46 protein-coding genes and 1 other RNA gene (1 of these 47 only partly in view) are annotated in these 43,225 nt (G+C 51.8%); 29 read left to right on the top strand and 18 right to left on the bottom strand.

Annotated elements, in window-relative coordinates; all coding sequences use genetic code 11:
• Positions 1–188: 188 nt before the first annotated feature.
• Positions 189–563, bottom strand: a complete 375-nt coding sequence (locus PsAD46_RS25770) for a hypothetical protein (protein ID WP_153040818.1) — start codon at positions 561–563, stop codon at positions 189–191.
• A 507-nt stretch (positions 564–1,070) separates the two neighbouring features.
• Complete coding sequence (locus PsAD46_RS25765; protein ID WP_063308192.1) at positions 1,071–1,841, bottom strand: metallophosphoesterase family protein; 771 nt, start codon at positions 1,839–1,841, stop codon at positions 1,071–1,073.
• Positions 1,842–2,074: 233 nt separating this feature from the next.
• Between PsAD46_RS25765 and PsAD46_RS25755 the strand changes: the two genes are divergently transcribed.
• The gene (locus PsAD46_RS25755; RefSeq protein ID WP_063308190.1) at positions 2,075–3,181 is read left to right on the top strand and encodes a hypothetical protein; all 1,107 of its coding nucleotides are present in this window, start codon (positions 2,075–2,077) and stop codon (positions 3,179–3,181) included.
• Positions 3,174–3,641: a MarR family transcriptional regulator gene (locus PsAD46_RS25750; RefSeq protein ID WP_063308189.1), complete on the top strand. Its 468-nt coding sequence runs from the start codon at positions 3,174–3,176 to the stop codon at positions 3,639–3,641. The genes PsAD46_RS25755 and PsAD46_RS25750 overlap by 8 nt, the downstream gene beginning before the upstream one ends.
• Positions 3,642–3,768: 127 nt before the next feature.
• On the opposite strand, the gene PsAD46_RS25745 is transcribed toward PsAD46_RS25750, so the two are convergent.
• Together PsAD46_RS25745 and PsAD46_RS25740 are read right to left on the bottom strand one after the other, a co-directional pair.
• Positions 3,769–4,281: a DUF2938 domain-containing protein gene (locus PsAD46_RS25745; protein WP_063302766.1), complete on the bottom strand. Its 513-nt coding sequence runs from the start codon at positions 4,279–4,281 to the stop codon at positions 3,769–3,771.
• 96 nt (positions 4,282–4,377) lie between these two features.
• A complete protein-coding gene (locus tag PsAD46_RS25740) occupies positions 4,378–4,923 on the bottom strand; it encodes a TetR family transcriptional regulator (RefSeq protein WP_063308188.1) in 546 nt (181 codons plus the stop codon).
• 130 nt (positions 4,924–5,053) lie between these two features.
• Between PsAD46_RS25740 and PsAD46_RS25735 the strand changes: the two genes are divergently transcribed.
• Positions 5,054–5,467, top strand: a complete 414-nt coding sequence (locus PsAD46_RS25735) for a putative quinol monooxygenase (RefSeq protein WP_063308187.1) — start codon at positions 5,054–5,056, stop codon at positions 5,465–5,467.
• A gap of 106 nt (positions 5,468–5,573) precedes the next feature.
• On the opposite strand, the gene PsAD46_RS25730 is transcribed toward PsAD46_RS25735, so the two are convergent.
• Entirely contained in the window at positions 5,574–6,161 is a 588-nt protein-coding gene (locus PsAD46_RS25730) for a TetR/AcrR family transcriptional regulator (RefSeq protein WP_063308186.1), read from the bottom strand.
• 104 nt (positions 6,162–6,265) lie between these two features.
• On the opposite strand from PsAD46_RS25730, the gene PsAD46_RS25725 reads away from it, so the two are divergent.
• From PsAD46_RS25725 to PsAD46_RS25705, 5 genes are all read left to right on the top strand, one after another.
• A complete protein-coding gene (locus tag PsAD46_RS25725; protein WP_063308185.1) occupies positions 6,266–7,153 on the top strand; it encodes a DMT family transporter in 888 nt (295 codons plus the stop codon).
• A gap of 10 nt (positions 7,154–7,163) precedes the next feature.
• Entirely contained in the window at positions 7,164–7,580 is a 417-nt protein-coding gene (locus tag PsAD46_RS25720; protein WP_063302762.1) for a TrmO family methyltransferase, read from the top strand.
• A gap of 246 nt (positions 7,581–7,826) precedes the next feature.
• Complete coding sequence (locus PsAD46_RS25715; protein WP_063308184.1) at positions 7,827–8,276, top strand: hypothetical protein; 450 nt, start codon at positions 7,827–7,829, stop codon at positions 8,274–8,276.
• A 22-nt stretch (positions 8,277–8,298) separates the two neighbouring features.
• Positions 8,299–10,818, top strand: coding sequence for a hypothetical protein (locus PsAD46_RS25710; RefSeq protein ID WP_208982040.1), 2,520 nt, complete (start codon positions 8,299–8,301; stop codon positions 10,816–10,818).
• A gap of 129 nt (positions 10,819–10,947) precedes the next feature.
• Positions 10,948–11,325, top strand: a complete 378-nt coding sequence (locus PsAD46_RS25705; RefSeq protein ID WP_063308182.1) for a hypothetical protein — start codon at positions 10,948–10,950, stop codon at positions 11,323–11,325.
• Between the two features lie 132 nt (positions 11,326–11,457).
• Here PsAD46_RS25705 and PsAD46_RS25700 read toward each other — a convergent pair whose 3' ends face one another.
• The 9 genes from PsAD46_RS25700 to tkt all read right to left on the bottom strand — a co-directional run bounded on the left by PsAD46_RS25700 (position 11,458) and on the right by tkt (position 20,463).
• Positions 11,458–12,252: an inositol monophosphatase family protein gene (locus tag PsAD46_RS25700; RefSeq protein ID WP_063308181.1), complete on the bottom strand. Its 795-nt coding sequence runs from the start codon at positions 12,250–12,252 to the stop codon at positions 11,458–11,460.
• A gap of 68 nt (positions 12,253–12,320) precedes the next feature.
• Positions 12,321–12,887 (bottom strand): elongation factor P, encoded by a 567-nt coding sequence (gene efp / locus PsAD46_RS25695; protein WP_057462058.1) that lies wholly within the window; start codon positions 12,885–12,887, stop codon positions 12,321–12,323.
• 285 nt (positions 12,888–13,172) lie between these two features.
• Positions 13,173–13,385 carry a hypothetical protein gene (locus PsAD46_RS28485; protein WP_208980557.1) on the bottom strand — a complete coding sequence of 71 codons (213 nt, stop codon included), beginning with the start codon at positions 13,383–13,385 and terminating at the stop codon, positions 13,173–13,175.
• Between the two features lie 179 nt (positions 13,386–13,564).
• Positions 13,565–14,647 carry a tetratricopeptide repeat protein gene (locus PsAD46_RS25685; protein ID WP_208982039.1) on the bottom strand — a complete coding sequence of 361 codons (1,083 nt, stop codon included), beginning with the start codon at positions 14,645–14,647 and terminating at the stop codon, positions 13,565–13,567.
• A gap of 4 nt (positions 14,648–14,651) precedes the next feature.
• The gene (locus tag PsAD46_RS25680) at positions 14,652–15,293 is read right to left on the bottom strand and encodes a thiamine phosphate synthase (protein WP_063308180.1); all 642 of its coding nucleotides are present in this window, start codon (positions 15,291–15,293) and stop codon (positions 14,652–14,654) included.
• A gap of 213 nt (positions 15,294–15,506) precedes the next feature.
• Positions 15,507–16,697, bottom strand: coding sequence for a phosphoglycerate kinase (locus tag PsAD46_RS25675; protein WP_063308179.1), 1,191 nt, complete (start codon positions 16,695–16,697; stop codon positions 15,507–15,509).
• A gap of 141 nt (positions 16,698–16,838) precedes the next feature.
• Entirely contained in the window at positions 16,839–17,249 is a 411-nt protein-coding gene (locus PsAD46_RS25670) for a hypothetical protein (RefSeq protein WP_063298477.1), read from the bottom strand.
• An 81-nt stretch (positions 17,250–17,330) separates the two neighbouring features.
• Entirely contained in the window at positions 17,331–18,338 is a 1,008-nt protein-coding gene (gene gap / locus PsAD46_RS25665; protein ID WP_063308178.1) for a type I glyceraldehyde-3-phosphate dehydrogenase, read from the bottom strand.
• 124 nt (positions 18,339–18,462) lie between these two features.
• A complete protein-coding gene (tkt, locus tag PsAD46_RS25660; RefSeq protein ID WP_063308177.1) occupies positions 18,463–20,463 on the bottom strand; it encodes a transketolase in 2,001 nt (666 codons plus the stop codon).
• Positions 20,464–21,019: 556 nt separating this feature from the next.
• On the opposite strand from tkt, the gene PsAD46_RS25655 reads away from it, so the two are divergent.
• Together PsAD46_RS25655 and PsAD46_RS25650 are read left to right on the top strand one after the other, a co-directional pair.
• Positions 21,020–21,316, top strand: coding sequence for a DUF4164 domain-containing protein (locus tag PsAD46_RS25655; protein ID WP_057461991.1), 297 nt, complete (start codon positions 21,020–21,022; stop codon positions 21,314–21,316).
• A 5-nt stretch (positions 21,317–21,321) separates the two neighbouring features.
• Positions 21,322–21,759 carry a cell division protein ZapA gene (locus PsAD46_RS25650; RefSeq protein ID WP_063301069.1) on the top strand — a complete coding sequence of 146 codons (438 nt, stop codon included), beginning with the start codon at positions 21,322–21,324 and terminating at the stop codon, positions 21,757–21,759.
• Here PsAD46_RS25650 and nagE read toward each other — a convergent pair.
• A complete protein-coding gene (gene nagE / locus PsAD46_RS25645; RefSeq protein WP_063308176.1) occupies positions 21,756–23,174 on the bottom strand; it encodes an N-acetylglucosamine-specific PTS transporter subunit IIBC in 1,419 nt (472 codons plus the stop codon). The two genes, PsAD46_RS25650 and nagE, sit on opposite strands and share 4 nt — an antisense overlap.
• A 268-nt stretch (positions 23,175–23,442) precedes the next feature.
• On the opposite strand from nagE, the gene ssrS reads away from it, so the two are divergent.
• The 5 genes from ssrS to PsAD46_RS25620 all read left to right on the top strand — a co-directional run bounded on the left by ssrS (position 23,443) and on the right by PsAD46_RS25620 (position 27,154).
• Positions 23,443–23,602: non-coding RNA, 6S RNA (gene ssrS, locus PsAD46_RS25640), on the top strand.
• A 157-nt stretch (positions 23,603–23,759) separates the two neighbouring features.
• Positions 23,760–24,353, top strand: coding sequence for a 5-formyltetrahydrofolate cyclo-ligase (locus PsAD46_RS25635; protein ID WP_063308175.1), 594 nt, complete (start codon positions 23,760–23,762; stop codon positions 24,351–24,353).
• A gap of 242 nt (positions 24,354–24,595) precedes the next feature.
• The gene (locus PsAD46_RS25630) at positions 24,596–25,432 is read left to right on the top strand and encodes a TIGR00282 family metallophosphoesterase (protein WP_063298471.1); all 837 of its coding nucleotides are present in this window, start codon (positions 24,596–24,598) and stop codon (positions 25,430–25,432) included.
• A gap of 235 nt (positions 25,433–25,667) precedes the next feature.
• Positions 25,668–26,411 (top strand): YebC/PmpR family DNA-binding transcriptional regulator, encoded by a 744-nt coding sequence (locus PsAD46_RS25625; RefSeq protein WP_063308174.1) that lies wholly within the window; start codon positions 25,668–25,670, stop codon positions 26,409–26,411.
• Positions 26,412–26,569: 158 nt separating this feature from the next.
• The gene (locus tag PsAD46_RS25620) at positions 26,570–27,154 is read left to right on the top strand and encodes a hypothetical protein (RefSeq protein ID WP_063308173.1); all 585 of its coding nucleotides are present in this window, start codon (positions 26,570–26,572) and stop codon (positions 27,152–27,154) included.
• A 4-nt stretch (positions 27,155–27,158) separates the two neighbouring features.
• Here PsAD46_RS25620 and PsAD46_RS25615 read toward each other — a convergent pair whose 3' ends face one another.
• From PsAD46_RS25615 to PsAD46_RS25605, 3 genes are all read right to left on the bottom strand, one after another.
• A complete protein-coding gene (locus PsAD46_RS25615) occupies positions 27,159–27,656 on the bottom strand; it encodes an Lrp/AsnC family transcriptional regulator (protein WP_057461985.1) in 498 nt (165 codons plus the stop codon).
• 130 nt (positions 27,657–27,786) lie between these two features.
• Positions 27,787–28,548 (bottom strand): sulfite exporter TauE/SafE family protein, encoded by a 762-nt coding sequence (locus tag PsAD46_RS25610; RefSeq protein WP_208982038.1) that lies wholly within the window; start codon positions 28,546–28,548, stop codon positions 27,787–27,789.
• A gap of 187 nt (positions 28,549–28,735) precedes the next feature.
• Entirely contained in the window at positions 28,736–29,491 is a 756-nt protein-coding gene (locus PsAD46_RS25605) for a sulfite exporter TauE/SafE family protein (RefSeq protein ID WP_063308172.1), read from the bottom strand.
• Between the two features lie 123 nt (positions 29,492–29,614).
• On the opposite strand from PsAD46_RS25605, the gene ruvC reads away from it, so the two are divergent.
• The 14 genes from ruvC to PsAD46_RS25535 form a co-directional block, all read left to right on the top strand.
• Positions 29,615–30,136 (top strand): crossover junction endodeoxyribonuclease RuvC, encoded by a 522-nt coding sequence (gene ruvC, locus PsAD46_RS25600; protein WP_082827053.1) that lies wholly within the window; start codon positions 29,615–29,617, stop codon positions 30,134–30,136.
• Positions 30,133–30,747, top strand: a complete 615-nt coding sequence (ruvA, locus tag PsAD46_RS25595) for a Holliday junction branch migration protein RuvA (protein WP_057461983.1) — start codon at positions 30,133–30,135, stop codon at positions 30,745–30,747. Before ruvC ends, ruvA begins: the two co-directional genes overlap by 4 nt.
• Positions 30,747–31,793, top strand: coding sequence for a Holliday junction branch migration DNA helicase RuvB (ruvB, locus tag PsAD46_RS25590; protein ID WP_063291530.1), 1,047 nt, complete (start codon positions 30,747–30,749; stop codon positions 31,791–31,793). The genes ruvA and ruvB overlap by 1 nt, the downstream gene beginning before the upstream one ends.
• Positions 31,794–31,802: 9 nt before the next feature.
• The gene (gene ybgC / locus PsAD46_RS25585) at positions 31,803–32,264 is read left to right on the top strand and encodes a tol-pal system-associated acyl-CoA thioesterase (RefSeq protein ID WP_057461982.1); all 462 of its coding nucleotides are present in this window, start codon (positions 31,803–31,805) and stop codon (positions 32,262–32,264) included.
• 245 nt (positions 32,265–32,509) lie between these two features.
• Entirely contained in the window at positions 32,510–33,295 is a 786-nt protein-coding gene (gene tolQ, locus PsAD46_RS25580; RefSeq protein ID WP_063291532.1) for a protein TolQ, read from the top strand.
• A gap of 3 nt (positions 33,296–33,298) precedes the next feature.
• Positions 33,299–33,757 (top strand): protein TolR, encoded by a 459-nt coding sequence (gene tolR, locus PsAD46_RS25575; RefSeq protein ID WP_057461980.1) that lies wholly within the window; start codon positions 33,299–33,301, stop codon positions 33,755–33,757.
• A 6-nt stretch (positions 33,758–33,763) separates the two neighbouring features.
• Positions 33,764–34,699, top strand: coding sequence for a hypothetical protein (locus tag PsAD46_RS25570; protein ID WP_063302748.1), 936 nt, complete (start codon positions 33,764–33,766; stop codon positions 34,697–34,699).
• A 28-nt stretch (positions 34,700–34,727) separates the two neighbouring features.
• Complete coding sequence (gene tolB / locus PsAD46_RS25565) at positions 34,728–36,092, top strand: Tol-Pal system beta propeller repeat protein TolB (RefSeq protein ID WP_063308171.1); 1,365 nt, start codon at positions 34,728–34,730, stop codon at positions 36,090–36,092.
• Between the two features lie 140 nt (positions 36,093–36,232).
• On the top strand, positions 36,233–36,715 hold the full coding sequence (gene pal, locus PsAD46_RS25560; protein ID WP_063290216.1) for a peptidoglycan-associated lipoprotein Pal: 483 nt from the start codon (positions 36,233–36,235) through the stop codon (positions 36,713–36,715).
• A gap of 218 nt (positions 36,716–36,933) precedes the next feature.
• On the top strand, positions 36,934–37,821 hold the full coding sequence (gene ybgF / locus PsAD46_RS25555; protein WP_063302746.1) for a tol-pal system protein YbgF: 888 nt from the start codon (positions 36,934–36,936) through the stop codon (positions 37,819–37,821).
• Positions 37,805–39,130, top strand: a complete 1,326-nt coding sequence (gene tilS, locus PsAD46_RS25550; RefSeq protein WP_063308170.1) for a tRNA lysidine(34) synthetase TilS — start codon at positions 37,805–37,807, stop codon at positions 39,128–39,130. The genes ybgF and tilS overlap by 17 nt, the downstream gene beginning before the upstream one ends.
• 270 nt (positions 39,131–39,400) lie before the next feature.
• Positions 39,401–41,323: an ATP-dependent zinc metalloprotease FtsH gene (gene ftsH / locus PsAD46_RS25545; RefSeq protein ID WP_057461975.1), complete on the top strand. Its 1,923-nt coding sequence runs from the start codon at positions 39,401–39,403 to the stop codon at positions 41,321–41,323.
• Between the two features lie 254 nt (positions 41,324–41,577).
• A complete protein-coding gene (glmM, locus tag PsAD46_RS25540) occupies positions 41,578–42,927 on the top strand; it encodes a phosphoglucosamine mutase (RefSeq protein ID WP_063308169.1) in 1,350 nt (449 codons plus the stop codon).
• A gap of 268 nt (positions 42,928–43,195) precedes the next feature.
• On the top strand, positions 43,196–43,225 hold the 5' portion of the coding sequence (locus tag PsAD46_RS25535; RefSeq protein ID WP_063308168.1) for an outer membrane protein. Its footprint extends 762 nt past the window's final position; 30 of the gene's 792 nt are visible here — the first part of the coding sequence; it begins with the start codon at positions 43,196–43,198; the stop codon falls past the right edge of the window.

The raw sequence follows: 43,225 nt of genomic DNA, 5'->3' as shown, positions 1-43,225 counted from the left end.
AGACAAACCTGAGATCTTCAACGTATGTTTTGCAGCAAACACAGTCGCAAAAATCGACTTAACATCATAACATGACCGTCACCCATGTCCCCGAACAAACGTCAACTATCTCTCCGGGACAAACATCTACGCCCGGGATGATAGCGTGGAGGAGCTGCCAATGGCTTATCTGCGCAGCTCCAAGTCGCTTACGTCTTTTGATCGAAGAACTGGAACGTCATGCACCGGCCTGTATAGAACGTGTTGCCGGTTTCTGCATCGAATGCTGGTCTGTAAGGTCGCCCATGCGGGTAGGTTTGGATCTTGCTATCTGCTGCATGGATTACACCAGTCGTATATCCTTTGTCCTTACAAGCTTTGTCGATTGCAAATCTGGCGGCTTTCTCAAGCGTTCCAGCATTGTCTGGACCGCCTTTTATTGCCAACCCAATTTTTTCGTCTTTGACTGATGTGTAACGCACGCGCAAACCATTGTGCTTTACTGAATGGCGCAGTTTGTGCTGCTTTACACCCTCAATCGGATCATACAATTGTGAAATGGGTATTCCCGGTTGTGGTCCCAAAATTGCGTCTCTGAATGAAGATTTAACATTTTGCTTGGCAGTCTCACTGCATCCAACCAGGAGAAGGCTGCATGTGATCAGTGCGGTAATTTTTTGCATGTTTCTGTTTCTTTCACGATTGTCTCAAAGAGCAATGTAGAGAAAGCTTCGTGTGTAAAAATGGATTGTGTGATTGGATCAAAAACACAAGTAACTTGGCTCGTGTGGGTATAGGTCCCGGCTCGAGGGCCGGGATGACACCGTGGGGCGCAGTTGAAGGTTTAACCGTACCGCTCTGGTTCCAGCGTCGCTGCGTTTGCGTGAGATGGCAGCGTGCCCTAAAGCAGTTCGCATTTAAGTTGAAATACCTGGACTGCTTTAGCTCTGCTTTTGCGTATCTTTACCCGAAAACCGGATGCCACTTTTCGGCGATACGCCGCATATACCCCCTTGCTCAGCCCGAAATGGGTGCCCTGCTGGTCTGCGGAGCTGTCATCCTTCTGCAGGCCAGTGCTTTGTTATGGGGGGCTACTTGTGGGTGGGGATGAAGTCGAAGAGGTCCCAGCCGTCGGTGGTGGCGGTGATGAACTTCATGTCGGCGCCTTCCAGCACCGCGCAGGTGAGGCGGCCTGAGGCGTAGGCTTCGGTGTCTACGTCGAGCCGGTTGGAGCGGCGGTCGATGTGTTCGACCGGGGTGTGGCCGTGGACGACGAAGACGCTGAAGTCCTCTTGAAAGTCGAGGAAAGGGCCGCGGATCCACATGAGTTCCTCAGCGCGTTGTTCTTCCAGCGGTACGTCTGGGCGGATGCCTGCGTGGACGAACAGGTAGTCTCCGCACTGGTAGTGGAGGGGCAGGGACTCAAAGAACGTTTCGTGTAGCTTGGAGAGGTTTTCCTTAAAGATGGTCTGCACGCTTTCCGCACCTGCCGAGCCCATAAGATCGTGAATGGAGAGGCCGTAGGAGAGCAGGGTTTCTGTGCCGCCCAGATCCTCCCAATGGTAAAGCGTCCCTGCATCTTGCAGAAACTCCAGAAGCGAGGCTTCGTGATTGCCTTTCAGGCAAACCTGGCGCGGGGTGCGGTGGTGGTGATCGACAAGGAAATCGATGACGCCCTGACTGTCCGGGCCGCGGTCGATGTAATCACCAAGAAAGATGGAGACCGGGTCCGTGATTGGGCGGTTTTTCAGGTCGCTCTCAATGGCTTTGCCCATGACTTCCAGCAGGTCGAGCCTGCCGTGAATGTCTCCCGTCGCATAAACGCGTGTCCCTTCCGGAAGAGTTGGATGGGTGTTTTGCATGGTCGTCCCGTTCCAAATGCTTGTCTGTGTCGCGGTCACTGGTGGTCCAATCTACTTTAAGAAAACGAATGAGGAGCAAACCGACAGCCTCAATTTGTTGGCTTTGGGGCTGTGGGAAGTGGGCAAGTTGATGAGTGTTGAAAATTGGTTCAATGAAAATAGTTCGATATCGCACTTGTTTTATATGTAGTGCTATGCTTATAGTTCGATATCGCACTAAATGGAGTTGAACGATGAACCTTTCCAGACGCAAGATGATTGGCCTTATGGGTGGTGGTGTGGTTGTGGCAGCGACTGCCTCGGCTGGTGCATTTCTGGCGACCCGTCGTCCAACGCGGGCGCTGGCTCCCTGGGAGACTGCGGGCGCTTACGCTGAGCCGCGGATGAAGGCGCTGTCCTACGCTTTGCTTGCGCCTAACCCTCATAACCGTCAGCCGTGGGTGGCTGAGCTGCGCGGAAGTAACATGCTGGCCATTTACCGTGACAAGAGGTTGAACCTGCCAGAGACTGACCCGTTTGACCGCCAGCTGACCGTTGGCATGGGGTGTTTTCTGGAACTGTTGCGCATGGCTGCGGCGGAAGATGGGTACGATTTGCAGATGGAGCTGTTTCCACTGGGAGAAGATGGGCCGGTTGCAACGGCTTACTTTGCGAAAGGGGGCACACCTGATCCGCTGTTTGCGCATGTTTTTGAGCGGCATACCAACCGTAACGCTTATAAGGATATGTCTGTTTCAGCAGAAGCGCAGGCGGTTTTGGCTGACTATGCGACGATCAAAAGCGGCAAGGCTGAGGTTGCGGCCTTGCGGAAGCTGACGTGGGACGCGATGGATGTTGAACTGACAACGCAACGTGTGATGATGGAAAGCGTTGATCTGATGCGGTTTGGTAAAGCCGAGATTGAAGCGAACCCGGATGGCATTGCGCTGAGTGGTCCGTTTTTGGAGAGCCTGATGCTGGCTGGGATGTTGAGCCGCGAAGATCAGGCAGATCAGACCAGCTCTAGCTTTCAGCAGGGACGGGATATGATCCGGGATGCGATGAACGCGACACAGGCGTATGCGGTGGTCACCAGTCCGGGCAATTCGCGGGTCGATCAGATTAAAGCAGGGTATGACTGGATCAGGTTGCAACTGGCAGCTACTGGATTGGGTCTTTCCATGCAGCCGGTTAGTCAGGCACTGCAGGAGTTTCCTGAAATGGTAGAGCATTATTCTGCGGTGCACGAAATGCTGGCAGGTCCGGGTGAGACTGTTCAAATGCTTGCGCGATTGGGGTATGGTCCCAAAATTGATCCCAGCCCGCGCTGGCCTTTGAAAACACGAGTACCGAATGTCTGACGATACCCCCTCCCAAGATCTGACGCCCTACTTTTCTATGTTCGTTGAGGTGGGGATCATAAACCAGATCGGCTCTGCGTTTTTGGAAGCGCGGCTGCCAAAGGGCCTTCTGGTTTCGCATTTCGGGGTGACCAGCCATTTGAGCCGCGGATTTGATGGGGCCACTCCGCTGGAACTGGCCCGCTCGTTTCAGGTTGCGAAAACAACCATGACGCATACGCTGGGCGGGTTGGAAAAGCATGGCTTCGTGGAACTGCGCCCCAACCCGGATGACGGGCGCTCCAAGCGGGTGTGGCTGACACCAGAGGGGCGGCAGTTTCGTGATGATGCTGTGCAGCAGCTGGAGCCGCTGTTTCACAAGCTGGCTGAGCGGTTTCCACCTGAGCAGGTCTCTGCCTTCTTGCCGGGCATAAGTGAATTTCGTGCGGTGATTGACCAGTTGCGGGATGAGGAGAAGTAACAGCAGGTGTTGCTGCTCTTCGTGTCTTGGAGTGTGTTGCGTTCATATGTAGTCACGCACCAAGCTCTAACTCTCTGTTTTTGCGTGTTCTTATCGGAAAACCAGAGCCGCTTTTCAGGAGCGCGCTCTAAGATGTTGCTCCTTTTACCAGCAACAGGCTGAGGCAAAGCCCGGTGAGGTATAGGCCCAGCCCAAATGAAAGGTGGGCGATAAGACTTCTTATTCTTGCGATTGTCGGGGCTGGTGTTTTGGAGGCGGCAACTCCAAAACCGAATGCTGGCTGCATGAAGAAGAAGGGGAACCCCACTGAAAGCAGACCGATTAGGAACGGCATCAGGATGGTTGGATTTTGAAGCCAGTTTGGTCCGGTCAGAGCAAGCAAAACGAGCGCAAATACAGCACCGATGACGTAATGAGCGATCCAACCGATGGAGCGTTCAAACGGCTGTGGAGGGCTCTGCATGATGTTCTGATGCTGGAAACGCCCGCGCAACATGCTTAGCATCCAACGGCCAACCAGCCGGTAATCCAGGGCGGGAATAGCGAAAAACCGAAGCCGGACCCAGGCGACCAGATCCATGAAAATTGTTGCGCCAATACCAAGCAGGGCAGCATTGATTAAAAGACTTGTTGTGTGCACGGTTTTGCCTTTCCTGATAGGGAATTGGCGGCACTGTGCCACTTCAAGTCGACTTGAGGTCAAGAGAATTCTCTAGATTTTGATGGATAATATTTCTCAGGTTAATAGTGCTAGTAGACCTGCTTTTTGGGTGTTCAGGAGAGTGAGAAGTTGGGTCTCATCCCGCGCGTGATCGCGAATTCCAAGTGAGGAAAGCACCAGATATTCTGCGAGTTGCTCAGCGCTGTGTCCCTGAAAGCTATAGTGCGCCAGCATTTCGGCACAGGCGGTGATGTTGGTTGCTTGTGCTTTCAGTGTGGCCGCTTTGCCTTCTGCATTGAACCCACCGATCATGTCTCTTGCATCAGGAGATGCGGTGATGACCTTGAAGGATGGGATGATGGAGTGTTTGTAGTAGGCGCTTAGTTTGTCCTCCAGAGTTTCCAGAGCGGACCATTCTTTTTGCACGGCAGCCAGAGACTGGTCAGAGAAGTGCCTGATGGAGGCGCACAGGATTTCGTTTTTATTCTTGTAGTTTGAATAGACTGTCTGGCGCGCAACGCCTGCCTCTGACGCGATGTCGTGCATGCGGGTGCGGTTTACGCCAAAGCGCATGAAGGCCCGCACGGCGGCTTCCAGAATCTTCTCTCGCAAATTTTCCATGGCGGCATCTTGACAAAAAATGTCATTTTGTCAAGAATTACAAAAATACGAAAAATGTAATTTTGTAATTTGCAGAAGAACGCTTCCTACATGGACATGCAAAGCTTTGGAGCTGAAGAGGATATCGAGAATGGAAAGACGCGCCGTATTGCAGGCACTGGCTGCAAGCATCGTGACTGGCTTGGTGCCAGGTCATGTTTTTGCTGCTGCACAGAAATTGGAACAGAAGGATAGAGCTATGATTATTGTCACTGTTGAAGTTGAGTTTGAAGACAACCAGATCCAGCAAAAACTTGCTGCTGTTCAGCAGATGGATGCGGCTACTGCTGAAGAAGCTGGATGTATTTCCTACAAGTCTTCTCTGGATGCGACCAATCCGAACATCCTGAGAATCTATGAGATGTGGGAGAGTATGGATGCTCTTATTCCGCACTTCCAAACGCCACATATGGCGGCGTTTCAGGCTGAACTTAGCTCGTTAAAATCAAAAGGTATGACTGCGAAAGTCTTTGAGGTCAGCAAAGAACTGCCGTTTCCAAACTAACTGGCAGGCCGTCAGGATCAGCTTACAGGCAGGATTGAGGTTCAAGCTGATCGGAAAGTGTCTTTGCTGGTGTTTCGAGTACTTGGGGTGCAGGAGGCGAGGTTTTTCAGCGAGCTGTTTTGGCCAGAAGTAGTTCTGTTGCAGCTTTCACATGCTGTTCTATCTGCTGGTCTGAAGGGTGGGGCATTCCCATTAAGACGGAATCTCTGAATGCGAGCAGCATTGATGTCCATAACTGAACGGCAGTGTCTGGCGCAGTCAAACCCAACCTGTCTGCAAAAAACTCTGAGAGGTGCTTGTCTGTTTCATTTGGGCCGACCGAGAAGAAAGTGCTTGTTATTTCGGGTGCTTTTGCACTCTCTGCGACCAGCAAGCGGAATGTGCTCAGGTGATTGTCGGTTAAATGCGCATGGATGAAATTTACACCAAAACCTTCCAGGGCATCCTTTGCGTCAGGCTTCTTTAGGTGATCGAAGAAGTTGTCTTCTGAATCTGAGCCCATGTGCGTCAAGGTTGCTTGAAACAGGTCGATTTTGGAAGAGAAATAGCGGTAAACTGTTTGCTTTGTGACCTGAGCCTGATCAGCGATCTTGTCCATGCTGGCCAGTATATAGCCCTCTGAGAGAAACACGTGTTGTGCTGCTTCCAGAATCGCACGGCGCTTCTTCTCTTTGTTTTGCGCGATCTTCCCCATACTTTGCCCTTCGCAACAAAATCATACTGATTGGTATGATTTTGTTGACATTCGTGTGTTTGCATAAATCATACTGAGCGGTATGATTATTGAAGGTATACATCATGTCTTATCTAACAGGGTACACGTTAGACCAGAAAAATCTGAGAGTATCCGGAATTCTTATCACCCTGCTGGGTGCTGTGCTGATGAGCTTTGACCCGATCTTCATCCGGTATTCGGGTGTAAGCGGGTTTGATACAGCATTCTTATTCGGGCTTTTTACAGCTATCTCAATGCCATTCTTTATCCAGATGCGGGATGAGCGCGGGGTGATTGGGGCGTTGCGGGCGAGCGGATGGCCAGTCTTGTTTTCCGGCTTGTTGATGCTGGGGAGTGCTTCTTCGCTGGTGCTGAGTATCAAGCTGACATCGGTCGCCAACACTTTTGTTATCCTCAGTATCTCACCAGCATTAGCTGCTGCGTTCAGCTGGCTTTTTCTTGGGGAGGTGACGAAACGCGCAACGTGGATTTCTATCATTTCGATAATGATTGGAATTGCGATTGTTGTCTCCGGTTCGTTTGGGTCCGGAACCCTTATGGGGGATGTACTGGCAGGGCTGGCGGTGACGTGTTTGTCTCTCAATCAAACACTCTTGCGCAAGTATCAAGGTGTCAGCCGCATGGCGAGTGTTGGTGTTGGTGGCTTCCTGTTGGCGGTGGCTATGTTTTTTCTCGCTGCGCCGTCCACTTACAGCCTGAACACATGGATCATTATGGGCTTGATGGGATTGTTTACCGCTCCATTTGGTCGTGTCCTTTCTCAAGTTGCGACGCGCTATATCACAGCGCCTGAGGTTGGCATGTTGCTGATGATAGAGACGGTGCTGGCCCCTCTTTTTGCCTTCGGTTTTTTTGGTGAGATACCGCATCAGGAAAGCTTCATCGGTGGCACGATTATCGTCGTGACGATCCTTATTTACGCAGTGATTTCCGGCAGGGAAGAAGCTTAAGGAGCATAGTGTGACTGGAGAACTTATCTATATCGGGCATATTGAAACCCCGTATTTTGATGTTGAGGATTGCCCGAACAACATTCAGCCTGAAGGGCCAGAATGCAAAGTCATCCTGAAACATGATTATTGGGCAGGATTAAAGGGCCTTCAGCCGGGGCAGGCGATTATGTTGCTGTACTGGTTCGAAAATACGCAAAGATCTCTCATCCAGCAGAAAGGGTGCAGGCACTCAACTGATGACCTGATTGGGAGTTTCGCGCTTCGCTCGCCTCATCGGCCCAACCCTATTGCAGTCTCTCAATTGCCAATTCTAAGTATCGGAGATGGTGTGATTACTGTTCGGGGTCTCGATTGCCTGAATGAGACCAAACTGCTTGATATTAAACCTGCAATTTTGCATGAAACCGCGAGACTAAAGCCTTAGGAAGACCTTTTGCTTTGAGTTTACGCATGGCTGATAGGCAACGTGTGAGGAGAGCATCCATGCACGTTGCTTCTTTTCAGCACCTTTTATTGAGTTTGGGTTATTTTATTTCAATGATTAGAATTGTAGAGAAATAAAATATCAACTTAGCGGTGTGGTTGTGCTCTTCGATACACTTGTGCATCAACTGCTTCTCTAGGCTTGTCCTGTTCGCTTTTGCTTCATGCAGTTGTTTGGGAGAGCATTTTGGAGCGATGTCAGGAAACGGAATTACAAGACCTATTTGATGGTTTGGCGGCGGAGCTTCAATTGCCTGCTCTGGCGCCGAACGGAGCTGGGCAGGTTGCCCTTCACTCTGATGAACATCATCTTACGACAACGATTTGGGCGCGGTTTCAGGAACGGCGCTATGAGGTGCAGCTGGAAGCTGATGTCTTTCCAGAAAATGATCTGGAGATGCCTCAACTGAAAACTCTGTTGGCTCGTGTGGGCCAACTTAACTCCTGTGGCCTGATACTCGATGCTCAGCAGCGATACGCTGTGCGGCAACACCTCCTTTTGCAAATGACTGACCCGGTTGAACACCTGATGGAGGCTTTGAAGAGCTTTATTGGTGAGGCATTGCAGCTGCGCCATTCGCTGGTCAACGCCGGAGACGCAGAAAGCCAGTGGTCCTCAGAGCATATTTTGGTCTGAGTGGTTTGGGAGGGACGCCACGATGAGGAATACCGGAATATCAACGCAGGTCAGCACGGCCAGTTCACATGTTAGTCAGGCTTCCGAGCAAACAGGGGTTCGGCCGGAAAGGGCGCGGTCCAATACTCAGTCTGCTCGGATGCCTTACCGGCTTTGTGCAGTGCCTGTTGCTGGTGGGCATGAGCGGCGGGCGCCTCAACAGCAAGGCAGGGTTTCTCTGGCAAGTTTTCAGCCCCGGCGTGTTCCTGCTTCTGGCGTGTCCGGGCAAAATGCACGGTCAGAAGCAGGGCAAGGTATCTCCTCCATGGAGCGAGCGCTGCTGGATGCCCGCCTTAAACTTCAGCCTGTTCAGCGTGATTATCTGGGCCAGACGGCCCGGTTTGGTGACAAGGTTGCTGGGGTTGGGGCTGAGAACCGGATGCTGCAGGAGCTGCAGGCCTTTGCAAAAGACCCAAGCTTGTTGACGAAAGAACGGGCTGCAGAGCTGCATAAGCAGTTGGGGGCTGTGTCGTTCTCTGACCCTGAACAGGCTGAGACCAAACAAACTCTGGTCGATCACTTCAAAAGGGTTGCACGAGGCGCGACGCCGAACCGGCAGACTGTGCGAGTTCTGCGTCCAGTTGTTGAAGATTTGCAGCGCCACATTGAGGACAGACAACCCGCGCTTGATCGGGCGCTGGGTGGTGGCAGGGCGCAGTCGCAGCTGCGTGCCAGTCAAAGCGAATGGAATGAGGTCCGGACCAAGCAGCTTTCTGAGGTTGCGGGTGGGCAGGACAAGGACGCCGGGTACCATCCCTCCCGTGTGACTGCACGAGGAGCCGCCGTTGAGGGCGTACAGACAGAGGGGCTTGTGAGGAACGTGCTGGGCAAGTTTCCTCACAATGTCACGCCGCTGATCAACGGTGCTGTGAATGGCCGAGCAGAGATTTTTCGTGGTGAAATCCCGATTACGGACGGCGTTGCCTATGGCCGCTTTGGGTTTACCAGCTTCTATTATGCTTTGGGGGCGATCCAGAGTCTGATCTCTGCACGCTCTGCTTACACCAGCATGAAGGCCGCAGATGCAGCGCTGGATACTTTTCACTCTGAAGGGTCCCAGTTTATTGAGGCGCAAAAGGACATTGCTGAAGTGGCTGCGTTGTCCCGCATGGTCAAGGATGTGCAGAAGGGCGGTGGTTCTCCTCTGACATTGTTGGATACGTTGGCTCAGGCGGTCAAAGCAGGCAAGGTTTCTCAGAGGGGGCTTGGTGTTGCTCTGCGCGGGATGTTTCCTGAGTTCTCGCCGCGTGCGACTGTTGCTTTGGAGGCTTACGTTAACGCTGAGAAGGGAACTGCTGGAGAGACTGAGTGTCTGACCGCTTTGCGTAATGAAGTGGCGCTGCATTATGGCGAGAGTTCCACCACTGACAGTGCGCATTTGAAAGGCGGCCTGGATCATCTTGAGGGCGCACTTAAGATGAAGATGCGAGAGGCTGATCGGGCTCATAAAACACTGACCGGGCTTGTTGCCAATTACGGTAAAAATGCTGAGCTGGCGAAGGCCATGCGAGATGACTACCACAAACAGATGCATGTGAATATTTTCTCTGCTGAAGTGTGGGGACTTGCCATGGTCGCTGATGGCATGGCGATAGCGGAAAGAGCTTTGATCTCAAATGTTGAAGGGGTTTCTCTGGTCACGACCGGTTTAGGCTATGCCGCTGGCACTGTTGGTGCAGGCGTTGGTGTGCTTGCGGTTGGCCTGTCGGCTTATGATGCCAGTGTCACGGCTATTCGTGCTTTTAAGCATCATCAGACCGGGAAGAAAGCGCAGGCTCTGCATCGCTTGTTCTCTGAGCGGCAGGAGGTGCCGGTTTCCGGTCTGGACGGTTCGCGGAAGGTTTCTCAGCCGCGGGACGCGGAGCTGGCGATGATTACAAAGACCATCGCGAACAATCAGTCCAAGGCGCGAAACACCAAGATTGGTAAAGCTGTTTTGTCTGCGGTTGACGGGCTTGGATTTGCTGCGCTGACTGTAGGCGGCGTTGCGGGTGTTGTTGCGACGGCCACTGGCGGCGTTGCGGCTGCTGGCGTTGCAGCTGCGGCTGGACCGGTTGGGGCTGCAATTGGCGGGGCGTTTGTTTTGGGCTCAGTGGCCTTTGTTGCCACGCGGTTGATCAAATGGGGTGTGCACCATTACCAGAGCAAGCAGCTTCAGAAGGTGATTGCGGGTGATCAGCAAGCCATGCAGAAATATGCCCGTAAGCACAATATTACGACTGGGCAGGGTGGGTCTGCGCGGCGAAGTACTGTTGTTGCGGAGATTAAGAGACATGCCATTGATACACTGACCAAGCACAGCACGAAGTTTGCTCTGCATCGGTTCCACCAGCGGCTCACTCAGGAGATTTCGCAGGTGGACAGGGCACACTGGGATCAATCACCCGCTATTGCCGTGATGAAGTGTTTCTTTGACGAGCCCGCGCAAATTCAAGCTATCGCAGGTTTGAGTGAGGATGCCGCTGTGAAGGTGCTTGCGAAGAAATTTCAGGTGCGGATGTAAATAAAAACACTTAGTATGTGTAATTTACTTAAATTGGTTTTGTTTGAGGCGCAAGACTCTGCGTACTTGTCACAATCTCTCATCCTAATCGTCTTTGTTAGGTAACAACAAAAATGAACGGAGAGCGAAATGCTAAAACCGATACTTAAGATTGGGATCAGTTGCTTGTGGGTTATTCTGCCGGGGGCAGCAATAGCAGATGTAGAAGTAACTTTTAAACGCTGTATTTCAGAGGCACCACGTGCTGAGGTTCGTATTCAAATCTTGAAAGAAGACTCAGATCCAATGCCTCTTGAGTTTGATGCGCTTGTGAGTAACATCGAAGCAAGGATGTCAAAGAAGTTGGAAGGGGCCTGTGCTCCAATACCTTTTACGGTGAATAAATTCAATTGCCTTGCTAGAGGGGAAGATCTTCCAGCTGATTTTGACGAAGTTGCATTCGAGATAAGGGAAATACAGCACAACGACTATATGTACTCCAATAGATTTGATTGTGATTCAAACTAGGATGGGATGCTAACACGTATCTCGTTGCGACTTTTAAGAGAACTCTTTACTTGCAACAAAAAAAGGCAGCTTGCCGGAGTGGTCCGGAGCAAGCTGCCTTTTGGAATTTGTATTGGCTAAGCGGTCCAGCTATTAGGCCTTGGCTTTTGCCAGCAGTTCACGCATCTGGAGGTGTGTGAACTCGTTGCCTGCGATGATGGAGCGGGTTTCGAACATGTCGTCCTTGCCGTTGGCATCGGACACGAAACCACCAGCTTCACGCACCAGCAGAACGCCTGCTGCCATGTCCCAAGGATGCAGACCGTTTTCCCAGAATGCATCGAGACGACCGGAAGCAACCCATGCCAGATCCAGTGCAGCTGCACCAGCGCGGCGGATACCTGCAACTTCGCCCATCACGTGACGGATTTCCTTCAGCGCGCGGCCATGGTCGCCAACGCCGATGAATGGAATGCCGGTGCCGATCAGGCAGTCGGTCATGTCTTTACGTGCTGCAACGCGGAGGCGGCGGTCATTACAAAATGCGCCGGAGCCTTTTTCTGCAGTGTACAGTTCGTCCATGATCGGATTGTAGATCACGGCTGCTACGATCTGACCAGCGCGTTCCAGAGCGATGGAAACACCGAAGATCGGAATACCATGGAGGAAGTTTGTTGTGCCGTCGAGCGGGTCAACGATCCAGCGGTGCTGACCGTCTGTGCCTTCGATCTCGCCGGATTCTTCCATCAGCAGGCCGTAGGTCGGGCGTGCTTTTTGAAGGTCTTCACGAACGATTTTTTCTGCTTTGTGATCTGCCTGGGAGACAAAGTCACCTGGGCCCTTGCGGGATACTTGCAGGTTTTCAATTTCGCCGAAGTCCCGTGCCAGAGAGCGACCAGCTTTTGTCGCAGCCTGAACCATTACGTTTAGAAGGGCCGTACGTGCCATTTTTTATTCACCGTTCCTGAATGGGTAATGAGGCAACCGTATGCTGCCTCATCTTTATTGCTTTAAGATTATTTCTCTGCGCGACGAACGTATTCAACGGAGTCGGTGTCTACAATGATCTTCTCACCGGAGGTGATGAATGGAGGCACCATACAACGTACGCCGTTTTCCAGAACTGCTGGTTTGTAAGAGGAAGACTGGGTCTGGCCTTTTACAACTGCGTCAGCTTCTACGATTTCCAGAGTGACGTGGGTTGGGAGAGAAATGCCGATTGGCTTTTCTTCGTGCAGTTCAACAGTGACGGTCATACCGTCCTGCAGGAATGCTGCGCGCTCACCAACGAATTCCTTCTGGAGTTCGAGCTGCTCATATGTTTCGTTATCCATGAATACCAGCATGTCGCCTTCTTCATAGAGGAACTGGAAGTCTTTCTGCTCAAGGCGAACACGCTCAACGGACTCAGTTGCGCGGAAGCGTTCGTTCAGTTTGCGACCGTCGAGCAGGTTTTTCATTTCGACCTGAGCGAATGCGCCGCCTTTGCCTGGCTTCACGTGCTGAACTTTAACCGCAGCCCAAAGTGTGTCCTGGTGCATAAGCACGTGGCCCGGCTTAATTTCGTTGCCATTGAGTTTCATAGAACTACCAATCAGTTTGATAAGTTCAGAGTATGTCGCGTTCACTTGTATTGACGCGCCACATTCTTAACTTTTGTTTTCATGCGTATCCTGATCTGAGGTCCGGTTGGTCCTTGTCAGGGATATGCTTTAGCAAAGGCTGGCACGGATTGGCGCTGGGCCTAGGATCGCAGCCTGTCTGGAGGTCTGTGCAACATAATTTCGCGCGATTTTCAAGGAAAAAGAGCGGATGCTCACCGTGAACCTACATTCCGGTGCATATCCACAAGGTTAGTGCGGACAACCTTAGGGCTTTTTATCGCTTCTGCGTTTGGTAATCTGTTCAACAAAGACGACGCTGAGAACGAAAGTCGCCACCTTGCCCAGCCCAGCTATTGCGGTGGTAGCGCCAATATCAAGTAAGCCAGTTCTGACCATTTCACCAAATGTCAGAAATGAAATTACACCAATTCCTAAGGCTAGCGCCAAGCGACTGATGAATATACTTATTTGCTTCATGGGTTTTCTTTTGCGATTAAAGTGCCAGAGTATTTTAATCGCCTGACGTTGCGCGAAGCTGGGTGTTGGTAAGTTGATGGTGGTGTGTGTTGGAGTCTACCTGTCCTTCTATACTTAGACTGGAGATAATTTTACATAAAAACTCATCGGTTTTTCATCAAGAGGATTGCGGTTAAGCGTTAGCGAGCTGGCTGGAGAACTGGAGAGGCGCCGATTTTTATTCCAATTTCTGCCGCTCGTTTGCTGGCTTGCTCTTGCTGTTCGAGAGAAAGAGAATTGGAAATAGCTTCCAACTCACTGTCCAAGATGCCTTGACGGCCTGCGTGGAACTGCCAGGCAGAGGCTTCAATCAGATCAACCGGTCGACCGCGGCCATTGGCGTAGATGCGGGCGAGGCGGTTCATGGCGATTGGGTTGCCTTTGGTTGCTGCACGCTCGAACCAGTCTGCGGCCTCGGTTTCATTCGGGACAAGACCTTCGCCTTTGAACAGCAGGGTTGCGTAGTAAATCTGCGCAGGGACCAGTCCGCGGCGGGCGGCTCGGCCCATCCAGAAGGCCGCGCGCAGTGGATCGCGGATTTCCTCCGGGCCATCCTTCAGGTAGATGCCAAGTTCCAGCATAGCGTCGGCATCACCGGTTTCTGATGCGCGTTCCAGCAGGTCTTTGATCTGCTTGGGATCATTCGGGCGGACTTTGCCTTCCTGATGCAGGAGGGCGAGATTGTAGAGTGCTTCGGGGATGTTGACAGCAGCAGCTTTTTCCAGTTGCTGGGCGGCCTTGTTCTTGTCAGCTGTTGTGCCAGCACCAGCCAGATAAAGCAGGCCGAGGCGCAATGCTGCTTGTGGATCGCCATCATTGGAGGCGAGTTCGTACCAGCTTGCGGCCAATGGCAGATCCTGAGGGACACCTCTGCCGGATTCGTAAAGCACGCCGAGCAGTGTCTTGGAGCTGGTGATGCCAGCTTCTGCCTGACGGGTTGCCAGTGCCAGAGCTGTCAGATACCACCCGCGCTGGAATGCGCCATAGGCCGGATCGCCTTTTATGGTCTCCGGTGTTGGAGCAACCTGCGGAATGAATGGTGCTTTTGAAAGAGGAGAGGGCAGCAGGATTGATCCGTTTGGATTATACGGATCAACTGTTCTTGCGCCTTGAGGTGTGGTTCCACCGCTCGGAGTTGTTTGTGCAACAGCCATGCCCTGTAAGCCGAGCAGACCGGTCACAGCTGCGACAGTTACGAGTTTGATAGAACCAGACAACTTCAAGATATCAGTCCTCAGCTTCCGCCAGTGTGTGTGTTGAGAGGATTGCATTGGCCTGCTCAACAGCTGCTTTTGGCCCTTCAGGGTGATTCCAGACAGCTTCACGTACTGCTACGAATTCAGCGCCAGTTTGGGCTGCGGTGTCAACTGAGGAAACTGAGGTGCCCGCCAGGATGACACATGGCGTTTCGAACACTTCAGACCACCAGTGCCCGTAGTCCAGTGATTTGCGATGCGGCTCTTCTTCCTGATTGAGTGAAAGCAGGCCGAAGAACATGTAATCGACGCCCATAGAAGCAACAGTCATTGCTTCGTGGCGTGTTTTGATGCCAGCGTGGCCGATGATGCGGTCTTCCGAGAAGGACTGCATGGCTTCTTCCAGATCCTTGTCAGAACCGGAAACGTGCAGGCCATCTGCGCCGGAGCGACCCATGATCTGGGTGTTGTTTTCAATCAGAACAGCAACTTCACTGGCCTGTGCCAGTGGCACCAGACGCTTTGCAGCCGCCTGCAGGTCGCTTTCGTTTGCGTCCGGCATGGAGATCAGCAGGCTCGCAATGTCGCCACCTTCCAAAGCTTGATTGAGTTGTCCTTCGAATTCGTCGAGGTCAAAGGTTGGCGGTGTGACAAGATACAGACGCGGATGCACTGAGGTTGCTCCTGATAAAATTCCAGTAAAAAGAGATCATGGCGGTAGTGTAACCTACGTCAAGCCTCTGGCCCATTCATTGGGATAAGTTCTAAACAGCGTCTTGATCTCTTTTTCAAGAGGCTGTGTCAAATTCTAGGCAAAAGCGAGAATAAAACGAAAAGAGGGACCAAAAAGGCCCCTCAATCCATAATAATGTAAGAACTAACTGTCTTATGCTTCTAAAGCAACAACGCCAGGTAGTGCTTTGCCTTCCAGCCACTCAAGGAATGCGCCACCAGCAGTGGAGATATAAGTGAAATCATCACTTGCTTTTGCGTGGTTGAGGGCTGCAACGGTGTCACCGCCACCAGCAACAGTTTTCAGCTTGCCTTCTTTGGTGCGTGCTGCTGCGTGCTGGGCAGCTGCAACAGTTGCCTTGTCGAATGGTGCGATTTCGAATGCGCCGAGAGGACCGTTCCAAACGAGGGTCTTTGCGGTATCGATTTTAGCTTTCACAACTTCGATAGAAGCTGCGCCAACGTCGAGCATCATCGCGTCTGCTGGGATAGCATCGAGAGCAACAGTTTCGTTCTTGGTGTTGGCTGCAAATTCCCATGCAACAACAGCATCTGTTGGCAGAACGATTTCGCAGTTTGCTTTTTCAGCTGCCGCCATGATGCGGATTGCTGTGTCAGCCAGATCGTGCTCGCACAGGGATTTGCCGACGTTCACGCCTTTTGCAGCGAGGAAGGTGTTCGCCATGCCGCCGCCGATGACCAGGATGTCTACTTTAGACACGAGGTTTTCGAGCAGGTCGATCTTGGAGGAAACCTTTGCGCCGCCAACAACTGCCAGAACCGGACGCTCAGGCGTGGAAAGTGCGGAACCGAGTGCTTCCAGCTCTGCCTGCATGGTACGGCCTGCGAATGCAGGAAGCAGCTTTGCAATGCCTTCGGTGGAACCGTGCGCGCGGTGTGCTGCAGAGAATGCGTCGTTTACGTACAGGTCACCGTTTGCAGCCAGTGCTTTTGCAAATTCTGGATCGTTCTTTTCTTCACCGGCATAGAAGCGGGTGTTTTCCAAGAGCAGAACGTCGCCGTCAGCCATTGCATCAACGGCAGCTTTGGCTACGTCACCGGTGCAATCTTTAGCGAAAGCAACTGGTTTGCCAAGCAGGTCAGCAACAGGGCCAGCAACAGGCGCGAGGCTCATCTCTGCAACGACCTGGCCTTTTGGACGGCCAAAGTGTGCGAGAAGGATAACTTTGCCACCAGCCTCGGAGATTTCGCGGATGGTTGGCAGGACACGCTCAATACGGGTGGCGTCGGTAACGATGCCATCCTTCATCGGGACGTTGAGGTCTACGCGGACCAGAACACGTTTGCCTGAAAGTTCGGCATCGCTAAGAGTTTTGAAAGACATGTTTGTGTTCTCTCTTGATCTGAAATCAGATCAGTTATCAAAAACACTGCCAGAGGCTGTAACTTGGACTATGGAACCCACAAAATCGGGTTGAGCAAGCGTGAAAAATGGCAAGAAGATATAGCAATAGTTGTTTGGCGACTAACCACACAGATTGCTGACACGCTTCCCTATTTTCCCGATATATTTCCCGAGTGGTCCTTTAACTTCTGGACCCCATCCCTGAACAAGACGCGTGCTGGCAAAGACTCTGATTGTCAGCGCTTCTTTATCTGGCTGGTCTCGATAGTCAAAAGTAATTTCTAAATTCCCGTATTCGCTGACTTTTGTCTTCTTTTTATTGACAACATACTCTGGGAATTTTCCACTCGGCCCGGTCCAACAAGTCTCAGCAGCTTCTCGATAAGCCTTGAAAATAATCGGAGCTCCTTCAGGTTTATAGTCTACGTCTTCGAAGACAAGAAGCTTTGGGTTTCCTTTAGTGCCATAAGGTGCAGAAGCACATCCAACCAGAAAGCCTAAAAGAACTATCCAAAGACCTATAAACCGCATTTTGAAGCATCCGCATCTTGAGCAATGAACAGAGGCAGCTTTGCAAAGCTGCCTCTATCACTCAATACTGAGATTTTAGGATTAGATGAGCTTTGCCATCGCAACAGCGGTGTCCGCCATGCGGTTGGAGAAGCCCCACTCGTTGTCGTACCAGGTGAGGATACGAACCATTGTGCCTTCCATGACCTTGGTCTGGTCCATGTGGAAGATGGAAGAGTGTGGGTCGTGGTTGAAGTCGCAAGAAACGTTTGGCACTTCGGTGTAACCAAGAACGCCCTTCAGTTCGCCTTCAGCCGCTGCTTTGATTGCTGCGTTGATTTCTTCTACGGAAGTTTCTTTCTTCGCGATGAAGGTCAGGTCAACAACAGAAACGTTTGGAGTAGGTACGCGGATTGCAACGCCGTCGAGCTTACCAGCCAGCTGAGGCAGAACCAGGCCAACAGCCTTAGCAGCACCAGTGGAGGTTGGGATCATGGAAAGAGCTGCTGCGCGGCCGCGGTACAGATCCTTGTGCATTGTGTCGAGAGTAGGCTGATCACCGGTGTAAGAGTGAACGGTGGTCATGAAGCCTTTTTCGATGCCAACCAGTTTGTCCAGAACGTAAGCTACCGGAGACAGACAGTTGGTGGTGCAAGATGCGTTGGAAACAACCAGATCTTCAGAAGTCAGGGTGTCGTGGTTTACGCCGTACACGATTGTTTTGTCAGCGCCTGCTGCAGGAGCAGAAACCAGAACGCGCTTTGCGCCAGCTTCCAGATGCAGGGAAGCTTTTTCTTTTGCGGTGAAGATGCCGGTGCACTCCAACGCAACGTCGATACCCATTTCACCCCAAGGCAATTCTTTAGGATCACGGATAGCGGTTACTTTGATTGGACCACGACCACAATCGATTGTGTCGCCGTCTACGGTCACTTTTGCAGGGAACTTGCCGTGTACGGAGTCAAACTGCAGCAGGTGTGCGTTCGTTTCAACCGGGCCGAGGTCGTTAATTGCTACAACTTCAATGTCGGTACGACCGGATTCAATGATTGCACGGAGAACATTACGACCAATGCGACCAAAGCCATTGATGGCTACCTTGACTGCCATTTAAGAACCTCTTTCGGTACGGCGCCTTAAAAAACGCCCTCGTTTTATATATTCGCCAGCTCTTGCCGGCCGTCTTCTGAGAGGCCTCTGGCTGAGAGGAGCCAGAAGCTTCATTTAGTCAGCTTTAGGCGTTATCGCTATCGCCAAGGCGCTTTTCTGCCTCTTGGACCACTGCATCAGCAGTAATCCCGAAATGCTCATAGAGCTCCTGGTAAGGGGCGGAAGCACCAAATCCTGACATGCCTACGAAACCACCATCAGAACCGACAAAGCGATCCCAACCCATACGAACGCCCGCTTCCACAGCGATCTTCACCGGACTACCACCAATGATGGCATTCTTATATGCGTCAGATTGTTGCTCGAAGAGTTCGAAGCTAGGGACGGAGACCACACGGGTCGCAATTCCCTTGCCGTCGAGCTCTTTTTTCGCGTCGACTGCGATCTCAACTTCGGAGCCGGTTGCGAACAGAGTAACGGTCGCTTCTTCTTCACAGTCAGCGATGATGTATGCGCCTTTGGCACACAGGTTTTCGCTTTCGTAGTGAGGACGAAGGGACGGCAGGTTCTGACGGGTCAGAGCCAAAACGCTTGGATTATCAGTGGCTTTCATTGCCAACTGCCAGCATTCCAGGGTCTCAGTGATGTCCGCTGGGCGGAAGAACTGCAGATCTGGGATACAACGTAGAGCCGCGAAGTGCTCCACAGGCTGGTGTGTTGGACCATCTTCACCCAAACCGATGGAGTCGTGGGTCATTACGTGAATGACGCGCTGCTTCATCAGGGCTGCCAGACGCAGAGATGGACGGCAGTAATCGGAGAAGATCAGGAAGCCACCAGAGTAGGGGATAACTCCGCCATGCAGAGCCATACCGTTCATTGCTGCAGCCATGCCGTGCTCACGGATGCCCCAGTGAATGAAGCGGCCGGAGAAATCGTCCGGAGTAACTGGTGGTGTATGTTCGGTGTTGGTGTTGTTGGAACCAGTCAGATCAGCAGAGCCGCCGATGGTTTCAGGCACAGCACCTGTGATCACTTTCAGAACAGCCTGAGACGCCTTACGGGTCGCAATTTTTGGCTGGGTGTCTGCAAGCTCTTTCTTGTAGGCGTCGATTGCTGCGTCGAAGCCGGATGGCAGGTCGCCACGGCAACGGCGCTCAAACTCGCCACGTTGCTCAGGGTTTGCTTCGTTGAAGCGCTGTTCCCACTCTTTACGAGCGTTTGCGGAACGCAGACCTGAGATGCGCCATGCATCGAGAACGTCGCTTGGTACTTCAAACGGCTCAGCAGACCAGCCAAGAGCTTCGCGGGTTGCTGCAATTTCTTCAGCGCCCAGAGGAGCACCGTGCACTTTGTTGGTGCCGGACTTGTTTGGAGACCCGAAGCCGATTGTGGTTTTCGCCGCAATCATTGTTGGCTTGTCGCTCTTGCGAGCTTCGGTCAGCGCTGCTTCGATTTCTTCCGGATCATGACCATCGATGGAGATGGTGTTCCAGCCAGATGCCTTGAAGCGTGCAATCTGATCGGTGCTGTCTGACAGATCTACGGAACCATCAATGGTGATGCCGTTGTCGTCCCAGATGAGGATCAGTTTGTTCAGCTTGAGGTGACCTGCCAGAGAAATAGATTCCTGAGAGATACCTTCCATCAAGCAACCGTCACCTGCGAGAACGTAGGTGTAGTGGTTTACGAGATCTTTGCCGAAACGCTCTTCCTGCAGACGCTCAGCGATTGCCATGCCGACTGCGTTGCCAAGGCCTTGACCAAGAGGACCAGTGGTGGTCTCGATGCCTGCGCCATGACCGTATTCCGGGTGGCCGCATGTCCGTGCGCCAAGCTGGCGGAACTGCTGAAGCTGTTCAATGGAGAAGTCTTCGTATCCCAGCAGATAGAGTGTGGAATACAGCAGCATGGATCCGTGCCCTGCGGAGAGCACAAAGCGATCGCGGTCTGCCCATTTCGGGGAGTTCGGATCAAACTTCAGAAACTTGGAAAACAGGACCGTTGCGATGTCAGCTGCACCCATTGGAAGTCCAGGGTGGCCAGATTTTGCTTTTTCAACGGCATCCATTGAAAGAAAGCGTATCGCATTCGCCATGCGAGAGTGCTTTTCGAGATCGGTCATCTTATTCCCGCTGTCGACCCGGCAGGGCAGCCGGTTCTTTACTAATAGCTAGTGTAAATTCGATGACAGTTGCCATAGTCTTTGCCCCAGACTAATGCGAATTGGCAGTTGTCCACGAACGAATAACGGAAGGAGACATAGCAGGTCAGAAAGTTGAGTCAATGAAACTGAGCTCTTCTGGTGCCGTTTATTGCGTAAGTTGAGCGCTTTTGAAATTTGAATAGCATTTGTCAACATAAGTTATGTTGCCAAGGTCTCTTTAATGAGTGAATTTGCTTAGCGTAAAATGCGTGTTCATTAGATTTTTATGGTGGCGAAGCTTGTATTTTGTTCACGAATGTTGCGTCGGGTAATTTTCCGAGTCGAAGACCTTTGTAAGTTCTGTAATCACTGATAAATGAGATGGTTCTCGCACATTCCTAAGATATGATGTGAATAAAGCTCGACGATTCCCTCCAGCTAATGGATAATTGTCTTCCGCTTCCCTAGACGGGATTAGGTCGGGTTGCCATCTCCCAATGGTAACTGATGTTTTGGTGAGTACGGATACAGGTAGATGTCAGAGGTGAAGATGGATAGTGGGCAAGATCTGGATCATGCGCTGGATCGTATTACTGCCTCCATCACGAAGCTTGAGGGGGCGATTCATCGCAGGACGTCCCGTGACAAGACCCTTGATGCGTTAGAAAACGACTTGCAGAGAATTGGTGAGGATCGAACACAGCTGGCATCAAAGCTTGATCAGGCCGAGGCGCGTGGTTCGCGACTTGAAGATGTCAACAAAGATGTTTCCCGCCGCCTTGTTGCTGCCATGGAATCCATTCGTACTGTTCTCGACGGACAGGAGAGCTAAGATCAATGGCGCAGATTACAGTTACAATCAATGATCGCAGCTTTCGCATGGCGTGTGATGATGGTGAGGAAGAACGGCTTCTCGGTCTTGCTCAGCGTTTTGACGACAGCATCAGTAGCCTGAGAGAGAACTTTGGTGAGATTGGCGATCAGCGCTTAACCGTGATGGCGGGCATCATGGTGACGGATCACCTTGCCGAAGTTGAGCGGAAATTGCGTGCCGCCGAAGGGCGTATCGAAGAACTCGGGAAAGCTGAGGCTTCTGTTGAAGAGCGTCTGGCTGCGCAAGAGCAGCGTTATCTGAGCCGCATTGAAGAGCTCGAGCAAGAGCATCGTGAGAAAGAAGCCAGAATTGTTGCGCGTCTGCTGGAAAGCGCAGACAAGATTGAGCAGCTGAGCACTGATATGGACAGCGAGCTGCGCGAAGACGAAAGCGCGGCTTAAGACTTTTTTGTTTCTTCCTTTATCTCGCCTGCCAGTTGGTCCGCTATTGGGCCAACAACCACCTGGACTGAGCCAGCAGCAGGTTTGATGACACCGTGAACGCCGAGTTGCTTCAAAACCGCTTCATTGATGGCATCACCATCTACCACTTTCAGGCGCAACCGGGTTGCGCAGGCATCTATTTCCAAAAGGTTGGCTGAGCCACCCAAGGCTTCCAGATAAGCATGCGCTTTGCTGTTTGTTTCGTGGAGGTTGTCCGCTGCTTTATCCGCTCTTTCAGTTTCACGACCCATGGTCTTCAGGTCAAAGAGCTTAATGGTTGCCACGAACAGAAAATAGTAGATGGCGAAGAATGCTGCTCCAACCGGGATTAACAGGAGCGGTTTTGTGGAGATGCCGTAGTTGATCAAGTAGTCAAACAAACCCGCCGAGAAACCAAAGCCCAGCTTCACACCCAGCACGTTCATGACAACCATCGAGACGCCTGTGAGGATTGCGTGGATCACGTAAAGTGCAGGAGCCAGGAACATAAAGGCAAATTCGATCGGCTCAGTTATGCCGGTCAGAAATGACGTGAGTGCCATGGAGAGCAGTATGCCTCCTACGACTTTGCGATTTTCTGGCTTTGAGCAATGGTACATGGCAAGGCATGCGGCGGGGAGTCCAAACATCATGACTGGGAAAAAGCCGGCCATGTAGGCTCCGGCGGTTGGATCTCCTGCGAAAAAGCGGTTCAGATCGCCGGTGACAACATCTCCTGAGGCGGTGATATAATCACCCAGAATGAACCAGGCGATGTTGTTCAGGATGTGATGAAGGCCTGTGACGATCAGCAGTCGGTTCAAAGCGCCATAGAGGAACAAGCCCACATCACCCATATGCGTAATTGTGTTTGTGAGGGAGATTAAAGCCCTGTCAAACCAGAGCCAGCCATATCCAAAGAGGGCGGCAACGAGCAACGCGGCGACGCCGGTCACGATGGGTACAAAGCGGCGGCCTCCGAAAAAGGCGAGGTAGTCGGGAAGTTTGATATCCCGGAACTTGTTGTAGAGCAGGCCTGCCGTAATACCCATGATGATCCCGACCGGGACTGCAATACGACCTTCCATCTTGAGAGCTTGTTCTGGACTGAGCCCTGCCAGTTCAACAGCGCCTTGTTGTGCAACGAGGAAGCCGACCAAACCCGCCAGAGCTGCTGCGCCGTGGTTCTCCTTTGCAAACCCAACTGCGATACCTACGGCAAACAGCATGCCCAGATTGGCGAAAATTGCACTCCCTGCAGAGGCAACGAAGGGAAGATTAAGAAGGTCGGCTTGTCCAATGCGCAGGAGGATTGCTGCGACCGGCAGCACTGCAATTGGTAGCATCAAGGATTGCCCGAGCTTCTGAACGCCTGCAAATGCATTGTTTGACATTCAACTTTCCTTCCTCTCGATAAGTCCCAAGGGCCTTTAAGTCCGTCTTCCTCTTCAAGCGCTCATATTTACGCGGAAACTATGAAGAAGCTGCCGAACGTGCCCCTGCGTTATGAAGGGTTGTCGGTAATCGAGTTGATAGTCTTGAAAAATTACCCGCATACGGGCTGGCGATACTTGTTTATGACAGTGGGTTACGCTTGATTTAATGTGAAGGTTGGATCCGAGGGGCTGGTAATTTTATTCGCTCTGGCCTATATCACCCATTGCGTTGCTGCGCGGTTCGTCAGGAGATACATATCCCCGGGGCCTTACGCATTCCTTTGGGAGCTGTTCCTTCCCTCGCTCGTGGGCTTGGGGACACGGCGCCCACCTACATAGTAGGTTCTCCGGGATTGCACACTCTCCAACGGCTGTTGTGGCGCGCTCTTATCTTTTTGTTTTCCTCTCTCATTTCAGTGATGCTCTCTTGCTTTGCGATTTTTCGCAGGCTGCATCATAATGCGCGTCGTTCATGCGTATTGTGTCCCGATAAGTGATCCAATCCTTTCGGAAATGCGCCATTCAATAGAAGTGAGGTGCGTGTTGACGTCTCAAGACACCGAGAATACCGATTGTAAACTTGCCAAGCGGGATGTGCGGAAAGCAGGACTTGCTGCGCGGGCAACTCTATCGCCAGTAGAGCGGATTGAGCGGTCGCTTGATCTTGTCGGATATGTTGGTGAGCTTGGGGTGGAACCGGGATCGGTTGTTGCCGGGTTCTGGCCTATTCGGGATGAAGTTGATCCACGTCCGTTGATGGATGCGCTGGCGTATACCGGCTGTTCTTTATGTCTTCCTGTTGTTGTCGGTGATGATCTTGAGTTTCGCCGTCTGGATAAGGGCGGGCCGCTGGAACCAGCGGGTTTTGGCAGTATGGCACCGGGACCTGAGGCAGAGGTTGTACATCCCAACGTGGTGCTGGTGCCACTCTCTGCCTTTGATGGGGACTGCAACCGGATCGGATATGGCAAAGGTTTTTACGACCGTGCATTGAGTGATCTGGAAAAACTTACCGATCTCACTGCGATTGGGGTTGCATTTGCGGTTCAAGAGGTAGAAGAGGTTCCGATGGAACCGCATGATCGTCAATTGGATGGAATCCTGACAGATCGTGGGCTTCTGAAAGCTGGTGATTAGAGTGATTTGTCAGGCACTGGGCCTTCTGCGATTTGCATGAAATGCTCGAGAGCTGGCGGGTCTGCTTTGGTCCAAATGATGTGCGCGTATTCTTTCATTATAAAGCCTTAGGTCTGGAATACGTGGCAGGGCATGTCTCGCGTTTAAATGCAGTTACGCGTCATGTTCTACGGTTTGTTTTGTGCGTATCCTGATAGAAAGCCAGCTGAGCATTTCGGGGATACGTCTGAAAGGGTGTATAAATGCAGCTGCTGTTTCTTGGGGATCTTGTTGGGCGCGCTGGTCGCAACGCTGCGACTGATGAACTGCCTCAACTTGTTGAAGACAACCAATTGGATTTTGTCGTTGTGAACGGCGAAAACTCCGCAGCAGGCTTTGGTATCACCGAAGAAATTCTTGAAAATGTGCTGGATGCTGGTGCTGACGTTGTTACCACTGGCAACCACATTTGGGATCAGCGCGATACGCTTGTTTACATTGAGCGTCAGAACCGCTTGCTGCGCCCTGCAAACTATCCATCAGGCACGCCGGGTAAGGGCGCTAACCTTTACCGCGCAAGAAATGGTGCTGATGTGCTGGTAGTGAATGTGATGGGCCGCGTTTACATGGATGCGCTGGATTGTCCGTTTGCTGCTATCGACAAAATTCTGGCTGACTGCCCACTGGGCGCAATGGCTGATGCGATCATTATTGATATGCACGCCGAAGCGACCAGTGAAAAGCAGGCGATGGGGCATTTCTGTGATGGACGTGCCTCTCTGGTTGTTGGCACCCATACGCATGTTCCAACTGCTGATCATCAGGTTCTGGTGGGTGGTACGGCTTATATGTCCGATGCGGGTATGTGCGGTGATTACGATTCTGTTTTGGGTATGGATAAGGAAGAACCGGTCAACCGCTTCCTGCGCAAAGTAAATGGCAGCCGTTTTACACCTGCATTGGGTGAAGCAACGGTTTGTGGTGTTGCTGTTGAGACGGATGACCGCACGGGTCTGGCCAAGCATGTCTCTCCAGTACGGATTGGCGGGCGTTTGTCGCAGATTATCCCACCATTTTGGCCAAGCGCAGCAAACAGCTAAGCCTGAATAAACGTCATGCTTACACGTTGATTGGTAGGGAAGAGGAAGGTCGGGAGCTCTCTCGCGGTTTCTTGCTCTGGATTTTGTCGTGTAAGCGTCTTATAAGCTTTCATCAAATTTGCTCGACGTTTTGGCGACATACGTGTCGGGGAGAGCGCTGTCCAAGCTATCAGCGGCTTGGTGAGCGCTCCTTTGAGCTATAAGTTTTATTTGCAAACACAAGCCGGGAAGACCTATGGCCGGACATTCAAAATTCAAAAATATCATGCACCGCAAGGGGCGTCAGGATGCTGTACGTTCCAAACTGTTCTCTCGCTTTTCCAAAGAGATTACCGTTGCTGCGAAGATGGGTGATCCTGACCCGGACAAAAACCCTCGCCTGCGCCTTGCTGTGCAGAACGCGAAGGCTCAGTCCATGCCGAAGGACAACATTGCCCGCGCGATCGCAAAGTCTCAGGCTGGTGAGGGTGCTGATTATACCGAGATTCGCTATGAGGGTTATGGCCCAGGTGGCACCGCGATTATTGTTGAGGTCCTGACTGACAACAAAAACCGCTCTGCTGCAAATGTGCGTTCCTACTTCACCAAATACGGTGGATCCATGGGGGAAACCGGTTCTGTTTCCTTCATGTTCGATCGTGTTGGCGAGCTTGTTTACAAGCCTGAAGCTGGTGATGCGGACACCGTCATGGAAGCTGGCATTGAAGCCGGTGCTGATGACGTTGAGAGCGATGAAGACGGCCACACCATTATCTGTGCCTTCGAGGATCTCTCCGAGGTTTCCAAGGCGCTGGAAGAAGCGCTGTGCGAAGCTGAGTCTGTAAAGATTATCTGGAAGCCGCAGAATCTTGTAGAAGTGAACGAAGAGAAAGCTGGCACCATCATGAAACTGATGGACGCGCTGGAAGATGATGATGACGTGCAGAACGTCTTCTCTAACTTCGACATCTCAGAGGAAATCATGGCAAAGCTCGGCTAAGCCTGTTTTCTGATTAAGTTATAAAGGCGGTGCGTTTTGCGTGCCGCCTTTTTTGTTGCGTGCTTGTTTTGTGAGGGTGCCCCTGATTTCAATGGAGTTGGCTTCGTTGGGGCTCTGTGAAACCTTTTTGCGACTATGATCAGGGTTGAGGCAGGTTCGTGAGTGAGGAAAACGACAAGGTTCGCGTGATTGAGCATGCTATCGGCTCAGCATGGCGACTGCATTTGCTGGCGATTGCTTATGCCGCTCTGCTGGTTCTTGGTGCCGTGCTGGAAACGCCTTCCGGTGTTTGGGAGGAGAGGGCACCATTGGTGGCGCGGGTCTACGGCTTTTGTGTGCTCAGTGCGCCGTATGTGCTGACGGTGGCTGGTCTACTGACAGCGCTATATCTGCGGCAGGCGGTGAACATTGCCCGGACAATGAAAGAGCGCTGTCTGATTGCGACAGCTGCTATTCTAACCATGCCGATCAATGGTTTTCATAAGGGAGAGTGGTGGGTATCCCTGTGTTCAGTCACTGTGACTGTGTTCCCACCTTTGTTCTACATCGGCCTTGCTTTGCTCGGGCAGCCCCTCTCCTTTATCGGATTGGGACTTTGTGTCGGTGCGTATCTGTTCTGCCTTTATCAAAGGCAGATGCTGCTCATCGCTCAAAACAGCAACTTCCTTCAGGACAGAATTTCCGAGCTTGTCAGTATGGCGCAGATCGTTACCGGCTCAGGTAAGAACGAGGACGCCTCCTGATTGATTAGTCGTCGTCAATGATGGATTCCAAATGCTGCAGTGGCAATGCGCCGTTTGCCTTGAGTGTGCGGATTGCAAAGTTGGAGCGCACATCCTCGACACCGTCCAGTGACATCAGGAAGTCAGAGAGGAAGACGTCGTAGGCTTCCAGCGTTGGGACAACGATCTCAGCAAGGATATCAGACTGACCCGAGACCAGATGACAAGATACGACCTCTGGCTGAGAGGTGACGCGCTCGATGATCGACATGATCTGCGCTTTGCTTTGTTTGCCTACGCGCATTTCAACAAAGACCGTCATGCCAAGACCAACAGTCTTGCGGTTCACGGATGCCTGATAGCCGTTGATCACGCCGCTGTCTTCGAGGTTTTTGACGCGGCGCAGGCATGGAGATGGGGATAGGGCAACTTTACCTGCCAACTCTACGTTGGTTAGGCGACCGTCCTCCTGAAGATTTTTCAGGATTTCTAGGTCAATCTTGTCGAGCGATGATTTTGGCATAAATCTGGTTTTTTCGTCTGTTTATAGGGATATTATTGCGGAAACTAAGTTGTTTTTCTTTGTTTCGCAAGCTGTGTTGGTTACCTGAGGCTTCTCTTGGCCGTTATCAACGTGTGTGTATGGTCTTAGATCATCTGAGAATTCCATCCAAAATTGGCATGCTTGTGATGGCGGCTCCCAAGATGAGTGAATAAGCGAGTGCGCGGTACGAGCGACCGCTTGATAGTGAGAAGCCTTTGGCTCCCAAATAGATGCTCAGGCCGTATGCCGGGCAGATCAGGAGTGAAAGGAGCAGCAGCTCCTGTGTGATCAGGCCATTCCACCAGAACGCTGCAAATGAGCCGAAACTGGTGAAGAAGAAGTAGGTGATCAGGTTGGCGCGAATAACGCTGACGGGCAAGGGGCCAGACATCCAATAGGTGATGACCGGAGGACCTGCCAGTTGTGTCATGCCACCGAGCAAGCCGGAAACTGCGCCAACCCCAAAGGAGGTGCGCTTGTTGGGCGCCTTGGTGTAGCGCCAGCCTGAAATCAAAATGAATAGCAGGAGGAGTACCACTCCGGACAGAACCCAGCGCAAAACGTAGGGATCGGCGTTTGTGAGTACCCATGCGCCGATAGATACTGTGATCACTGCCCCTCCTGCTGCTGGAAGGACTGTTCTCCAGTCGCAGATTTTGGTGGCTGAGACCACCATGGGGAGTGAGATTGTTGCATCGACCATGAGAAGAGAGGCTGCGGCCAGCTTTGGTTCCATAATGGCGGAGGCAATGGGCATGTAGATCATCGCGGCACCGAAGCCGGCAAACCCACGGGTCAACCCAGCGAGCGCTATAGTTGCGCACACCATCAAGAAGGCCGGGGATTCGAGTCCTGCGACGTCTGGGAGCATATATGCCTCTGCTGAGAAGGTCGGTTTTAGGCTTCCTAGTTGTGCGGACTATAAGTTACGAAGGTGCCTTCCTCCAATCGGGACAATTGGAGGAATTGTCGAGAATTTCTCAATTACCCTCTGGAGGACATCGCAATTTGCCCTTTAGCCTTGTGAAACTGCGGGAAATTGAGTGAGGCAGGTATGGCTAGAGGTCGTGGAAGAATGGCAGGGAAACGACCGCAGCGAGGAAGATGATGCCTTTTGCGGCCCATTTGAAATACGTAGGTGGTGCGCTTTTGAAGGCTTTCGCACCAAACATAAGACAACCCAGATAGATTGGACCTGCGATGATCAGGACCGGGATGAGTTCTTTTGTGAAAAGGCCGTTGTAAGCGTAAGAGGCATACGCGGAGACGTCGGCTATCGCGATAAACACGATCATGTTGGCGCGGATTATGTTTTGTGGATGGGGGCCGGTGGCCCAAAGTGTGTAGATAGGGATGGATGGCATCTGGCTGAAGCCACCAAGCAGGCCGGAGAGTGCACCGACACCGAGGTTCTGATTACGGCTGGGTTCCTCTGAATAGGTCCAGTTGGACATGAGGACGGCCAGCAGCGCGAGCACTACGATGGATATGCCCCAGTGCAGAATAAAGGGTGGTGCGTTGGCGAGGATCCATGCGCCGACAGAGACGGCAAGGATCGCTCCAATGGCGGCAGGCACGACGCTTTTCCATCGGCACAGCTTGGTTGCCGGGAAAATGAGTGGCAGCGCGACTATGGTGTCGAGGATGAGTAGGGCAGCTGCTGCGAGTTTGGGGCCGATGACCAGCGCAGCGAGGGGGATCCAGACCATACCTGAACCAAACCCGGCAAATCCACGCATCAAACCTGCCAAAAGGATGGCTCCAGCCACCAGACACAACTGCAAGGCGGAGTGTGCAGACAATGCTTCAATCATACCGGGTCCTTACCTGCAGGATTTGCAGGAACGCGTGGATTACTCCTGAATTTTAACGGATTAAGCGATTGGTTGAGGTTACCGGCTAGCGTCTTCGGAGATTTTTCGTTACCGGTTTGTTCTATGGATCATTCAATTCGAATCATGGGTGTTGACCCTGGCCTCAGGAACACTGGTTGGGGCATTATTGATGCCAAAGGTAATCGCGTCAGCTTCATTGGTAGCGGCACGATACAATCCAACAGCAAGTACTCTCTCGCAGAACGGCTCAAGCAGTTATACACTGGCTTGCAAGAAGTGATTGAACGCTATGATCCTTCTGAGGCTGCGGTTGAGAATACGTTTGTGAACAAGGATGCCGGAGCTACGCTTAAGCTGGGGCAGGCGAGGGGGATCGCTCTGCTTGTGCCATCTCTGCACAATCTCGTGGTTTCAGAATATGCTCCGAACCTGGTGAAAAAGACCGTGGTGGGAACCGGGCATGCGGAAAAAGAGCAAATCCGTATGATGGTGAAGGTGTTGATGCCGAAGGCGACGTTTAATTCGGACGACGCGGCAGATGCACTGGCGATTGCGATCTGCCATAGTCATCACCGGGGTAGTGTAACGGGCCGTCTGGCCGCAGCGGAGGCGCGTTTGAAATGATCGGGAAACTCAAGGGTGTCGTCGACAGTTACGGCGATGATTTTGTACTGCTGGATGTGCAGGGCGTTTGTTATCAGGTGCATTGCCCCTCTCGCGTGTTGCAACAACTGCCGCGTGTCGGCGAAGCTGCTGTGCTGGCCATTGAGACCATGGTCCGTGAGGATATGATCAAGCTCTTCGGTTTTTCCGAGGACAACGAACGTGAATGGTTCCGCATTCTCATGACCGTCCAGGGTGTTGGGGCAAAGGTTGCGCTGGGCATTTTAGGCATCATGCGCGCGACAGAAGTGGCGAACGCGATTGCGCTGGGCGATAAGACTGCGATCACACGGGCGCCGGGTGTTGGCAAGCGCGTTGCTGAGCGTATTGTGACAGAGCTGAAAGACAAGGCGCCTGCCTTTGCCTCTGTTGAAGATGACACCATTGCTGTTTCCCAAAGCGTTGCGGAAAATGTGGCGTCCCGGCCTGTGGCAGATGCTGTCTCGGCTCTTTCCAATCTCGGTTATCAGCCTGCTCAGGCCTCAGCTGCTGTGGCAGCTGCTGTAAAAACAGCAGGTGAAGATGCGAGCGCTGAAAAACTTATTCGCCTCGGCCTTAAGGAACTTGCGTAATGAATGAGGGTGAGGATCGCCTTGTTACTCCTGAAATTCGGGGCGACGAGATTGACAGCGGAACGCGTCCGCAAACGCTGGATGACTTTACCGGACAGGCGCAGGCTCGTGAAAACCTGAAGGTTTTCATTGGAGCGGCGAAAGCACGGAGTGAAGCGCTGGATCATGTGTTGTTTGTTGGGCCTCCGGGCCTTGGTAAGACAACGCTGGCGCAGATTATGGCGCGTGAACTTGGGGTGAACTTCCGGGCAACTTCCGGCCCCGTGATCGCAAAAGCGGGTGATCTGGCTGCGCTGCTGACCAATCTGGAAGACCGGGATGTTTTGTTCATTGATGAGATCCACCGTCTCAACCCTGCGGTTGAAGAGGTGTTGTATCCGGCAATGGAGGATTACCAGCTCGACCTCATTATTGGTGAAGGGCCAGCTGCGCGATCTGTGAAGATTGACCTTGCCAAGTTTACTTTGGTGGCCGCAACGACCCGTATTGGCTTGCTGACGACGCCGTTGCGTGACCGGTTTGGCATTCCTGTTCGGCTTGAGTTTTATACTCCGGAAGAGCTGGAGCTGATTGTGAAGCGCGGTGCGCGACTCTTGGGAATCGGCATGAGTGATGCGGGTGCACGAGAGATTGCCAAGCGCTCCCGCGGGACACCGCGTATTGCAGGACGTTTGCTACGCCGTGTGCGGGACTTTGCGATTGTTGCTGGGGATGCTGAGATTGATAGTGGGCTTGCTGATCGGGCTTTGCGGCAGCTGGAAGTTGACAGCGCTGGCTTTGACAGCCTCGATCGACGTTATCTGAAGCAGATTGCGCTGAACTTTGGTGGTGGCCCTGTTGGGATTGAGACGATTGCAGCTGCTCTTTCTGAGCCGCGGGATGCGATTGAAGAGATTGTTGAGCCGTATCTTATCCAGAATGGCTATCTACAACGGACACCGCGTGGCCGAATTTTGACGCCAATCGCTTTCAAACACCTTGGTTTGGTGGTGCCTGATAACCCGAATGCACCTCAGATGGCTCTTTTTCAACACGCTGAAGACTGACCTGCAGATATGAACACTAAAAAAACTGAGGCAAATTGGCCCGATCTGACGGGGCGAATTGACGGCAACGAACATATTTTGCCTGTGCGTGTGTATTACGAGGACACCGACTTTTCCGGCGTCGTCTATCACGCGGCTTATCTGAAGTTCATGGAGCGTGGCCGCACTGAGCTGCTGCGTCTGCGCGGTGTGCATCATCATGAACTGGATTCAGGCATGCATGGGGAGCGTCTGGCGTTTGCTGTTCGCCATATGGACATTGACTTTCTCAAGCCTGCACGAATCGATGATGTGCTTGAAGTTCATACGGATATCAGTGAAGTGAAGGGTGTCCGGATGTTTATAAGCCAGAGAGTTATGCGTGGTGACGAAGTTTTGATCAAAGCGCGTGTGACTGCTGTGGCCATTTCTGCGGACGGGAAACCACGCAGATTGCCCAAGGATCTAGTCGCCCAAATGAACGGCGAATAAGCGCGATAATCATCGCGAAAAATCACCAATATTCATTCAAAGTAAACGGGACTGGAAACCTTTTAATCCTTCAGTAACCTTAAACAGGTCTTTTCATTTATGCCTTCAATGCTGGCTGTAGTCGAAGTTTCGCCAAATTCGACAGGCAGGAAGGCTGCTAAATGTTTAATAGACTGGTTGTGTCCATGGCAGGGGTTCTACCGTGGACAGGTCTTTGGGTTATCAGGGCAAGAGGTCCTTATTACATGAACTCTAAGGTGATGAAACTCGTTGTGGCCATGAGCGCAGCGGCGGCTTTGTTGACGCCATTGGCTGCAACGGCTCAGGACGTGCAATCTGTTGAGCTGGGTGCAGCTCCGGGTTCGGGCTTGTCCTACATTTCGTTGTTTCTGGAAGCAGACATCGTCGTCAAGATTGTAATGATCGGTCTGATCGCTGCTTCTGTCTGGAGCTGGGCGATTATCTTTGACAAGATTGTTCTTTACGGTCGCTCTCGTCGCCAGATGAACCGTTTTGAGAATGTGTTCTGGTCCGGCCAATCTCTCGAAGAGCTTTATAAGTCTTTATCCTCCCGCGCGAATAACGGAATGTCCGCATTGTTTGTGGCTGCGATGCGTGAGTGGAAGCGCTCTCATGAAGGGGATAAGCCTGCGATTGCCAGTTTGCAGCAGCGTATCGACCGCGTGATGGATTTGACCATCTCCCGTGAAGTTGAGCGCCTTGAAAAGCGTCTGTTGTTCCTTGCAACGATTGGCAGTGCGGCTCCATTTGTTGGTCTGTTTGGTACGGTTTGGGGCATCATGAATGCGTTTACGTCCATTGCAGCTTCCAAGAACACCAACCTTGCCGTTGTGGCTCCAGGTATCGCCGAGGCGCTGTTTGCGACCGGTTTGGGCCTGATTGCAGCTATTCCGGCGGTTATTGCTTACAACAAACTGCAGAGCGATTCCGGCAAGCTTGCCGCGCGTATGGAAGGCTTTGCAGACGAGTTTTCCGCCATTTTGTCCCGCCGCATTGATGAGCGAGGATAACCCATGGGTATGAGCACTGGAGCAGCTGGTGGTGGTGGTCGTGCAGGTGGCAGACGTGGTCGCCGCAGGCATTCTCACGCACCGATGAGCGAGATCAACGTAACGCCGATGGTGGACGTGATGCTGGTACTGCTGATCATCTTTATGGTGGCAGCTCCCTTGCTGACTGTCGGCGTGCCGATTGACCTGCCTGAAACTCGCGCAAAAGCGATGGAAGGTGATACTGAGCCGATAGCAATTTCGGTGAAGTCTGATGGGGGCGTGTTCATTCAGGATACCGAAATCCCTATTGATGAGTTGATCGCGAAACTCGGTGCGATTGCCGAGAATGGTTACAACGAGCGTATCTACGTGCGTGGTGATCAGGATGCCGATTATGGAATCATCATGAAAGTTATGGGTCGCATCAATGCTGCTGGATACAAGCGCATCGGGCTCGTCACTCTAGAGGAGCAGGGTTAACCGGGAATGCGTGCAGGCCTTATCGCATCGCTAGTTGTTCACGTGGTCGTGCTTGTTGCCGGAGCGGTTTCGCTTAACTTCGGTAAAGAGCTGACCACTGCCCCGGTGGATTCACTGCCCGTGGATCTTGTGCCTGTGAGCGAGCTGACAAAGCTGCAGCTAGGCACAAAAGAAGCGAAGGAAATCAAAGAGGCTGCGTTGCAGCCGACCAAGAAGCCTGCAGAAAAGCCAGAGCCGGAGAAAAAGACCGGTGAAGCTAAGAAAGAGGTGAAGAAGGTTCAGGAAGCGAAAAAGGAAGTGCAGCAGGCTGAAACACCGCCGCCGCCACCAGAACCAGCTGAGCCAGAACCAGCCCCAAAGGAAGTGCCAAAAGAAAAGGCTCCTGCGGAGACTGCAGAACTTGGTCCTGAAGTCGAGAAAACAGAAAAGCCGAAGCAGGTCGTTAAAGTCCGTCCACGTTCTAAGCCAAAACCTCCAGCGCGCCCTAAAGCGCCGAAGAAGGAAGAGCCGAAGAAGAAGGAAGACTTTAACTCGAAGATGGCGGCTTTGCTGAACAAAACGAATGCGAAGTCGAGCGGGACTGCAAAGTCCGCAAAACCGGCTTCTCTTGGATCCGAATTGGGTCAGACCAACGTGAAGATGAGCCAGTCTGAACTGGATGCGCTTCGCGGACAGGTTGCCCGGTGCTGGAACCCACCTGTGGGTGCCGCTGGTGCTGAAGATCTTAACGTTCGCCTAGAGTTTAACTTGAGCCGTACCGGTGAAGTTGAAGGGCAGATAAAGGTTCTGAATTCCAGCAGTAACCCGACATTCAGAGCTGCTGCAAGCAGTGCAGAACGCGCGGTCTATCGCTGCGGTCCGTATTCTCTGCCAGCAGCTAAATATGATGCATGGAAAACCGTCATCTTGAATTTTGATCCACGCGATATGCTTGGATACTAGGTATTGAGATTGAAAGGAGCTTAGGTCTATGTCCTTTGTGATGGGGCTTAACCCAATGCGTACAACAGGAATTAAGCAGCTGTGGCGTCGTGCATGCCGCTTTGTGGCTGCTGCTGTTGCTGTTGCTGCGATCTCTCAACCTGCATATGCCCTGATTGAACTCGATATTACTCAGGGCAACGTTGAACCTATGCCGATTGCAATTTCTCCCTTTGCAGGTTCCGGCTTGCAGGAAGATGTGGCAGGGCAGATTTCTCAAGTTGTTGCAGCGGATTTGCAGCGCTCGGGCTTGTTCCGTCCGATTGATCCGACAGCGCATATTCAGCAGGGAATGAATGTAGGCACCATGCCGCGCTTTGGTGACTGGCGGACCATTGGCTCTCAGGCTTTGGTGACTGGTTCCATCGCGCAGCAGGCAAACGGACAGATCCGGGCTGAATTTCGTTTGTGGGATGTGTTTGCCGGTCAGCAGTTGATTGGTCAGCAGTTCTTCACCACACCGGAAAACTGGCGCCGTCTGGCACACATCATTTCTGATGCGGTTTACCAGCGTTTGACTGGTGAGAAAGGCTACTTCGATACCCGTGTGGTCTTTATTGATGAAAGCGGTCCGAAGGATGCGCGCCGTAAGCGTCTTGCGATCATGGATCAGGATGGGGCGAATGTGCGCTACTTGACCCGTGGTGATGATCTTGTGCTGACACCTCGGTTCTCTCCTGTCTCACAGGAAGTGACCTACATGTCTTATGTGGGCGGTAATCCGCAGGTTTACCTGTTCAACATTGAAACTGGACAGCGTGAGGTTCTTGGTAACTTCCCGGGTATGACGTTTGCTCCGCGCTTTTCACCTGATGGTCAAAAGGTCATCATGAGTTTGCAGCAAGGCAGCAACGCCAACCTTTATCTCATGGATTTGCGTACTCGCCGGACAACGCGTCTGACCAACACAGCTGCAATTGACACCAGTCCTTCTTTCTCACCAGATGGAAGTCAGGTGGTGTTTGAAAGTGACCGTGGAGGTTCTCAGCAGCTTTATGTGATGAATTCTAATGGAAGTGGAGCAACGCGCATTTCCTTTGGTCCGGGGCAGTATTCTACGCCTGTGTGGTCGCCGCGCGGTGATTTGATTGCCTTTACCAAGGTGCATCAGGGGCGCTTCATGATTGGCGTTATTCGTCCGGATGGCAAAGGGGAACGTATTCTCACCGAGGGCTATCATAATGAGGGGCCTGCCTGGTCTCCGAATGGACGTGTGTTGACTTTCTTCCGTGATACCGTGGGTGAGCAGGGCGGTCCTCAGGTCTGGACGGTTGACCTGACCGGCTATAATGAACAGTTGGTTCAAACGCCAAACTTTGCTTCAGATCCAGCGTGGTCTCCGTTGCTCGACTAATCAAAAAGCTGAGCCCCTAATTTCTTGCGGGAATTTGGGGGCATTAGCACTTCATTAACCAATAAATTCAAGTTACCCTTAACCAAGTTGGTCTAGGGCTTTTTTAACCCTCGGGGTTTGAGGGACAGGAGATTCTATAAATGTCAAAGACGCTGTTCGCGCGCGGAGCGCGTTTCGCCGCTGTGGTGGCTGTGTGTCTCGTCGCAGCAGCTTGTTCGCAGACACGCCCTGAACTAACCAGTGGCAATAGTTCTGTTGCAGCTGGCTCTGGACAGGACTTCGTTGTGAATGTTGGGGATCGTGTATTCTTCCTCAATAACCAGAGCTCCATTGATGGTTCTGCTCGCGCAGTGCTGGACAAGCAGGCTCAGTGGCTGCAGCACTATAAAAATTACTCAATTACTATTGAAGGTCATGCTGATGAGCGCGGCACCCGCCAGTACAACATTGCACTGGGTGCGCGACGTGCAGCTGCAGTTCGGGAATACCTTGTTGCAAAAGGCATTAGCCCAACCCGCATCAAGACTCTTTCCTACGGTAAAGAACGTCCGGTTGCGGTTTGTAATGCGGCTTCCTGCTGGAGCCAGAACCGTCGTGCTGTGACAGTTCTGAACGGTCAGTAATTGAGTTTGACTCGCTGAAATATGGAAAAGGCTTCTCTAAATTGGGGGAGCCTTTTTTGTTGAAACTCCTGCAAACTTGTAGGAGAACGGAAATTGGTCGGGGAGAAGCCGCAAATAGGAGAGAAACACTGAATGTGTGCCCTATTTTCGTCTTTTCCTCTTGCCAAGAGATGAGAAATTCCGACCCGGCCCCTGTAGGGTGTCTCAGGAGATAATTGATGGCTCTTTACCGACGTATTGCAACAAGCTTTATTGTTCTTGCGCTTGTAACCTCTACAAGTTTACCAGCATCTGCGCAGCTTTTCGGTTCATCCAAAAATGATGAAACCGCACAGAACACTGCTCGCCTTGGTCAACTTGAAGAGCAGGTTCGCTTGCTGACAGGCAAGGTTGAAGAGCTCAATCACAAACTACGCCTGACTGAAGATGCGCTGCGCCGTTCTCAAGAGGACGTTGAGTACCGCCTGCAGCAGTTGGAAAACCCGGGTCAGACACCTCGCGTTGTCCAGCCTCCTGTTGTTCAGCAGCCGAGCACGACGGCTCCGACAAATCGGTCTCAGCAACTTTCTACGCTGAATACGCCTGCACAGGGAACGAATAGCGGTCCGTTGGATCTTTCTCAGATTGCACGCGGCAACAACGCTGCACCTACCGGTTCCACACCTGCACCAAGTTCTGGCTCTCTTCAGTTTTCTGGCAGCGTGAATGAACTGCTGAGCGGTGATCCGCAGTCGGACTACAATGCTGTTTATGGTCTGATGGTTGGCGGCAACTACCCTGCCGCGACCGAGGGTTTTGACACTTTTCTTGGTATGTATCCTGATCATGAGCTGACTGCAAATGCGCAGCACTGGCTTGGCGAAAGCCTGCTGGCTCAGCGTCAGTATGAGAACGCTGCACAAGCTTTTCTAAAAAGCTATACTGATTTTCCTGAGAGTGAACTGGCTCCTGAAAGCTTGCTGAAATTGGGGACTGCCCTTACAGGTATGGGGAATGCGCCCGCTGCTTGTGAGACTTATGAGCAGCTTCTCGCCAATTTCCAGTTTGCAGCTCCTGCTGTGCTGGAGCAGGCCAAGGTTCAACAAAAACGTGACAACTGCCTCTAATCAAGTTGCTCTCTTTTCTTCCGACGGGCTGAATGAGCTTTTTGGAGAGTATAAGTCTTTCCGCCGGATCGCCGTTGGTGTGTCCGGCGGTGCTGATTCTATGGCCCTGCTTTACCTTTTGAAGCAGTGGACGCAGGAACTGGGGTTTTCTGCTCCTGAACTTTATGCTTTCACAGTCGATCATGGTTTGCGTGCTGAGGCTGCCAGCGAAGCTGCAGGCGTTGCGCAGTATTGCCGGCGCATTGACGTGCCACATGAGACCTTACATTGGATTGGTGAGAAACCGTCTTCAAACATCCAATCGGAAGCCCGAGATGCGCGCCATGCTCTTTTGCGACAGGCTGCTGAAGACCACGGATGTGAGGGGCTCTTTCTAGGTCATCATCTGGAAGATCAGGCAGAAACGTTTTTGACACGTCTGGCGCGGGGCAGTGGGGTTTATGGTCTTGCGTGTATTCGTAAGGACCGCGAGTTGGATGGATTTCAGATTTGCCGTCCACTGCTCGAAATCAGCAAGGTTCGGCTCAAATCGCTTTTGCATTCTGCCCAGGTGCCATGGTTTGAAGATCCTTCTAATGAAGATGAGCAGTTTACGCGTGTAAAATTTCGGCAAGCGCAGCAGGAGCTCGACGAACTTGGGCTGACTGCGGCTAAGCTTTCCGACACGGCGCGACGCATGGCCCGTGCTGCTGATGCCATTGATGTTTGGGTGGATGAAGTCGCTGAGAAATCCTGTACGTTTCATAGTGCCGGACCCGTCCGTTTCGACAGTTCGTGTCTGGAGTACATTCCCGATGAAATTGGCTTGAGGCTGGTTGGGCGGCTCGTCCGTTACATTTCTGGCGCGCCTTATATGCCGCGCCTTACCAAGCTTGAGGGACTTTATGAGACGCTGAAAGCAGAAGATGGGAGCAGGGCAGCTACTCTAGGTGGGGTCAGGTTTGCGCTGGCGAAACCGCATGACGAATCTACCTGGTTTTGCTTTCGAGAGGCCGGTAGGGCTGGCTTGCCAGAGATTGAAGTTAAGCCGGGAGATGAAGGAATATGGGATGATCGCTGGCGTTATAAAGCGGCGCATTCTGCAGAAAGCTTCAAAATCACTTATGTTCAAAAAGAGCTTTGTGGAGATTTTGAGCTAGAAATTCCTGCTAACTGGCTGAAAACAGCATTTCTGACAGCTCCGCTTATTGTTTTTGCTGGTGGGGTATCCTACATGCCTTGGAAGAAGATTGGTCGAACAACAGCTGATGCTGATGTAAGATCGAGGACCTACGGGATTTCGATGGTTCCAGTGAGCAGAACATTTTGAGTAAATCTTAGTTTTGCTGGCGTTCTGTTAAATCTATGCATTTATGCTTTAGAGGAATGCAACTTGAACGTCTGGGCTGGTAAAGTCGGAATTAACGGAGCATCAATCCTGAATTTTCAGGGGTAACCGGCAAAATTCCGTTGGCCTTAAGAAAACTGAGAAAGAATCTGTGTCATTCTCAGGAAAACGTAGAAAGCCCATTAGGGCTCGCTATGATCTTGACAGAGACACGTGCGAGGATCGCCGCCACCTTGCGGTAAAGGGATCGAAATGAACACCAATTTCCGGAATTTTGCCCTCTGGGTGATTATCGGTCTGTTGCTGATAGCGCTGTTCCAGCTCTTTCAGAACCCGACCTCACGAAGTAACACTAATGAAATTGCTTATTCTCAGTTTATCAATCAAGCTGAGCAGGGCGATATCCGTGAGGTCACGATTCAACAACAACAGATTACCGGCAAATACAGCAATGGCGGTACTTTCCAGACCTATGCGCCTAGTGATGCCAAATATGTTGATGTGCTGCAAACCAAAGGCGTTTTGATTAACGCGAAGCCACCTTCCGAGAGTTTCTCTCTCTTTGGAGCCTTGATTTCATGGTTACCGATGCTGTTGATCCTCGGTATCTGGATCTTTGTGATGCGTCAGATGCAAGGTGGTGGTGGCAAAGCTATGGGCTTTGGCAAATCCAAAGCGAAACTGCTGACTGAAGCTTCTGGCCGTGTGACGTTTGAAGACGTTGCGGGCATTGACGAAGCGAAGGAAGACCTTCAGGAGATTGTTGAGTTCCTGCGTGACCCGCAGAAATTCCAGCGTCTTGGTGGTCGTATCCCACGCGGTTGTTTGCTTGTTGGTCCTCCAGGAACTGGTAAGACCTTGACAGCCCGTGCAGTGGCTGGTGAAGCGAACGTACCGTTCTTCACCATTTCCGGTTCTGACTTCGTTGAAATGTTTGTTGGTGTTGGTGCTTCTCGTGTTCGTGACATGTTCGAACAGGCGAAGAAAAACTCCCCATGCATTATCTTCATCGATGAGATCGATGCTGTTGGCCGTCACCGTGGTGCAGGCCTTGGCGGTGGTAACGACGAACGCGAACAGACCCTCAACCAGCTCCTTGTTGAGATGGATGGTTTTGAAGCTAATGAAGGTGTGATCATCATCGCAGCGACTAACCGTCCTGACGTGCTTGATCCTGCGCTTCTGCGTCCAGGTCGTTTTGACCGTCAGATTGTTGTGCCAAATCCAGATGTCACTGGCCGTGAAAAGATCCTCAAAGTTCACATGCGTAAAGTGCCATTGGCTCCAGACGTAAACGTTCATACACTTGCTCGCGGAACGCCTGGTTTTTCTGGTGCTGACTTGATGAACCTTGTGAACGAGGCTGCGCTTCTAGCCGCGCGCCGCTCCAAACGTCTGGTCACCATGGCTGAGTTTGAAGATGCTAAAGACAAGGTGATGATGGGTGCGGAACGTCGTACGCTTGTCATGACCGAAGAAGAGAAGAAACTGACTGCTTATCATGAAGCTGGTCATGCGCTGGTTGCGATGCATATGCCTGCGTCTGATCCGGTTCACAAAGCAACTATTATTCCTCGTGGTCGTGCGCTGGGTATGGTGATGCGGTTGCCTGAGAAAGATCAGGTTTCTCTGACCCGTGCGAAGTGTAAAGCTGACCTTGCTGTTGCTATGGGTGGCCGTGTGGCTGAAGAAATGATTTTCGGTTATGAGAAAGTTACTTCTGGTGCTTCCGGCGATATCCAGATGGCAACCAAGCTTGCAAAGGCTATGGCGACGCAGTTTGGTATGTCCGATAAGCTTGGCCCGTTGCTTTACGGCGAGAACCAAGAAGAAGTCTTCCTTGGTCACTCTGTTGCGAAGAGCCAGAATGTTTCTGATGAAACCCAGAAAATGGTTGATGCAGAAATAAAAAGCTTCGTCAATCAGGGCTATGAGACCGCGAATAAGGTTCTGAAAGAGCATGAAGATCAGTTGCATCTGATCGCTCAGGGCTTGTTGGAGTATGAAACGCTCTCCGGTGATGAAATCCGCAAGATGCTTGATGGTGAGCAGCCTGTGCGTGATACCGGTGATGATAGCCCATCTACTCCGCGCTCTACCGGCGTGCCTACTGCTGGCGGAAAGAAGCATGGCGGTGAAGCTTCTGATGGGCTTAACCCACAGCCGCAGAGCTAACAGCCAGTCTTCTTGATGGCGCTTTTAAGAATAAAATGCCCGGCTGTTCAGTCGGGCATTTGCTATTGAGGCTCAATTGTTTGGCTTCTGTACTGATGAAAATTCGCCTTTGCTGCAGCGTCAATTTGCGGGTGAACCGTAATATTTGGACACATCATTTGACAGGACCAGGCAAGGGCAAGCGTGTATCACCATTTCAATTAGATTTATCGTGAGCGATACGCTCCGAATTTGAGAGTTCAGGGAAACATTAGATGTCGCGAAAATACTTTGGCACCGATGGAATGCGCGGTACTGCAAACAAATGGCCAATGACCGCGGAAGTTGCGCTGAAGGTTGGAATGGCTGCTGGTGTGGTGTTCCGCCGTGGTAAGTACCGGCACCGTGTGGTTATCGGCAAAGATACGCGCCTGTCTGGTTACATGTTTGAAAACGCGCTCGTTGCTGGTTTTACTGCGATGGGCATGGATGTTTTTGTTCTTGGCCCGATGCCAACTCCAGCGGTTGCAATGCTGACACGTTCGTTACGTGCTGACATTGGTGTGATGATTTCTGCCAGCCATAATCCATTCGAAGACAACGGGATCAAGTTCTTTGGTCCTGACGGGTTCAAGTTGTCTGATGAGGTCGAACTTCAGATTGAGCGTCTCATGGACAGTGATATGAACCAAAGCTTGCCAGCACCGGACACTTTGGGACGGGCTACGCATATCTATAGCATGAAGGATCGCTATATTGAGTTTGCAAAGCGAACCTTGCCGCGTGATCTGAACTTGAATGGCATGCGCATCGTGATCGATTGTGCAAACGGTGCTGCCTATAAGGTTGCTCCAGAGATCCTTTGGGAGTTGGGTGCAGAAGTGTTCCCGTTGGGTGTTGATCCGGATGGCTTCAATATCAATAAGGACTGCGGTTCCACTGCGCCAGATGCACTTGCAAAGAAGGTTCATGAAGTTCGGGCGGACATCGGGATCGCGCTGGACGGTGATGCAGACCGTGTGATCATCGTGGATGAGAATAGCAAGGTGGTTGATGGAGATCAGCTGATGGCCGTGATTGCTGAATCCTGGAAAACAGATGGCCGTCTCTCGGCGCCAGGCATCGTTGCGACCGTGATGTCGAATCTAGGTTTGGAGCGTTTCCTGAAAGGGCTTGGCCTCTCTCTTGAGCGTACCAAAGTTGGTGACCGCTATGTTGTTGAGCGGATGCGTGAAGGTGGCTTCAATGTTGGCGGAGAGCAGTCCGGCCATATTGTGATGTCTGACTTTGGTACGACTGGTGATGGCCTCGTCGCTGCATTACAGATTCTTGCTTGCGTGAAGAAGACGAAGAAGCCGGTCTCAGAGGTTTGTAACCGATTCGTGCCAGTGCCTCAGGTCCTTAAGAATGTGCGCTATGCGAGTGGTAAACCTCTCGAAGATAAGGCTGTAAAAGCGGTTATTAAGGCTGGAGAAGAGAAGCTTGGTAAACAGGGTCGCCTTGTTATTCGCGCTTCTGGTACTGAGCCGCTCATTCGTGTGATGGGTGAGGCTGATGATGCAAATCTTCTGAACAAGGTGGTTGATAGCATTGTTGACGCAGTTAAAAAGGCTGCAGCTAGCTAGCTGAAACTATTTAATTTATCGAGTTTTGAGAGCGGGTATCTTCGGATGTCCGCTTTCTTTGATTTGAAATCTGAGGGATGCATAAGTAAATGTAAATTAACTTTCTAGCATTTGCTTGGTTTGTGCCTGTTAGTTGTTTGTTAATAATAAATATTAGGGTTAAGAATACTGGTTAATTTATAGGTAATTCTTTCTCTGTAGAAAGTGCTTAGGTTTTAATCAAGGGCAATCATCTCGCGTGACAGGTGCCGTTTGAGGGGACATAAGCATGAAGTATTTTAGTAAGGTGCTGACATTG

Origin of the sequence: Pseudovibrio sp. Ad46 (assembly GCF_001623065.1) — a bacterium.
In the GTDB taxonomy this organism is placed as follows: Bacteria; Pseudomonadota; Alphaproteobacteria; order Rhizobiales; family Stappiaceae; genus Pseudovibrio.
The sequence above is the reverse complement of the archived record's forward strand: the minus strand, read 5'-3'. Positions and strand labels throughout refer to the sequence as shown.

Bases quoted from the DNA above. Each gene is read 5' to 3' on its own strand.
- PsAD46_RS25725 (WP_063308185.1), top strand. From the start codon at position 6,266: ATGTCTTATCTAACAGGGTACACGTTAGACCAGAAAAATCTGAGAGTA.
- PsAD46_RS25755 (WP_063308190.1), top strand. From the start codon at position 2,075: ATGAACCTTTCCAGACGCAAGATGATTGGCCTTATGGGTGGTGGTGTG.
- nagE (WP_063308176.1), bottom strand. From the start codon at position 23,174: ATGTCAAACAATGCATTTGCAGGCGTTCAGAAGCTCGGGCAATCCTTG.
- tolQ (WP_063291532.1), top strand. From the start codon at position 32,510: ATGAACTCTAAGGTGATGAAACTCGTTGTGGCCATGAGCGCAGCGGCG.
- tolB (WP_063308171.1), top strand. From the start codon at position 34,728: ATGTCCTTTGTGATGGGGCTTAACCCAATGCGTACAACAGGAATTAAG.
- PsAD46_RS25730 (WP_063308186.1), bottom strand. From the start codon at position 6,161: ATGGGGAAGATCGCGCAAAACAAAGAGAAGAAGCGCCGTGCGATTCTG.
- ruvA (WP_057461983.1), top strand. From the start codon at position 30,133: ATGATCGGGAAACTCAAGGGTGTCGTCGACAGTTACGGCGATGATTTT.
- tolR (WP_057461980.1), top strand. From the start codon at position 33,299: ATGGGTATGAGCACTGGAGCAGCTGGTGGTGGTGGTCGTGCAGGTGGC.
- PsAD46_RS25650 (WP_063301069.1), top strand. From the start codon at position 21,322: ATGGCGCAGATTACAGTTACAATCAATGATCGCAGCTTTCGCATGGCG.
- gap (WP_063308178.1), bottom strand. From the start codon at position 18,338: ATGGCAGTCAAGGTAGCCATCAATGGCTTTGGTCGCATTGGTCGTAAT.
- ruvB (WP_063291530.1), top strand. From the start codon at position 30,747: ATGAATGAGGGTGAGGATCGCCTTGTTACTCCTGAAATTCGGGGCGAC.
- efp (WP_057462058.1), bottom strand. From the start codon at position 12,887: ATGAAACTCAATGGCAACGAAATTAAGCCGGGCCACGTGCTTATGCAC.
- PsAD46_RS25675 (WP_063308179.1), bottom strand. From the start codon at position 16,697: ATGTCTTTCAAAACTCTTAGCGATGCCGAACTTTCAGGCAAACGTGTT.
- PsAD46_RS25655 (WP_057461991.1), top strand. From the start codon at position 21,020: ATGTCAGAGGTGAAGATGGATAGTGGGCAAGATCTGGATCATGCGCTG.
- PsAD46_RS25670 (WP_063298477.1), bottom strand. From the start codon at position 17,249: ATGCGGTTTATAGGTCTTTGGATAGTTCTTTTAGGCTTTCTGGTTGGA.
- PsAD46_RS25740 (WP_063308188.1), bottom strand. From the start codon at position 4,923: ATGGAAAATTTGCGAGAGAAGATTCTGGAAGCCGCCGTGCGGGCCTTC.
- PsAD46_RS25700 (WP_063308181.1), bottom strand. From the start codon at position 12,252: ATGGCACGTACGGCCCTTCTAAACGTAATGGTTCAGGCTGCGACAAAA.
- PsAD46_RS25765 (WP_063308192.1), bottom strand. From the start codon at position 1,841: ATGCAAAACACCCATCCAACTCTTCCGGAAGGGACACGCGTTTATGCG.
- PsAD46_RS25615 (WP_057461985.1), bottom strand. From the start codon at position 27,656: ATGCCAAAATCATCGCTCGACAAGATTGACCTAGAAATCCTGAAAAAT.
- ftsH (WP_057461975.1), top strand. From the start codon at position 39,401: ATGAACACCAATTTCCGGAATTTTGCCCTCTGGGTGATTATCGGTCTG.
- PsAD46_RS25630 (WP_063298471.1), top strand. From the start codon at position 24,596: ATGCAGCTGCTGTTTCTTGGGGATCTTGTTGGGCGCGCTGGTCGCAAC.
- ybgC (WP_057461982.1), top strand. From the start codon at position 31,803: ATGAACACTAAAAAAACTGAGGCAAATTGGCCCGATCTGACGGGGCGA.
- pal (WP_063290216.1), top strand. From the start codon at position 36,233: ATGTCAAAGACGCTGTTCGCGCGCGGAGCGCGTTTCGCCGCTGTGGTG.
- PsAD46_RS25570 (WP_063302748.1), top strand. From the start codon at position 33,764: ATGCGTGCAGGCCTTATCGCATCGCTAGTTGTTCACGTGGTCGTGCTT.
- ruvC (WP_082827053.1), top strand. From the start codon at position 29,615: ATGGATCATTCAATTCGAATCATGGGTGTTGACCCTGGCCTCAGGAAC.
- PsAD46_RS25750 (WP_063308189.1), top strand. From the start codon at position 3,174: ATGTCTGACGATACCCCCTCCCAAGATCTGACGCCCTACTTTTCTATG.
- glmM (WP_063308169.1), top strand. From the start codon at position 41,578: ATGTCGCGAAAATACTTTGGCACCGATGGAATGCGCGGTACTGCAAAC.
- PsAD46_RS25625 (WP_063308174.1), top strand. From the start codon at position 25,668: ATGGCCGGACATTCAAAATTCAAAAATATCATGCACCGCAAGGGGCGT.
- PsAD46_RS25610 (WP_208982038.1), bottom strand. From the start codon at position 28,548: ATGCTCCCAGACGTCGCAGGACTCGAATCCCCGGCCTTCTTGATGGTG.
- PsAD46_RS25710 (WP_208982040.1), top strand. From the start codon at position 8,299: ATGAGGAATACCGGAATATCAACGCAGGTCAGCACGGCCAGTTCACAT.
- PsAD46_RS28485 (WP_208980557.1), bottom strand. From the start codon at position 13,385: ATGAAGCAAATAAGTATATTCATCAGTCGCTTGGCGCTAGCCTTAGGA.
- PsAD46_RS25605 (WP_063308172.1), bottom strand. From the start codon at position 29,491: ATGATTGAAGCATTGTCTGCACACTCCGCCTTGCAGTTGTGTCTGGTG.
- PsAD46_RS25705 (WP_063308182.1), top strand. From the start codon at position 10,948: ATGCTAAAACCGATACTTAAGATTGGGATCAGTTGCTTGTGGGTTATT.
- ybgF (WP_063302746.1), top strand. From the start codon at position 36,934: ATGGCTCTTTACCGACGTATTGCAACAAGCTTTATTGTTCTTGCGCTT.
- PsAD46_RS25735 (WP_063308187.1), top strand. From the start codon at position 5,054: ATGGAAAGACGCGCCGTATTGCAGGCACTGGCTGCAAGCATCGTGACT.
- tkt (WP_063308177.1), bottom strand. From the start codon at position 20,463: ATGACCGATCTCGAAAAGCACTCTCGCATGGCGAATGCGATACGCTTT.